55 protein-coding genes (2 of these 55 only partly in view) are annotated in these 55,535 nt (G+C 62.3%); 17 read left to right on the top strand and 38 right to left on the bottom strand.

Going from position 1 to position 55,535, the window contains the following annotated elements; genetic code table 11:
- Positions 1 to 754: the 5' portion of a helix-turn-helix transcriptional regulator gene (locus tag QWJ46_RS03065; RefSeq protein WP_302748946.1), read on the bottom strand. The gene continues 101 nt to the left of window position 1, outside the view; the window shows 754 of its 855 coding nt (coding positions 1-754); the start codon lies at positions 752 to 754; its stop codon lies off the left edge, out of view.
- A 193-nt stretch (positions 755 to 947) separates the two neighbouring features.
- On the opposite strand from QWJ46_RS03065, the gene QWJ46_RS03070 reads away from it, so the two are divergent.
- The 5 genes from QWJ46_RS03070 to QWJ46_RS03090 all read left to right on the top strand — a co-directional run bounded on the left by QWJ46_RS03070 (position 948) and on the right by QWJ46_RS03090 (position 5,974).
- Positions 948 to 2,072, top strand: coding sequence for an ABC transporter ATP-binding protein (locus QWJ46_RS03070; RefSeq protein WP_302748947.1), 1,125 nt, complete (start codon positions 948 to 950; stop codon positions 2,070 to 2,072).
- Positions 2,073 to 2,094: 22 nt separating this feature from the next.
- Positions 2,095 to 3,255, top strand: a complete 1,161-nt coding sequence (locus tag QWJ46_RS03075; RefSeq protein WP_302748948.1) for a PotD/PotF family extracellular solute-binding protein — start codon at positions 2,095 to 2,097, stop codon at positions 3,253 to 3,255.
- 268 nt (positions 3,256 to 3,523) lie between these two features.
- A complete protein-coding gene (locus tag QWJ46_RS03080) occupies positions 3,524 to 4,390 on the top strand; it encodes an ABC transporter permease (protein ID WP_302748949.1) in 867 nt (288 codons plus the stop codon).
- Positions 4,390 to 5,199, top strand: a complete 810-nt coding sequence (locus QWJ46_RS03085; protein ID WP_184458576.1) for an ABC transporter permease — start codon at positions 4,390 to 4,392, stop codon at positions 5,197 to 5,199. Before QWJ46_RS03080 ends, QWJ46_RS03085 begins: the two co-directional genes overlap by 1 nt.
- Before the next feature lie 13 nt (positions 5,200 to 5,212).
- Complete coding sequence (locus QWJ46_RS03090) at positions 5,213 to 5,974, top strand: SDR family NAD(P)-dependent oxidoreductase (RefSeq protein ID WP_302748950.1); 762 nt, start codon at positions 5,213 to 5,215, stop codon at positions 5,972 to 5,974.
- A 131-nt stretch (positions 5,975 to 6,105) separates the two neighbouring features.
- Here QWJ46_RS03090 and QWJ46_RS03095 read toward each other — a convergent pair whose 3' ends face one another.
- On the bottom strand, positions 6,106 to 7,890 hold the full coding sequence (locus tag QWJ46_RS03095; protein WP_302748951.1) for an APC family permease: 1,785 nt from the start codon (positions 7,888 to 7,890) through the stop codon (positions 6,106 to 6,108).
- Between the two features lie 249 nt (positions 7,891 to 8,139).
- Here QWJ46_RS03095 and QWJ46_RS03100 point away from each other — a divergent pair, with 249 nt between their 5' ends.
- A complete protein-coding gene (locus tag QWJ46_RS03100) occupies positions 8,140 to 10,509 on the top strand; it encodes a DUF1989 domain-containing protein (protein ID WP_302748952.1) in 2,370 nt (789 codons plus the stop codon).
- 58 nt (positions 10,510 to 10,567) lie between these two features.
- Here QWJ46_RS03100 and minE read toward each other — a convergent pair whose 3' ends face one another.
- From minE to QWJ46_RS03185, 17 genes are all read right to left on the bottom strand, one after another.
- Positions 10,568 to 10,828 (bottom strand): cell division topological specificity factor MinE, encoded by a 261-nt coding sequence (gene minE / locus QWJ46_RS03105; RefSeq protein ID WP_011428260.1) that lies wholly within the window; start codon positions 10,826 to 10,828, stop codon positions 10,568 to 10,570.
- On the bottom strand, positions 10,825 to 11,640 hold the full coding sequence (gene minD / locus QWJ46_RS03110; RefSeq protein ID WP_064684611.1) for a septum site-determining protein MinD: 816 nt from the start codon (positions 11,638 to 11,640) through the stop codon (positions 10,825 to 10,827). Before minD ends, minE begins: the two co-directional genes overlap by 4 nt.
- 31 nt (positions 11,641 to 11,671) lie before the next feature.
- Positions 11,672 to 12,397, bottom strand: coding sequence for a septum site-determining protein MinC (gene minC, locus QWJ46_RS03115; RefSeq protein ID WP_302748953.1), 726 nt, complete (start codon positions 12,395 to 12,397; stop codon positions 11,672 to 11,674).
- Between the two features lie 210 nt (positions 12,398 to 12,607).
- A complete protein-coding gene (locus QWJ46_RS03120) occupies positions 12,608 to 13,210 on the bottom strand; it encodes a PAS domain-containing protein (protein WP_302748954.1) in 603 nt (200 codons plus the stop codon).
- Between the two features lie 178 nt (positions 13,211 to 13,388).
- Positions 13,389 to 14,726, bottom strand: coding sequence for an NAD(P)-binding domain-containing protein (locus QWJ46_RS03125; RefSeq protein ID WP_302748955.1), 1,338 nt, complete (start codon positions 14,724 to 14,726; stop codon positions 13,389 to 13,391).
- Between the two features lie 108 nt (positions 14,727 to 14,834).
- Entirely contained in the window at positions 14,835 to 15,875 is a 1,041-nt protein-coding gene (locus tag QWJ46_RS03130; RefSeq protein ID WP_302748956.1) for a DUF3445 domain-containing protein, read from the bottom strand.
- Positions 15,876 to 15,900: 25 nt separating this feature from the next.
- A complete protein-coding gene (locus QWJ46_RS03135; RefSeq protein ID WP_302748957.1) occupies positions 15,901 to 16,866 on the bottom strand; it encodes a PDR/VanB family oxidoreductase in 966 nt (321 codons plus the stop codon).
- Positions 16,863 to 17,468, bottom strand: coding sequence for a dimethylamine monooxygenase subunit DmmA family protein (locus QWJ46_RS03140; protein WP_302748958.1), 606 nt, complete (start codon positions 17,466 to 17,468; stop codon positions 16,863 to 16,865). Before QWJ46_RS03140 ends, QWJ46_RS03135 begins: the two co-directional genes overlap by 4 nt.
- Positions 17,469 to 17,479: 11 nt before the next feature.
- A complete protein-coding gene (locus tag QWJ46_RS03145; protein WP_302748959.1) occupies positions 17,480 to 18,613 on the bottom strand; it encodes an aminomethyltransferase family protein in 1,134 nt (377 codons plus the stop codon).
- 91 nt (positions 18,614 to 18,704) lie between these two features.
- A complete protein-coding gene (gene folD / locus QWJ46_RS03150) occupies positions 18,705 to 19,604 on the bottom strand; it encodes a bifunctional methylenetetrahydrofolate dehydrogenase/methenyltetrahydrofolate cyclohydrolase FolD (RefSeq protein ID WP_302748960.1) in 900 nt (299 codons plus the stop codon).
- A 3-nt stretch (positions 19,605 to 19,607) separates the two neighbouring features.
- Positions 19,608 to 20,492 (bottom strand): formyltetrahydrofolate deformylase, encoded by an 885-nt coding sequence (purU, locus tag QWJ46_RS03155; RefSeq protein ID WP_302748961.1) that lies wholly within the window; start codon positions 20,490 to 20,492, stop codon positions 19,608 to 19,610.
- Positions 20,493 to 20,593: 101 nt separating this feature from the next.
- A complete protein-coding gene (glnT, locus tag QWJ46_RS03160) occupies positions 20,594 to 21,901 on the bottom strand; it encodes a type III glutamate--ammonia ligase (RefSeq protein ID WP_302748962.1) in 1,308 nt (435 codons plus the stop codon).
- A gap of 80 nt (positions 21,902 to 21,981) precedes the next feature.
- Entirely contained in the window at positions 21,982 to 23,310 is a 1,329-nt protein-coding gene (locus tag QWJ46_RS03165) for an FMN-binding glutamate synthase family protein (RefSeq protein WP_302748963.1), read from the bottom strand.
- Positions 23,311 to 23,324: 14 nt separating this feature from the next.
- Positions 23,325 to 24,011 (bottom strand): GXGXG domain-containing protein, encoded by a 687-nt coding sequence (locus QWJ46_RS03170; RefSeq protein WP_302748964.1) that lies wholly within the window; start codon positions 24,009 to 24,011, stop codon positions 23,325 to 23,327.
- 57 nt (positions 24,012 to 24,068) lie between these two features.
- The gene (locus QWJ46_RS03175) at positions 24,069 to 24,974 is read right to left on the bottom strand and encodes a glutamine amidotransferase family protein (protein ID WP_302748965.1); all 906 of its coding nucleotides are present in this window, start codon (positions 24,972 to 24,974) and stop codon (positions 24,069 to 24,071) included.
- A gap of 89 nt (positions 24,975 to 25,063) precedes the next feature.
- Positions 25,064 to 25,747: a helix-turn-helix domain-containing protein gene (locus tag QWJ46_RS03180; protein WP_302748966.1), complete on the bottom strand. Its 684-nt coding sequence runs from the start codon at positions 25,745 to 25,747 to the stop codon at positions 25,064 to 25,066.
- A gap of 79 nt (positions 25,748 to 25,826) precedes the next feature.
- Complete coding sequence (locus QWJ46_RS03185; RefSeq protein ID WP_302748967.1) at positions 25,827 to 26,798, bottom strand: GlxA family transcriptional regulator; 972 nt, start codon at positions 26,796 to 26,798, stop codon at positions 25,827 to 25,829.
- Positions 26,799 to 26,885: 87 nt separating this feature from the next.
- On the opposite strand from QWJ46_RS03185, the gene QWJ46_RS03190 reads away from it, so the two are divergent.
- The 4 genes from QWJ46_RS03190 to QWJ46_RS03205 are packed head-to-tail and all read left to right on the top strand — an operon-like array spanning position 26,886 to position 31,917.
- Positions 26,886 to 28,136 (top strand): sarcosine oxidase subunit beta family protein, encoded by a 1,251-nt coding sequence (locus QWJ46_RS03190; RefSeq protein ID WP_302748968.1) that lies wholly within the window; start codon positions 26,886 to 26,888, stop codon positions 28,134 to 28,136.
- A gap of 13 nt (positions 28,137 to 28,149) precedes the next feature.
- On the top strand, positions 28,150 to 28,431 hold the full coding sequence (locus tag QWJ46_RS03195) for a sarcosine oxidase subunit delta (RefSeq protein WP_302748969.1): 282 nt from the start codon (positions 28,150 to 28,152) through the stop codon (positions 28,429 to 28,431).
- A complete protein-coding gene (locus tag QWJ46_RS03200) occupies positions 28,428 to 31,379 on the top strand; it encodes a sarcosine oxidase subunit alpha family protein (protein ID WP_302748970.1) in 2,952 nt (983 codons plus the stop codon). The genes QWJ46_RS03195 and QWJ46_RS03200 overlap by 4 nt, the downstream gene beginning before the upstream one ends.
- Positions 31,372 to 31,917 (top strand): sarcosine oxidase subunit gamma, encoded by a 546-nt coding sequence (locus QWJ46_RS03205; RefSeq protein WP_302748972.1) that lies wholly within the window; start codon positions 31,372 to 31,374, stop codon positions 31,915 to 31,917. Before QWJ46_RS03200 ends, QWJ46_RS03205 begins: the two co-directional genes overlap by 8 nt.
- A 156-nt stretch (positions 31,918 to 32,073) precedes the next feature.
- Here QWJ46_RS03205 and QWJ46_RS03210 read toward each other — a convergent pair whose 3' ends face one another.
- Positions 32,074 to 32,937, bottom strand: coding sequence for a class I SAM-dependent methyltransferase (locus tag QWJ46_RS03210; protein WP_184458554.1), 864 nt, complete (start codon positions 32,935 to 32,937; stop codon positions 32,074 to 32,076).
- 36 nt (positions 32,938 to 32,973) lie between these two features.
- Positions 32,974 to 33,621, bottom strand: a complete 648-nt coding sequence (locus QWJ46_RS03215; protein WP_184458553.1) for a TetR/AcrR family transcriptional regulator — start codon at positions 33,619 to 33,621, stop codon at positions 32,974 to 32,976.
- A 121-nt stretch (positions 33,622 to 33,742) separates the two neighbouring features.
- Between QWJ46_RS03215 and QWJ46_RS03220 the strand changes: the two genes are divergently transcribed.
- Positions 33,743 to 34,636, top strand: coding sequence for an NAD(P)/FAD-dependent oxidoreductase (locus QWJ46_RS03220; RefSeq protein WP_302748973.1), 894 nt, complete (start codon positions 33,743 to 33,745; stop codon positions 34,634 to 34,636).
- Positions 34,637 to 34,696: 60 nt separating this feature from the next.
- Here the strand turns inward: QWJ46_RS03220 and QWJ46_RS03225 are convergent, their stop codons facing one another.
- Together QWJ46_RS03225 and QWJ46_RS03230 are read right to left on the bottom strand one after the other, a co-directional pair.
- On the bottom strand, positions 34,697 to 35,974 hold the full coding sequence (locus QWJ46_RS03225; RefSeq protein ID WP_302748974.1) for an L-fuconate dehydratase: 1,278 nt from the start codon (positions 35,972 to 35,974) through the stop codon (positions 34,697 to 34,699).
- A 78-nt stretch (positions 35,975 to 36,052) separates the two neighbouring features.
- A complete protein-coding gene (locus QWJ46_RS03230; RefSeq protein ID WP_184458550.1) occupies positions 36,053 to 36,787 on the bottom strand; it encodes an SDR family oxidoreductase in 735 nt (244 codons plus the stop codon).
- 300 nt (positions 36,788 to 37,087) lie between these two features.
- Between QWJ46_RS03230 and QWJ46_RS03235 the strand changes: the two genes are divergently transcribed.
- From QWJ46_RS03235 to QWJ46_RS03245, 3 genes are all read left to right on the top strand, one after another.
- The gene (locus tag QWJ46_RS03235) at positions 37,088 to 37,873 is read left to right on the top strand and encodes an IclR family transcriptional regulator (protein WP_302748975.1); all 786 of its coding nucleotides are present in this window, start codon (positions 37,088 to 37,090) and stop codon (positions 37,871 to 37,873) included.
- A gap of 87 nt (positions 37,874 to 37,960) precedes the next feature.
- Positions 37,961 to 38,797, top strand: coding sequence for an amidohydrolase (locus tag QWJ46_RS03240; RefSeq protein ID WP_302748976.1), 837 nt, complete (start codon positions 37,961 to 37,963; stop codon positions 38,795 to 38,797).
- A gap of 262 nt (positions 38,798 to 39,059) precedes the next feature.
- Positions 39,060 to 39,464: a helix-turn-helix domain-containing protein gene (locus QWJ46_RS03245; RefSeq protein WP_184458547.1), complete on the top strand. Its 405-nt coding sequence runs from the start codon at positions 39,060 to 39,062 to the stop codon at positions 39,462 to 39,464.
- A gap of 41 nt (positions 39,465 to 39,505) precedes the next feature.
- Here QWJ46_RS03245 and QWJ46_RS03250 read toward each other — a convergent pair whose 3' ends face one another.
- From QWJ46_RS03250 to QWJ46_RS03270, 5 genes are all read right to left on the bottom strand, one after another.
- The gene (locus tag QWJ46_RS03250) at positions 39,506 to 39,772 is read right to left on the bottom strand and encodes a hypothetical protein (RefSeq protein WP_004668299.1); all 267 of its coding nucleotides are present in this window, start codon (positions 39,770 to 39,772) and stop codon (positions 39,506 to 39,508) included.
- A 65-nt stretch (positions 39,773 to 39,837) separates the two neighbouring features.
- Entirely contained in the window at positions 39,838 to 40,581 is a 744-nt protein-coding gene (locus QWJ46_RS03255; protein WP_302748985.1) for a TfuA-like protein, read from the bottom strand.
- Positions 40,578 to 41,840 (bottom strand): YcaO-like family protein, encoded by a 1,263-nt coding sequence (locus QWJ46_RS03260; RefSeq protein ID WP_302748986.1) that lies wholly within the window; start codon positions 41,838 to 41,840, stop codon positions 40,578 to 40,580. Before QWJ46_RS03260 ends, QWJ46_RS03255 begins: the two co-directional genes overlap by 4 nt.
- A 14-nt stretch (positions 41,841 to 41,854) precedes the next feature.
- On the bottom strand, positions 41,855 to 41,998 hold the full coding sequence (locus QWJ46_RS03265; RefSeq protein WP_176536271.1) for a hypothetical protein: 144 nt from the start codon (positions 41,996 to 41,998) through the stop codon (positions 41,855 to 41,857).
- A 103-nt stretch (positions 41,999 to 42,101) separates the two neighbouring features.
- Positions 42,102 to 44,057, bottom strand: a complete 1,956-nt coding sequence (locus QWJ46_RS03270; RefSeq protein ID WP_302748989.1) for a BTAD domain-containing putative transcriptional regulator — start codon at positions 44,055 to 44,057, stop codon at positions 42,102 to 42,104.
- Between the two features lie 140 nt (positions 44,058 to 44,197).
- On the opposite strand from QWJ46_RS03270, the gene QWJ46_RS03275 reads away from it, so the two are divergent.
- Entirely contained in the window at positions 44,198 to 44,332 is a 135-nt protein-coding gene (locus QWJ46_RS03275) for a hypothetical protein (protein WP_302748990.1), read from the top strand.
- On the opposite strand, the gene nadC is transcribed toward QWJ46_RS03275, so the two are convergent.
- The 8 genes from nadC to QWJ46_RS03315 all read right to left on the bottom strand — a co-directional run bounded on the left by nadC (position 44,329) and on the right by QWJ46_RS03315 (position 52,301).
- Positions 44,329 to 45,195 carry a carboxylating nicotinate-nucleotide diphosphorylase gene (nadC, locus tag QWJ46_RS03280; protein ID WP_302748991.1) on the bottom strand — a complete coding sequence of 289 codons (867 nt, stop codon included), beginning with the start codon at positions 45,193 to 45,195 and terminating at the stop codon, positions 44,329 to 44,331. The genes QWJ46_RS03275 and nadC overlap by 4 nt on opposite strands.
- Position 45,196: 1 nt before the next feature.
- The gene (locus tag QWJ46_RS03285; protein ID WP_302748992.1) at positions 45,197 to 46,741 is read right to left on the bottom strand and encodes an L-aspartate oxidase; all 1,545 of its coding nucleotides are present in this window, start codon (positions 46,739 to 46,741) and stop codon (positions 45,197 to 45,199) included.
- Positions 46,738 to 47,709 (bottom strand): quinolinate synthase NadA, encoded by a 972-nt coding sequence (gene nadA, locus QWJ46_RS03290; protein WP_302748993.1) that lies wholly within the window; start codon positions 47,707 to 47,709, stop codon positions 46,738 to 46,740. The genes QWJ46_RS03285 and nadA overlap by 4 nt, the downstream gene beginning before the upstream one ends.
- A gap of 69 nt (positions 47,710 to 47,778) precedes the next feature.
- Positions 47,779 to 48,717 (bottom strand): hypothetical protein, encoded by a 939-nt coding sequence (locus tag QWJ46_RS03295; protein ID WP_302748995.1) that lies wholly within the window; start codon positions 48,715 to 48,717, stop codon positions 47,779 to 47,781.
- A gap of 78 nt (positions 48,718 to 48,795) precedes the next feature.
- Complete coding sequence (locus QWJ46_RS03300) at positions 48,796 to 49,611, bottom strand: 3-methyl-2-oxobutanoate hydroxymethyltransferase (protein ID WP_302748996.1); 816 nt, start codon at positions 49,609 to 49,611, stop codon at positions 48,796 to 48,798.
- A 26-nt stretch (positions 49,612 to 49,637) separates the two neighbouring features.
- On the bottom strand, positions 49,638 to 50,864 hold the full coding sequence (locus tag QWJ46_RS03305; RefSeq protein WP_302748998.1) for an NAD(P)/FAD-dependent oxidoreductase: 1,227 nt from the start codon (positions 50,862 to 50,864) through the stop codon (positions 49,638 to 49,640).
- Positions 50,865 to 50,875: 11 nt separating this feature from the next.
- Positions 50,876 to 51,190, bottom strand: a complete 315-nt coding sequence (locus tag QWJ46_RS03310) for a MocE family 2Fe-2S type ferredoxin (RefSeq protein WP_138396202.1) — start codon at positions 51,188 to 51,190, stop codon at positions 50,876 to 50,878.
- 22 nt (positions 51,191 to 51,212) lie between these two features.
- Positions 51,213 to 52,301, bottom strand: coding sequence for a fatty acid desaturase family protein (locus tag QWJ46_RS03315; protein WP_302749001.1), 1,089 nt, complete (start codon positions 52,299 to 52,301; stop codon positions 51,213 to 51,215).
- 129 nt (positions 52,302 to 52,430) lie between these two features.
- On the opposite strand from QWJ46_RS03315, the gene QWJ46_RS03320 reads away from it, so the two are divergent.
- Both QWJ46_RS03320 and QWJ46_RS03325 read left to right on the top strand, forming a co-directional pair.
- On the top strand, positions 52,431 to 53,459 hold the full coding sequence (locus QWJ46_RS03320) for a LacI family DNA-binding transcriptional regulator (protein WP_302749491.1): 1,029 nt from the start codon (positions 52,431 to 52,433) through the stop codon (positions 53,457 to 53,459).
- A gap of 162 nt (positions 53,460 to 53,621) precedes the next feature.
- Positions 53,622 to 54,434, top strand: a complete 813-nt coding sequence (locus tag QWJ46_RS03325; RefSeq protein WP_302749002.1) for a TIM barrel protein — start codon at positions 53,622 to 53,624, stop codon at positions 54,432 to 54,434.
- Positions 54,435 to 54,491: 57 nt separating this feature from the next.
- On the opposite strand, the gene cobM is transcribed toward QWJ46_RS03325, so the two are convergent.
- Together cobM and cbiE are read right to left on the bottom strand one after the other, a co-directional pair.
- Positions 54,492 to 55,250 carry a precorrin-4 C(11)-methyltransferase gene (cobM, locus tag QWJ46_RS03330; protein ID WP_302749004.1) on the bottom strand — a complete coding sequence of 253 codons (759 nt, stop codon included), beginning with the start codon at positions 55,248 to 55,250 and terminating at the stop codon, positions 54,492 to 54,494.
- Positions 55,251 to 55,254: 4 nt separating this feature from the next.
- Positions 55,255 to 55,535, bottom strand: the end of a protein-coding gene (cbiE, locus tag QWJ46_RS03335) for a precorrin-6y C5,15-methyltransferase (decarboxylating) subunit CbiE (RefSeq protein ID WP_302749006.1). It continues 952 nt past the right edge of the window; only the last 281 of its 1,233 coding nucleotides appear in the window; the start codon falls outside the window, past its right edge; the stop codon is at positions 55,255 to 55,257.

Raw genomic sequence — 55,535 nt, forward strand, 5'->3', positions numbered from 1 at the left:
GGTAGACGTTGCGGCGATGGACCTTCACCGTGCCCGTCGAGATGTTGAGCCTGAGGCCGATCGATTCCGACGAATGTCCCTGCAATACCAGATCGACGATCGCGGTTTCGCGGCTCGTCAACTTGAGGTCGCGCCAGACAGTGTCGGCCGGCTGCAGCGCCTGCGCCGCCGCACCGCTTTTCCTCCCCTTTCGCAAGCCGACATCGCGTTGCGCGTCGAAGCGGGCGCCGAGCCCCGGCCAGAAATGCCGGACAAGGCTCGCCACCAAAGGTTCGGCCTTTTTCAGAAGCGCGAATTCAGCCGGCGGAAACGGGCCGGTCTTTTCCCGGCGCATCAGCGACAGCACGACGGTGATGTCGTCGTCGATTGTCACGAAGAAGCCGATCTCTTCGGCAAGTCCCGTCTGGACATAGTAGCTCCGGTAATATTCGCTGGAGAAGAAGCGGTCGGGAGCCAGCTCGCGCATGCGGAAGACGCCCGGGCGGCGCGCGCGGGCGGTATGGTAAAACGGATCGAGTAGGTAGGGACCGACCTGATAGAGGATGACGAAAACGACATTTTCGTCAGGATCGAAGGTGCTGTAGAGATCGATCGGCCGCTCCTTGCCGCGATAGGCAAAAACCACGACATAATCGAAGCGCACCAGCGCCGCCATCATCCGGCGGAACGTCTCTCCAAACTCCGCATCCGCCATGGCGGGCTTTCCGACGGTGACGTCGAAAGCCTGAAACAGCGCCTCGAGATCAATGCTCATCAATAGCCTCCCCAAACAGTCTCAGCCGGAATACGCTAAGTTTCATATACACCTTCCACGAAGAGATGTGAGGCAGAATACCTCTTTCGGGGTATATACCGCGCCGAGGGCCCCGGCTTACTCTTTCCCCAACGACGGTGGCAAAAAGGCAGCGCTAGACTGCCCTTACCAACCAACCGCAGGGAACAGACGCGTGGCATCCGCTTCGACGAACGATATCGAATTCCGTTCGGTCACCAAGAATTATGGCGCGGTGACCGCCGTGACCGACATAAATCTGAATGTACCGAAGGGCGCTTTCCTCGCTCTGCTCGGCCCCTCCGGCTGCGGCAAGACAACGTGTCTGCGCATGATCGGCGGCTTCGAGCAGCCGAGCGAGGGCGCCGTGCTGATCGACGGGCGGGAGATGAACGGCGTTCCGGCCTATCGCCGCCCCGTCAACATGGTCTTCCAGCATTACGCTCTGTTTCCGCATTTCAACGTCGAACAGAACGTCGCCTATGGCTTGCGGCAGATGCGGCCAAGGATTGCGGCGGCGGAGATCAATCGCCGCGCGGCAGAGGCGCTCGAGATGGTGCGGCTCGGCGGTTTCGCCAAGCGGCGCATCCACGAGATGTCCGGCGGCCAGCAGCAGCGAGTGGCCTTGGCGCGGGCGATCGTCAACCGGCCTTCGGTGCTGCTGCTTGACGAGCCGCTGGCCGCGCTCGACAAGAAGCTGCGCTCGGCCATGCAGATCGAATTGCAGACGCTGCAGCGCGAGCTCGGCATCACCTTCGTGCTCGTCACCCACGATCAGGAAGAAGCGCTGTCGATGGCGGACGTCGTCTGCGTCATGAGCGCCGGGCGCATTCGTCAGCTCGGCACGCCGCAGGAGGTCTACGACCGCCCGGCCGATCTTTTCGTCGCCGATTTCGTCGGCAAGACCAACCGGATCGGTGCGACAATGGAAACCGGCGGCACGACGCTGCGCCTTGGCGACGGTTCGGCGCTTGCATCCAGTGCCCGGCCTGGCCTTGCGACGGGCGACGTGATCGTTGCGATCCGTCCCGAGGCGATCCGGCTGACGCGGGCTGCGGTCGGCGGCACGTCCTTTGCCGGCACGGTCACGCACCGCATCTTCCTCGGCTCTTCGGCCGAATATGCCGTCACTGTTCCGGGTCTCGGCGATTTCCTCGTCACCGCTGACCGGCGCGGCATGAATGAGAGCGATCTGGTCGAGCCGGGTGAAGCGGTCTTCCTCGGCTTCGATCCCGATACGGCCCACGTTTTTCCAGGCGAGATTTCTTCACCCCAGGTTTCTTCAGCATCGAATGCATAAACCAGAACAAGGGAACAGCATCATGAGCAAGGACTACAAGGATCATCTGCCTATTACCCCTGAAGGCTTCATGGACGAGTTCATGCGCCTCAAGCGCGGCTCCGTCAGCCGCCGTCACTTCCTCGGCGTCACCGGCCTCGGGCTGGCGACCGCCGTGCTGTCGCGTTTCCCCGGTGCCCTGTCGACGCCCGCCTACGCCGAGGACCTCGGTACCCAGATGTCGATCGCCACCTGGCCGAATTACCACGACCCTGCGACCTTCGAGAATTTCAAGGCGGCGACCGGCGTTGCCGTCGAGGTCAACGTCTTCGGCTCCAACGAGGAAATGCTGGCCAAGCTTCAGGCGGGCGCCTCCGGCTGGTCGCTCTTCGTGCCGACCAATTACACGATCTCCACCCACCACAAGCTCGACCTGATCGACGAACTCGATCTCTCCAAGATCCCGAATTTCAGCCAGGCGACGGAAAATCCGCGCTTCACCAAGGAAGGCATGATCGACGGCAAGACCTATGCGGTGCCGAAGAACTGGGGCACGACCGGCTTCTCGGTCAATACATCGAAGATCAAGACCAAGCTGTCGAGCTGGAAGGATTTCTTCGAGGTCGCCCAGACGGAGGCCGATGGCCGTGCCATGGTGCACGATTACCAGCTGACGACGATCGGCAGCGCGCTGGTCTCGCTCGGCTATGGCTTCAACTCGATCAAGGCGGACGAACTCGCCAAGGCCGAGGAACTGCTGATCAAAGTCAAACCGCACCTTTTCGCCATCAACAGCGACTACCAACCGGCCATGCGCGCCACCGACGCCTGGCTCACCATGTGCTGGACCAACGACGGGGCGCAGCTCAACCGTGACGTCCCCGAGATCGCCTATGTGCTTGGCACCGACGGCGGCGAGATCTGGACCGACTATTACGCGATCCCGAAGGACGCGCCGAACAAGGCGGCGGGTTACGCGCTGCTCAACTACCTCATGGATCCGGCCAATGCCGTCAAGGAGCACGTCGCCAACGGCGCACCGACGACTGACAGCCGGGTCATCGCACTGCTTCCGAAGGAGATCACGGCGAACAAGATCGTCTATCCGGACGAGGCGTCATTGACGGCGCTGGAATTCGGCGCGGCGGTGACGTTGACTGATCCCGGCCGGGCGGAGCTGATGGCGCGTTTCAAGTCGGCTTGATTTGTTCGCCGCCGCTTCCCTTTGGGAGTGATCCGCGCCTCTCGCCTCTTCTCCCCAGCGGGGAGAAGTGCCGGAGCGTAAGCGAGGCGATGAGGGGGCGCGAAGAGCCCTAGCGAAGCGCAGCCTGAGCAGAGGCGAAGGCTGGTTGGCGTTCTGCCGTGTCGCCCCCTCATCCGACCCTGCGGGCCACCTTCTCCCCGCTGGGGAGAAGAGGGAGCGGGAGGAAATGTATAGGCCATTCAACGAACATTGAGACAATCGAACTGAAATGCCCCTTGCACCGAACACGAAAAAACACCTCGTCACCACAGCGCTCGTTGCGCCGGCCAGCATCTGGCTGTTCGTGTTCCTGGTGCTGCCCTTCATCGCCATCATCGTCTTTGCCTTCGGCGAGCGGGCGCCCGAAGGTGGGTATCAGGCGGCTTTTACCTTTGCGCAGTTTGCCAATCTCGGTTCGCGCGCCGCAGCCTTCAAGAACACGCTCATCCTTGCGCCGATCGGCGCCTTAGCCTGCCTGCTCGTCGCCTATCCGGTTGCCTATTACCTGGCCGTCAAGGCGAGCGCCAAATACCGGCTGCTGCTGGTCTCCCTCGTAGTCGTGCCCTTCTGGACGAGCCTTCTCGTGCGCACCTACGCCTGGATGTACATCTTAGGCGCGCGCGGCATTCCGCATCTCTTGGAGGTGGTCGGAATCGAAAATGTCAGGCTGCTGAACACACCGGGCGCCGTGCTGCTCGGCATCGTCTACGGCTACCTGCCGCTGATGATCATGCCGATCTATGTCAGCCTCGAAAAGCTCGACCGCCGTCTTCTGGAGGCCTCCGCCGATCTCGGCGCGCGGCCGCTTTCAACCTTTTTCGGCATCACGCTGCCTCTGTCGCTTCCAGGCGTGATGACCGGCGTCGCCCTCGTTACCATTCTGCTGCTCGGCGAATATTTGATCCCGCAGTTGCTTGGCGGCGGCAAAGTCTTCTTCATCGGCAATGCGTTGGTCGACCTATTCCTGCAGTCGCGCAACTGGCCGTTCGGCTCTGCAATCGCCGTCACCCTCGTCGTTGTCGTCGTCATCGTGCTGTTGATCGCCATGCGCATCGCCTGGCGTGTTGCCGGTACCCGCCAGGTGGATCTCGTCTGATGCGCGCGCTGGTCACCGCAGTCTACCTGTTCCTCTACACGCCGATCGTGCTTGTCGTGCTGTTCTCCTTTAATGCCGGCCGCAATGCCAGCGAGTTCACCGGCTTCTCGACGCAATGGTATGGTAAGGCGCTCGCCAACACCTTCCTGATGGAAGCGCTGCAGAACAGCCTGGCCATCGCCTTTACCAGTGCCGGGCTGGCCGCCATTTTCGGCACGATGGCGGCGATCGGCATGGAGCGGCTCGGCGCCCGGGCGCGAGCGGTCTTCGACGGGCTGTTCGCTGCGGCGATCGTCGTTCCCGGCGTCGTCATCGGCATTGCGACGCTGGTGGCTCTGGTCGAGGTCTTCGGCTTCGTCAATCCACTGATCGCCGCCGTCTGGCCAGGCGACCAAGCGCCAAAGCTTTCGCTCGGCTACGGCTCGATCATCGCCGCCCACGGCCTCTTCACCATGGCGCTGGTCACAATGATCGTCAAAGCACGCATCGCCGGCCTGGGCCGTGACATCGTCGAAGCGTCGAGCGATCTTTACGCCACGCCTTTCACCACTTTTCGCCAGATTGTGCTGCCGCAGATACTGCCGTCAATCCTGGCCGGTTTCCTGCTCGCCTTCACCTTCTCCTTCGACGATTTCATCATCGCCTTTTTCGTCGCAGGTTCGAACACAACACTGCCGATTTATGTCTTCGCCTCGATCCGTCGTGGCGTGACGCCGGAGATCAACGCCATTGCCACGATGGTGCTTGTCGCATCGCTGGGACTGATCCTCATCGCGCGCTTTCTGATGCGCGAGAAAACAACAAACTGAACGGGAAACACCAATGATTCTTGAAAATCGCGTCGCGATCGTCACCGGAGCGGGCTCGGGCATTGGCCAGGCCGGCGCGCTGATCATGGCAGGAGAAGGTGCTCTCGTCGTCGTGGCCGACCTGAATGCCGCCAGTGCCGCCGAAACCGTCGGCCGGATTGAGGCCGCCGGCGGCAGGGCTGAGTGCCTTGTTCTCGACGTCACCGACGACACGGCACTCGAAGCCGGCATCGCTGCGGTCGCCAAACGTCACGGCCGGATAGACATCCTCCACAATCATGCCGGCGCACAGGTGGCGGGCGATCTGGAGCAGGTGGCTGTCGAGGGTTTCGACAGGTCCTGGAGCCTGAATGTCCGAGCGCATTTCATGGCGGCTCGCTTCGTCATGCCGCTGATGAAGAAGGCGGGCCGTGGCGTCATCCTCAACACCTCTTCCTCGTCGGGCGTACTCTACGATCGCGAGATGATCGCCTATACGACGACGAAACATGCGGTCATCGCAATGACCCGGCAGATGGCCGGCGACTACGCCAGGTTCGGCATCCGCGTCAACGCGCTCTGCCCGGGCTGGGTGGATACGCCGTTCAACGAACCCTTCATCGCCCAGATGGGCGGGCGTGGCGCGATCGAGGCCTATGTCGCCGAGAAGGTGCCGCTCGGACGCTGGGCTGATGTCTCCGAAATCGCCGAGCCCATTCTCTTCCTGGTCTCGGACCGCTCGTCCTACATGACCGGGCAGATTCTCGTCGTCGACGGCGGCGAGACCATTGTCTGACGGTGGTGGAATGGGTTTGCCCCTACGTCGGATCGGCTGACCCTCATCCGGATCAAATCAAGGAATCAGGGCATGAAAAAGCCGCCATGTTTCCATGGCGGCTTGGCGGCTTTTCTGCTTGGGAGGCGATTTTAAGCCGGAAGCTGAAAGAACCAATTAGCGAAAAGGACGATCGCCAGGCCCCCGGCGAGTGCGAGATAGGGCAGCATGCCAGCTTTCTTGACGCCGAGATCCTGCCCGATGAGGCCGAGATCCTCCATCGCGCCTGCCGGGAACTTGCCGCCGTCACGCACATAGTGGCGATAGGCGAAGACCGGCAGGATAAGGGCGGCGAAGATGAACCCGACCCAGAGGGCATTGGAGTAACCCCAGACCTTGGCGCCGGCGCCGAGAAAGAGCGCGTTGACGAAAGCAAGCACCGTGTTGAGGCCGATCAGCCAGCTCGGCGCCTTCCAGGGACGTTCGATGTGGCCGGAATCTATCCGGTGGATCCAGCCGGAATTCAAGTTCAGGAAGTTGAAGATGATGTAGCCGACATTCGAGACGGCAAGCACGAAGAAATAGCCGCCGGTATCCGAAGCGATCGCCAGGAGGAAGAGGTTAAAGGCGAAGTCGGTCCACATGGCCCGCGTCGGGGCTCCGTGCTCGTTGGCATGGTCGAGATATTTCGGCAGCCAGCCGTCCTTCGAGCCCTGGTAGAGCGTGCGCGAGGAACCGGCCATCGCCGTCATGATGGCGAGGAAGAGCGCCAAGATCATGAGGACGACGAGCAATTGGGTGATGACCCGGCCCGCGCCGATCAGGCCGCCGAGCGCTTCGGCAACACCTGTGCCGTCGACGATGCCGGGAGCCAGCATACCGGCGTGGCCGAGAACGCCCTGGAAGGCGAAGGGTACCAGGAAGAAGAACAGGCAGCAGGCAAGGCCGGAATAGAAGATCGCCTTGAATGTGTCGGTCTTCGGGTTCTTCAGTTCCCGGGTGTAGCAGACGGCCGTCTCGAAGCCGTAGGTCGACCACGCGGCGATATAGAGACCGCCGAGGAAGAGCGTCCAACCGCCGTTGCTCCAGGTGCCGTCGGAGGCAGTATAGGCGGCCGTCGGCGGCACGAGGCCGGTGACGTTGGCGGCGACGACCTGGCCGCTGATGATCGGGTAGAGGCCGATGATCAGCAGCGGCACCAGCACGATGATCGCCAGCCATTTCTGCACGCTTGCGGTCTCCGAGATGCCGCGATGCTGGATGGCGAAGATGATCAGCATCAGGATGCCGCCGATGAAGAAGGTGGCGTTGATGTTGGCGGTGGCGAGGAAGGGAATGTTGAAGCTGACGAGCGACCAATTGCGGATCGCCGGCGTAAGCGCCGCGACACCGTCGGCGCCGAGCAACGCCTTGATGGCGTCTTCAGGCGTGGTGCCGGCATGGGCTGCAATATATTCGGCGACGCGGGGGCTGTCGGCCGTAACGGACGCGGCATGCGCCGAGATCCAGTCGAGGACCATCTGCGAATCCGCCGCCGGAATTGGATAGAATGCATTGAGGATGTAGCCGGCGGCGATGGCGCAGCCGAGTGAAAGCACCGGCGACCATGCAAACCAGTTGCACCAGACCGACAGCGGCGCGACGAATTTCGAATAGCGCAGCCAGGCGGTGGCGCCGTAGACGGAGGCCCCGCCCGATTTATTCCCGAACATGCCGGCGATCTCGGCATAGGTGAAGGATTGCAGGAAACCCATCACCATCGAGATGATCCAGACGACGAAGGCGAGCTTGCCCGTCGTGCCTGCAATGCCGCCGATGGAGAAGAGAACGAGCGGCGGCACGCCCGCGGCCACCCAGAATGCGCCCTTCCAGTCGAGTGCGCGTATAAGCTTACCTTCGGTGCCGGATGCAATTCCGGCCTCCACAATATCTGTCATCGGCGAAATTCCCCATTCGATTGTTCCGGACGTATCTCTGTACGTCTCCCTGAACGTGTCTCCCTGACAGTCTCAAGCCCGCTCGGATGATTTTTGCGATCCGCACTCCCGACGGATTCTCCGAGTCTGAACTCTTGATGCATAGTGAAGATATTTTCTTTTTAGTCAACATGACTTTACTTTCCACAGGCATTTTGTAACCTGTATGGGCGCATGCCGAAGGGCATGCCGATCCCCCAAGAGGGCAGAATGCGAGAACTTCATCCTGTCATGCCAGGCCCCCGAACGATCGTTCCGAGCCTCGTCCATTATCCCGGTAATCCAGCCCTGCCGGAGGGCACTGAACGCTACCGTGCAAAGGGTGGCGGATCGGTCGTCGTGCGCGTGGAGGCGGGCGACCGCGTGAGCGTCATCGATAGCGAAGGCGGGCAGATTTGTGAGCTCTCCTTCCTTGACGAAAAAGGCTACTTCCAGGCAGCCGGTCTCGGAATGGCATTCAGCAATGCAGCCGAGGGTTTGAAGGCCATTCTTCAGGCGGAGGATGAGAGTGCTGCCCGCACGCGCGCGGCACTTCAGCGGCGCGGCGCGGATCTCGCAGCCGCCGCAGCGCTCCGCGTCTTCGGCGCAGGATCGACGCCGGGCAGCCGGGCGGAGTTCACCATTGCCATGAAGGGTCTGCTGATCGTCGCGGCACCCGCTGGCGCCATGTCGCCGGAGGGGCAGGACACGGCGACCCCGATCGAGATCCGGATCAAGCGCAGCCTGCTGATCCGCGACTATGCCTCCGCCCTGCCGGAACCGGCGGCCGATCCGATCGAGGATATCCGCATCCGGGCGGCGAGCGCCGCCGCCTATTTCGTGCGCGCCGGCGAATTCATCCAGATCATCGATGTCTATGGGCGTCAGTGCACCGATTTCCAGGCCTTTGCCGCCCGCAAGGTCGACAAGGGCCTCGATCTTGCGCTCGATTCGACCGTCACCCGCACGCTGCTCGGCCGCAGCTATCCCACGCCCGGCCTGCCGTCCAAGGCCTTCGACCGCGACTTCGAGCCGCTGGTCGAGATCGTCCAGGATACCGTCGGCCGCCACGACGCCTTCGCGACGGCCTGCAATTCGCGCTATTACGACGATATGGGTTATCCCGGCCACGTCAACTGCACGGACAACTTCAACGCGGCGCTGGCGCCTTACGGCATTGCCGGGCGCAAGGGCTGGGAAGCGCTGAACTATTTCTACAACACCAATATCGATCACAACAACCAGCTCTATCTCGACGAGCCCTGGTCGCGTCCCGGCGATTACGTGCTGATGCGGGCGCTGACCGATCTCATTTGCGTCTCGTCGTCCTGTCCGGACGATATCGATGCGGCGAACGGCTGGGATCCGACGGATATCCACGTCCGCACTTTTTCCGGAAAAGAGAAATTCTCACGAGCGGTAGCCTATCGCATGACCCCAGATGCCGAAGCCGAACTGACGCGCGAAACCGCCTTCCATCCCCGCCTTTCGGCGTTGACGCGAGATTATACGGAATATCGCGGCTACTGGCTGCCGAACCGCTTCTCGTCCGAAGGACCGGTCGAGGAATACTGGGCCTGCCGCGAGCGCGCCGCCGTCATCGATCTCTCGCCCTTACGGAAGTTCGAAGTGACAGGTCCGGACGCCGAGGAACTGCTGCAATACTGCCTGACGCGCGACGTGCGAAAACTCTCGACCGGCCAGGTCGTCTATTCCGCCATGTGCTACGAAAATGGCGGCATGATCGACGACGGCACGCTCTTCAGGCTCGGCGAGAAGAACTTCCGCTGGATCGGCGGCGATGATTTCAGCGGCATATGGCTGCGTCAGCAAGCCGAGAAGAAGGGCTTCAACGCCTGGGTCCGCTCATCGACCGATCAATTGCACAATATTGCGCTGCAAGGCCCCAGGAGCCGCGATATCCTGAAGGAGATCATCTGGACGGCGCCGCGCCAGCCCGCGATCGGCGAACTCGAATGGTTCCGCTTCACAGTCGGTCGCATCGGCGGATTCGAGGGCGCCCCGGTGGTAATCTCGCGCACGGGCTATACCGGCGAACTCGGCTACGAGATCTTTTGTCATCCGAAGGATGCGGTCACGGTGTTCGATGCCGTTTGGGAGGCAGGCCAGCCGCACGGGCTGAAGCCAATGGGGCTGGGGGCACTCGACGTGGTCCGCATCGAGGCGGGCCTGATCTTCGCCCATCACGAATTCACCGACCAGACGGATCCGTTCGAGGCCGGCATCGGCTTCACAGTGCCGCTGAAATCCAAGCAGGACGATTTCATTGGCCGCGAGGCGCTGATCCGGCGCAAGGAACATCCGCGCCATCTGCTCGTCGGCCTTGATATCCAGGCGAACGAGGCGGTCGGTCATGGTGACTGCATCCACATCGGCCGTGCCCAGATCGGCGTCGTCACCAGCGCCACGCGCTCGCCTGTTCTCGGCAAGACGATCGCGCTCGCCCGCATCGACGTGATGCATGCAAGCCCCGGCACCGAGGTCGAGATCGGCAAGCTCGACGGCCACCAGAAGCGCCTGCCGGCGACAATCGTGCCGCTTTCGCATTACGATCCGCAGAAGACGCGCCCCCGATCGTAACCCACTTCGCGTTCAGGAGACGACGATCGGTTCCGTCCGTCGCCTCCCGGATAATGCCTCAAGCGGCCTGTACGGCCGCGTTCAGCGGGATTTCGACGTCGATCTCAAGAGTGGAGACAAACTCGTTGCGGTCGATCGTCACCTGCACCTTGTCGTGGTCGAGCTCGACATGCTTTGCGATTACCGCAAGGATTTCCTCGCGCAGCAGCGAAACAAGGTCCGATCCTGCCGATGAGCGTTCGTGTGCAAGGAGCACCTGCAAGCGTTCGCGGGCGGCGGGTGCCGTTCTCTGCTTGTTGAAAAGACGGAAGATATTCATGCTGCCCTCCGTCCGAAGATCTTGCCGAAAAGATTGCGCTTTTCCTCGGGGATCGTGATCGGCAAGGTTTCGCCGGCGAGCCGGCGCGCGGCATCGAAATAAGCCATCGCAGCCGCGCTGCGGCTTTCCGCCAGCGTGACCGGCGCACCGATGTTGGACGCACGCAGGACGTCCATGCTCTCCGGCACGATGCCGAGGAGCGGGATGGAGAGGATCTCCAGGACGTCGTCGACCTTCAGCATGTCTCCGCGTTCGGCGCGGTTGGCGTCGTACCGGGTGAGCAGCAGGTGCTTTTCCATCCGCTCGCCGCGTTCGGCCTTGGCGGTCTTGGCATCGAGCAGGCCGATGATGCGGTCGGAGTCGCGCACCGACGAGACTTCCGGGTTGGTGACGACCACGGCAACGTCGGCATGGCGCATGGCAAGCGTTGCGCCGCGCTCGATCCCGGCGGGGCTGTCGCAGATGATCCAGTCGAAGTAGCGCTTCAGATCGTTGATGACGCGCTCGACGCCCTCGGCCGTCAGATTGTCCTTGTCGCGGGTTTGAGAGGCCGGCAGCAGGAACAGCGTCTCCAGCCGCTTGTCGCGGATCAACGCCTGGGTGAGCTTGGCGTCCCCCTGGATGACGTTGATCAGGTCGTAGACGACCCTGCGCTCTGCGCCCATCACGAGGTCGAGATTGCGTAAGCCGACGTCGAAATCAACGACGACGACCTTTTCATTGCGTTGCGCCAGCGCCGCTCCCAAAGCGGCGGTCGAGGTCGTCTTTCCGACCCCGCCCTTGCCTGACGTGACGACGATCACTTTCCCCATTTCTCTCTCCTTTGCCGTGGCCGCAGCCGGGTCAGATCAGTTTTTCCGCCATGATCGCGTCCTCTTCGAGCCAGAGCTGAACAGCCTGTCCGCGAAGATTGGGGGCCATGTCTTCCGCCATTTTGTAGATGCCGTCGATCGCCACCAGTTCGGCTTCGAGCTTGCGGCAAAAGATCCGCGCCGACGCGTTGCCGATGGAGCCTGCCATGGCCCGGCCGCGCAACGCGCCGTAGATATGGACGGAGCCGCCGGCGATGACCTCGGCGCCCGAGGCAACAGATCCTATGACGGTGACGTCGCCTTCCGGGAAAATCACCGACTGCCCCGAGCGCACCGGTTCCCTGATGACGATGGATTGCGTCGTCGTTGCCGGGCGGGTCTCGGTCGCTGTCGGCTTGGCCACCGGATCGGCAGGCTCATTCGCCTGAACCTCGATGTCGGAAGCGGAGCGGCCGCCTTTCAGCGCCGGAGGCATGCCCGCGCCGAGGATCGACGGGCGGGCGCCCTCGATCCCCATGATGCTGACATTGCGCTTGGCAAGTTCGGCGATGAGGTCTTTCAACTGCGGCCGGTCGATTTGCAGATCCGTCAAATCGAGCACGACAGGCCGTCCGAGGAAGAAGCCGGCCGAACGGGCAGCCAGATCGTCCAGTCTGGTCAGCCAATCATCGATCGGCAGGTCCGGGGACAGCATGACCGCCAGGAAAGAGCGGCCCTTGATGCGGATAGAGCGAGCGTCTGTTAGCACTTTGGTCATCTATGTGAAGAAATCGTTGACCATGTCTACCGCCGGTATGGTTAACAAAGGGTTAACGCGGCCTTAACATTCCCTGCAACGGTAGGAGGTTTTTCGCGGGCGGCACTGTACCAAGTAATTGAAATTGCACCGCGATCGGAAGGTGCTCGGCATAGTTAACCGGACGCCTTTCATCGTGAGCCGCAAATTCAATCGCTGCTTGGGTAACGCTCAGCCTTGCGCCTTGCGTTGGGCGTCGGAAATGGCGCGTGCGGCCTCTTCCGAGGAGTTGGCAAGCGTGCGCATCTCGGCGGCAAGCACGGCAAAGCCTGACCCGGCGGTGCCGGCACGGGCCGCCTCGATGCCGGCATTGACGGCAAGCAGCTTCAGGTAACGCAGCGATTGCAGGATCTCGTTGGTCTTCGAGGCGGTGACACGCATGTCGGCGGTCTGTTCGTCGATTCGCTGATAGAGCGATTCGATATTGACGATGCTGCCTTCGAGATAGAGAAGTTCACCCTTCTCGTCCCAGATGCCGCCACCGGTCTCGGTCACCCAGATGAGATGGCCCCTGGCGTGGCGGATGCGGTATTCCATCGTCCAGTCCGTCCGCTGCTCGAGCGCTCGCCCGACCACCTCGTCCATCAAAGGCACGTCTTCCTCGTACATGATCGAGGTGAAAGTCCGTGTCCTGTTGCCGATGATTTCGTCGGCGGGGTAACCGAAAATGCGCTCGATGCCGTTGGTCATCTCAAGCATCGTGTAGTTTTCATCGGCGCGGCAGCGGTAAAGAAAACCGCTCATGCGCCCGAGAATGCTTGTTTGAAAATCCATGAGGGCCTCGCTCGACAGGAGGAGTTGCGAATTGGATTACTCACTTCACTTTAAAAGTTGGAAGGAGCCGCAACGAACGGCTCTCTTCCTGCCATGCGGGGCCGTAGCACTTTGAATCTGCCGCATGATTTTATCCGGAAATCGATTCGGATCTAATAAATTATGCGGCATGCCGTCTTCAGTTGCGCAGATATTCCTCCATGGAATCGTCCAGCGCCTCGACCCAGGGCGTGTGGTGCGTCGGCGACATGTTGCCGGTCATCAGCGATCGATAGGCATGATCGCGGAAGCCCATGATGTTGTGGGCCTTGTGATGTTCCCACTCCATGAAGGTCTTGTTGGTGCCTTCGATGTCGAAGGAGGGATAATCGGTCTCGGCGAGCAGTTCCTTCACGTAGTCGCCCTGATACCAGATCATCTGCTCGGCATCTTCGAGCGTCTCCTCGCGGGCGCGCCACATGTCGAAATTCGCCTTCAGTTCCTCTTCCGGCGGCAGGGTGATGCGGCCCATCATCACGTCGCGCGCCCACCAAGCCTGAACGTCGAACATGTTGAAAGTATAGAACTGGTCCTGCATGCCGATATAGAAGAGCTGCGGGTTCTTGTCGAAGATCACGCCCTTGTAGAGGCTGTCGGCCCACAGGCGGTTGGCCGTCTTCAGGCGGAGATCGTCGGGCAGGAAGGGGAAATGGTGCTGGTATCCGGTGCACAGGATCAGGGCGTCGACTTCCTTGCTCGACCCGTCGAGGAAATGCGCCGTGCGGTTTTCGAGCCTGGTCAGCAGCGGCCGTTCTTCGAAATTCTCCGGCCATTTGAAGCCCATCGGCTTTGAACGGTAGCTCGTCGTCACCGATTTCGCGCCGTATTTCCAGCATTGCGAACCGATGTCTTCGGCCGAATAGCTGCGGCCGACGATCAGGATGTCCTTGCCCTTGAACTCGAGCGCGTCGCGGAAATCGTGGGCGTGCAGGACGCGGCCGTTGAACGTCTTCACGCCCTCGAAATAGGGCACGTTCGGTGTCGAGAAGTGACCGCTCGCAACGACGACATAGTCGAATTCCTCGTCATACATCCGGTCCTCGATGCGGTTATGCGCCGTCACCGTGAATTTCTTCGTGGCCTCATCGAAGCGGACCATGCGCACCGGCGTGCTGAAGCGCACCCAATGGCGGACATTCGCCTTCTCGACGCGGCCCTTGATATAGTCCCAGAGCACGGCGCGCGGCGGATAGGAGGCGATCGGTTTGCCGAAATGCTCCTCGAAGGAATAATCGGCGAATTCGAGACATTCCTTCGGGCCGTTCGACCAGAGGTAGCGATACATGCTGCCATGGACCGGTTCGCCATATTCGTCGAGGCCGGTGCGCCAGGTATAGTTCCAGAGCCCGCCCCAGTCCGACTGCTTTTCGAAGCAAACGATCTCCGGGATTTCGGCACCCTTCTGGGCAGCCGATTGAAAGGCGCGCAGCTGCGCCAGCCCGGACGGACCGGCACCGATGACGGCTACTCTTGTCATGAAGCATTCCCCTCTTGATTATATGGCATCATCTCCTGGATAACTCCTCGAACTGAAATCGAAGGAGGATGTAATTATCCAGAAATTCAGGATGTTAAGGCATTTCTCTCAATCCGGATAAATACCGGGGCTGGTCGGAGCCCCGTCGTCATATTTGGAAAGCCAGTCGATCGTGGTCTCGCGATAGCGGGTGAGGCCCTTATAGCCGATGAGTTCCGGCGGCAGCGTCTTCAGCACCCGCGGGAAGCGCCGCGCCCATTTCGGCACGGTGACGAGTTCTTCCATGTTCATCAGATAGCAGCGGATGACAAAAAGGATGGCGTTGGAGCGCGGCAGGCGCCAGAGGCTCTGCAATTCGACGCGCAGATGCACCTTCTCGCCGACATTCTCAGGCGTCACCGTCGTGCGGTCAGGACCCCATTTAGGATAATTCTCCGGGCTGGTGTCGAGCCGCGGATTGATCGTCATCGTCCAGTTGAAGCGCCGCGTCGGCTTGCCCTGCTGCAGGTTCAGGAGGAATTTCAGCGCCCGGTCGAAGACGCCGATCTGATGGGCGAGCGGCACCGGCCCGTGCCATTCCATGAAGTTCATGCCGATGTCGAAATCGAGCGACCAATCGGCCTGCGTCGTCACCATGCCGGCATCCATCCACAAATTGCCGTCGCGCTGGTCGACGATGCAGAAATCGCCCTGGGCCTGGCGGGTGATATATTCGAAGGGCTCACAGGGCAGCGTCGAAGCATCGCCGAAGGTGAAGCTGTCGTCGATACCGAGCGGACGGTTGATCCAGCGCCACTGGTCGCCGTTGCGGATCAGCGTGAAATGGTCGGGGTAACCCGCCGCCTGCTCTTCCATCAAAAGTTCGAGCGTGTCCCATTGCGCGCTCATCATGTGCGGCAGGGCCTGGTAGCGCAGCGGATCTTCCTTCAGCACCAGCGCCCGGTCGTGCATCTCGGCGACGTAATGCTCGTCGACATCGATCAGGTTTTCGTAGACGGTTCCCGCCCGGCCGCGCACATGTGGCTCCATGTTGACCGAATACATGTATTCGTCGCGGTCGAAGGGGAACGGAAAACGACGGATGTTCCCCGGACTGTTCCGGTAACTGAAATCGTTCCGGAATGTTTCTTGCTTGAAGGCGATAGCCATGTCCGGTCTCCTTTTTCCGATGCCGTCAGAGATCAAGATGCAGCGTGTTTCCCTCGAAGCGGGAAACACAGATCATCACCTTGCTGCCGGATGCCTTTTCTTCGCTCGTCAGATAGACGTCGTTGTGCAGCAGTTTGCCCTCGCAGACGGCGACCGCCGTTTCGCATTGACCGCAGGCGCCGCCGCGACAGAGGAAGGGGGCGTCGACGCCGGCCGCCTCGATCGCCTCCAGCATGCTTTCGTGATGGCCGACCTTCACGGTCTTGCCGGAGCGTAGAAGCTCGATCGTGAAGGGCTTACCGGGCAAGGATGAGAGGAACCGTTCCGAATGCAGGTTCTGCTCCGGCCAGCCGGCATCGAGCCCCGCTTTCATCACACCGTCGATCATGCCGGAGGGGCCGCAGACATAAAGATGCGTGCCGAGCGGCTGGCAGTCGAGCAGACGCGTCAGCGGGATGGCACTGCCTTCGGCGTCACAATGAATCTTGACGCGATGCGGACCATAGCGCTCCAGGAGTTCGCGCCAGTAGGCGCCGCGGTCGCGCGTTCGGATGGCGTAATGCAGCTCGAAGGCGGCGCCTTCGCGGGAAAACTGCTCCATCATCGCAATGAAAGGCGTAATGCCGATGCCGCCGGCGATCAGAAGATGCTTGCGCCCGCGCCAGTCGGGCTGGAAGAGGTTGACGGGATAGCTGACCTTCAGCTCGTCACCTTCGGTGACCTTCTCATGCATGAAGGTGGAGCCGCCGCGTGAATCCTCGACATGCAGCACGCTGATTTCGTAGGCCGCGCAGTCGTGCGGGGGAGACATCAGCGAATAGGCATTGCGGCGCATATGGCCGCCATCGTTCATCGACACGATGATATGGGCGCCGCCGGAAAAATAGGGCATCGGCTTGCCATCGAGGCGCTCGAAGCGGAAACGCTTGACGCGCTCGGCGATCGGAGTGATTCGCGCTACGCGCACGGGAATTTCAGTGCCGCCGCTCAAAGGAACAACTCCTCTGGCTGAGGCGCGCTGCCGGGCTCTTCCGCGTCGATGTTGACGCCCTGGAAGGCGGCGAGCCGCCGCGAATAGTGATCGCGGACAAGAAGCGTCAGCCCGCAATGGCTGCAGGCGAAGGGACTTGTGGTGACGTCGTCGGTGATGCCCTTGCAATGGACGCATTGCACCCGCCTGGCCAGCGAGCCGCGATGCTCGGTGATGATGGAGGCGTGGTCCATACCGTAATCAAGCGCCACGAGCATCGCCTGGCCGATGAAGCCCTCCGTGCCGGAGATATAAAGCCGAGTGCCCATATGGGCCGTCCCGAGCGATCCCTTCAACCGGAAGAGCAGCGTTGCGATCGTCGGCGCGGTGAAGAACATGTCGGCGCCGAGGCCGCGCAGCGTCTCGTCCAGACCGGACCCTTGAGAGCCGCGGGCGACATAGAGGATTTCGCTGCGGGAAAGCGCCGTTTCGTCAAGCGCCGGCTGCTGGTCGAGGAGAGCCTTGGCGCCCTCCCCTTCGAGTGCGAAAATGTGCCGCCGGGCGCGCGGCTGGATGGTCAGGCCCTTATAGACTGGTCGGCTCTTGATGCCTGCAACGAGCATGCGCGTGCTCCTTAACCCACGGCAGTCCTCTTCTTCTTGTCCGGATCGTCGAAGGGAAGCGTGTGGGCGGTGGCGCTTGCCTTCACGGTCTTGCCGCGGACTTCGAGTTTCGTCCCATGCACCGCCTTGTTAACGTCGAGACGGGCGATCGCCATGGATTGTTTCGTCAGCGACGAATAGCTCGGGCAGGTGATGACGCCGACCTTCTTGCCGTCGGCAAAGACCTCGTCGCCGAGGTCGGCCGGTCCGTCGGCATCGATCAGCATGCCGAAGATTTTGAAGCGCTCCTTGCCCTTGAGGCGGGCATGTTCCTCGGCGCCGCGGAAGCCCGTCTTGCCGGGGCTGACGGTGAAGTCGAGGCCGAGTTCCCAGAGACTGTCGCCTGGCGGCTGGTCGGCGAAGGGATACATCTGCGAATTGTCGTAGGGGTAGAACAGCAGATAGCTTTCGACACGCAGCATGTCGAGCACCGAGAAGCAGCAGGGGATGATGCCCATCTCCTTGCCTTCCTCGATGATCCGGTCCCAGACCATGACGGCGTCCTGGCCGCGCACGAAGATCTCGTAGCCGCGCTCGCCGGTATAGCCGGTGCGCGAAATCATCACGGGTGCGCCGAACAGCGTCGTCTGCATGTGGTGGAAATATTTGAGGTCGCGGATGCCGGGCACATATTTGGCGAGGTAGTCGACCGCAAGCGGACCCTGCAGCGACAGGTCATGCAGGTCGTCGTCGAAGAGCACCGCGCAATTGCGGCCCGCCGCCTGCTTGACGACTTCCTCGTGACCGGAGCCAGAGCCATGCACCAGCATCCAGGAATTCGGGCCGGTGCGATAGACGATGCAATCGTCGGTGAAGTGGCCGCGGTCGTTCAGCATGGTCGCGTAGACCGAGCGGCCGGGATAGATCTTCGTCAGGTCGCGGGTGGTGATGTAGTCGAGGACGGCGATGGCGTGCGGGCCGACCAGATGCACCTTCTTCAGCCCCGAGACATCCATGATGCCGGCCTTGGTGCGAACGGCGACATGTTCTTCCGACATGTCCTTCTCGTAGGTCCAGGCGGTTCCCATGCCGCTCCAGTCCTCGAGCTTCGATCCCAGAGCGCGATGCCGATCCGCCAACACGGAGAAACGCCATGATAAAGCCATTTCCGTTCCCTCTTATTTCCTCTACGGAATATTTATTTCCTGACTATATAAATCTTTCGCGCCATGGCAAGCCCGTCAGACAGCATTCCACTCAAAACTTCGGCGGCACCTGCCGAGCAGTGCGATGGGCGGAGATGACGGTATTGGCCATCAGCATGGCGATGGTCATTGGGCCGACGCCGCCCGGAACCGGCGTGATGGTGCTGGCGATTTCGGAGACTTCCCGGAAGGCGACGTCACCGACGAGCCGGGTCTTGCCCTCGCCCTTCTCAGGAGCCGGCACGCGATTGATGCCGATGTCGATCACGGTCGCGCCCGGCTTGACCCACTCGGCCTTGACCATCTCCGGCCGGCCGACGGCCGCAACCAGGATATCGGCATTGCGGCAGGCCTCTGCCAGATTCTTGGTCCTGGAGTGAGCGATCGTCACCGTCGCATTGGCGTTGAGCAGCAGTTGCGCCATCGGCTTGCCGAACAGGTTGGAACGGCCGATGACGACGGCATTGAGGCCGGAGAGATCCTCGCCATGGGTGCGGCGGACGAAGACCATGGCGCCCGCCGGCGTGCAGGACACCAGACCGGTCTTCAGGTCGCCGGTGGCGAGCTTGCCGGCATTGACGACGCTGAGGCCGTCGACATCTTTTTCCGGCAGGATCGACTGGATGATCGGTTCACTGTCGAGCGGTTTCGGCAAGGGCAATTGAACCAGGATGCCGTGGATCGACGGATCGGCGTTAAGCGTGGCGACAAGTGCTGCGAGCTCTTCCTGCTTCGTGTCCGCCGGCAGCGTGTGCTGGACGGACTTGAAACCACATTCCTTGGCCATGCGGCTCTTGGAGCCGACATAGGCGTGGCTTGCCGGATCGTCGCCGACGATGATGACCGCAAGGCCTGTCGTGACGCCGCTCATCTTTTCCAGCGCTGCCGTCGCACTCTTGACCGTCTCGATTACGGATGCAGCAACAAGCTTGCCGTCGATGACCTCGACCATCTCTCAGCCCATGCGTTCGGAGGCGTAGCTTCCGGGGCTTGCCGGGAAGACGACGGTGCGGTTGCCGTTGATGAAGGTGCGGTGATGGATATGGGCGTGGATGGCGCGCGCCAGCACCTGGCTTTCGACGTCGCGGCCGATCGAGACATAGTCGTCGGGCGACTGCGCATGGGTGATGCGGGCGGTGTCCTGCTCGATGATCGGGCCTTCGTCGAGATCGGCGGTGACGTAATGGGCGGTCGCGCCGATCAGCTTGACGCCGCGCTGATAGGCCTGCTTGTAAGGGTTGGCGCCCTTGAAGCTCGGCAGGAAGGAGTGGTGGATGTTGATGATCTTGCCCGACATCTGCTTGCAGAGCTGATCGGAGAGGACCTGCATGTAGCGGGCGAGCACGATCAGCTCGGTGCCGGTCTGATCGACGAGATCGACGAGCTGGGCTTCGGCCTGCGGCTTGTTCTCCTTCGTCACCTTGATGTGGTGGAAGGGGATGTCGTGATTGACCACGACCTTCTGGTAGTCGAAATGGTTGGAGACGACGCCGACGATGTCGATCGGTAGCGCCCCGATCTTCCAGCGGTAGAGCAGGTCGTTGAGACAATGGCCGAAGCGCGACACCATCAGCAGCACCTTCATGCGGCTCTCGCTGTCGTGGAATTCGTACTCCATCGCGAAGGGCGCGGCGACGGCGGCAAAATCGGCGCTGATCGCGGAACCGGCAAGTCCTTCCTCGGAAATGAAGCTGACGCGCATGAAGAACCTGCCGGTATCGAGGTCGTCGAACTGGCTGGAGTCGATGATGTTGCAGCCCTTGCCGGCCAGATAGCCCGAAATCGCTGCAACGATGCCGCGCGTCGATTTGCAGGATACCGTGAGTACGAAGTTTTTCATGTCGGCTCTTCCTTCGCCGTTTCAAGCGCAGAGGGGCCTGGTCACGCCGGGGTCTTGTCGGCTCGGCATGCCAGCAGTCGTCGAAGACGTCGTCCAGCCGCTCAGATGTCGAGCGTGCTGTCGCGTTCCCACTGGGTGAAATGCGAGCAATAGGCATTCCATTCCCGATGCTTGAGCTTGAGATAAGCGGCCGAAAATTCGGCGCCGATCGCTTGCTTCAGGCCTTCGTCGGCATCATAGGCGCGCAACGCATCGAGCAGATTGAGCGGCAGGCGCGGCGCGTCCTTCACCAAATGCCCCTCGGCATACATGTCGATATCGTAGTGCGGGCCGGGGTCTGCCTGGCTGCGGATGCCGTCGAGACCGGCGGCGATGATGATCGCCTGCAGCAGGTAGGGGTTGACCGCCCCGTCCGGCAAACGCAGTTCGAAACGTCCCGGTCCCGGCACGCGCACCATGTGGGTGCGGTTGTTGCCCGTCCAGGTCACGGTGTTGGGTGACCAGGTGGCGCCCGATGTCGTGCGCGGCGCGTTGATGCGCTTGTAGGAATTGACCGTCGGATTGGTGATCGCCGCCAGCGCCGAGGCATGTTTCATGATGCCGCCCAGGAAGGTCTTGCCCTGGGCGGAGAGCCCGAAGGCCATTTCCTTGTCCGCGAAGGCGTTGACCCTGCCGTCGACGTCCCAGACCGAGATATGGGCATGGCAGCCGTTCCCGGTCAGGCCCATGAAGGGCTTCGGCATGAAGGTGGCGCGAAGCCCGTGTTTTTCGGCGACCGACTTGACCATGAACTTGAAAAAGGAGTGCTTGTCCGCCGTCTTCAGAACATCGTCATATTCCCAGTTCATCTCGAACTGGCCGTTCGCATCCTCGTGGTCGTTCTGATAGGGCTTCCAGCCGAGTTCGAGCATGTAATCGCAAATCTCGGCGATGACGTCGTAGCGGCGCATCACCGCCTGCTGATCGTAGCAAGGCTTTTCGGCGGTATCGAATTGATCTGAAATCACCGAGCCGTCGGCGGAGATCAGGAAGAACTCCGGCTCCACGCCGGTTTTCACCCTGAGCCCTTCTTTCGCAGCCTCGGCGACCAGTCTTTTCAGCAGCACGCGCGGCGCCTGTTCGACAGGCCGATCGTCCATGACGCAGTCGGCTGCAACCCATGCGACGTCCTTCTTCCATGGGAGCTGGATGACGGAGGAAGCATCGGGAACCGCAAACAGGTCGGGATGGGCAGGCGTCAGATCGAGCCAGGTGGCGAAGCCCGCGAAACCGGCGCCATCTCTCTGCATATCGGCGATCGCTTCCGCCGGAACCAGCTTGGCGCGTTGGCCGCCGAACAGGTCGGTGTAGCTGATCATGAAATATTTGATGCCTTTGTCTCTGGCAAAAGCAGCAAGGTCCAGTGTCATTCTCGTTCCCCTTTGGATTTCTTGGAGACACTTTGGTTATGGATATGACACGGCCGGGACGTTTGCCCGGCCGGTAGAAATCAGAAGCCTCCCTTGCCGGGAATCCAGTTGGTGCCGGCGAGCGGCACCTGCGCCATGGCCGATGCCTCGATCGTCAGTGCGACCAGGTCTTCCGGCTCGAGATTGTGCAGGTGGTTCTTGCCACAGGCACGCGCGATCGTCTGGGCCTCCAGCGTCATCACCTTCAGGTAGTTGGCGAGGCGGCGGCCGGCCGCGACCGGGTCGAGGCGTTTTGCGAGCTCCGGATCCTGGGTGGTGATGCCGGCCGGATCCTTGCCTTCGTGCCAGTCGTCATAAGCGCCGGCCGTGGTGCCGAGCTTCTGATATTCCTCTTCCCAGCGCGGATCGTTGTCGCCGATCGCCACAAGCGCTGCCGTGCCGATCGCCACGGCGTCGGCGCCGAGCGCCAGCGCCTTGGCAACGTCGGCGCCGGAGCGGATGCCGCCGGAAACGATGAGCTGCACCTTCCGGTGCATACCGAGATCCTGCAGCGCCTGAACAGCCGGACGAATGCAGGCAAGCGTCGGCATGCCGACATTCTCGATGAAGACGTCCTGCGTCGCCGCGGTCCCGCCCTGCATGCCGTCGAGCACGACGACGTCGGCACCCGCCTTCACGGCAAGAGCGGTATCGTAATACGGGCGCGCGCCGCCGACCTTGACGTAGATCGGCTTTTCCCAATCGGTGATTTCGCGCAGTTCCATGATCTTGATTTCCAGATCGTCGGGGCCGGTCCAATCCGGATGGCGGCAGGCCGAGCGCTGGTCGATGCCCTTCGGCAGATTGCGCATATTGGCGACGCGGTCGGAGATCTTCTGGCCGAGCAGCATGCCGCCGCCGCCGGGCTTGGCGCCCTGGCCGACCACGACTTCGATTGCATCGGCGCGGCGCAAATCCTTCGGGTTCATGCCGTAGCGCGACGGCAGATATTGGTAGACCAGCGTCTGCGAATGACCGCGTTCCTCATCCGTCATGCCGCCGTCGCCTGTGGTGGTCGAGGTGCCCGCTATCGTCGCACCGCGGCCGAGCGCTTCCTTCGCATTGCCGGAAAGCGCGCCGAAGCTCATGCCGGCAATGGTGATCGGTGTCTTGAGCATGATCGGCTTCTTGGCGAAACGTGAGCCGAGCACCACTGTCGTGTCGCACTTCTCGCGGTAGCCTTCGAGCGGATAACGCGAGATGGAGGCGCCGAGAAATAAGAGATCGTCGAAATGCGGAACCTTGCGCTTGGTGCCGGCGCCACGGATGTCATAGATGCCGGTGGCCGCCGCACGGCGGATTTCGGCCAGCGTATAATCGTCGAACGTCGCGGACTTGCGGGGCGGGGTATAGGGGTTGTGATAGCTCATGGATGTCCCTCGCCTCAATACGCGTCGGCGTTGTCGATGTTGAAATTGTAGAGCTTGCGAGCCGAGCCGTAGCGTTTGAACTCTTCGGGTCTGACGTCCGTCACGCCTGCCTTGCCGAGCAGTTCGGCAAGCTTCTCCAGATGCTCCGGCCGCATCTCTTTCTCGATACAGTCGGAGCCGAGGCTTTTGACCTCGCCGCGGACGAACAGCTTCGCTTCGTAGAGCGAATCCCCGAGCGCATCGCCTGCGTCGCCAAGGACGACGAGATGGCCGGACTGGCCCATGAAGGCCGACATGTGGCCGATGCTGCCGTGTACAACGATGTCGATGCCCTTCATCGAAATGCCGCAGCGCGAAGCGGCATTGCCCTTGATGACGAGCAGGCCACCGCGGCCGGTCGCCCCGGCATATTGGCTGGCGTCGCCCTCGATGACGACGGTGCCGGACATCATGTTTTCGGCAACACCCGGTCCAGCCGAGCCATGAACCGTAATCTTGCCGCCGTCATTCATGCCGGCGCAGTAATAGCCGACAGATCCCCTGACAGCGACCGTCACCGGGCTGTCGATCCCGACGGCGACGGCATGGCTGCCGCGAGGGTTGACGACCTCGAATTCAGTGTCGTTGGCGCCTTTGGAGAGAGCGTGTAGCGCGCTGTTCAGTTCGCGAAGAGGCGTGTTGGAAAGATCGAAGGTCGGCATTGAATCCTCATTGGTCCGGGAGACGGTCTGCGCCGCCTCTTGGCTTTCAGGCGCGCCTCAGGCGGCCTTGTCGTGATCCCAGAAGTAGACAGTTGCCGGCTCCGGCTCCCAGACGCGGGCATTCTCGATGCCGGGAAGATTGACCAGCGCGCGGTATTCCGAACCGAAGGCGACATATTGCTCCGTCTCGGCCATGACGGCGGGCTTGCAGGCGATCGGGTCGCGCACGACGCCGAAGCCGGATTTGGTGCCGACGACAAAGGTGAAGAAGCCGTCGAGGTCGTCGAGCGCGCCCGTCAGAGCCTGGCCGAGATCTTTGCCCTTGGCCATTTCGGCTGTCAGATAGGCGGCGGCGACTTCGGAATCGTTCTGCGTCTCGAAGGTCATGCCTTCGCGAACCAGTTCGCGGCGCAGGTTGTTGTGGTTGGACAGCGAGCCATTGTGCACGAGGCACTGGTCGGCGCCGGTCGAGAATGGATGGGCGCCGAGGGTGGTGACGGCGGATTCCGTCGCCATGCGGGTATGGCCGATGCCGTGGGTTCCGCTCATCGCGCGGACGCCGAACCGCGCCACGACGTCTTTTGGGAGACCGATTTCCTTGTAGATTTCGACGCTTTCACCCGAGCCCATAAGGCGGACTGCCGGGCGAATGCGTTCGAGCGCCTCGCGCACTGCTCCAAGCTTGGAGGCATCAAGCTCAATGACCGCGTGCGTGCTCTTGATCCACACATGGGCTTTGATGCCGGCTTCCTCGAGGTCAGCGGCCAGGCCTTCGAAGTCAACGCCTGGGTTGGCAGACTGGATGGTGATTTTCGCTTTGCCCTCTGCGGAGCCGCCATAGATCGCGATACCGGCCGAGTCCGGCCCGCGATCCGTCATGGTGATCAGCATATCCGAAAGCAGGTTTCCGAGCTGAGGCTCAAGGCTCTTGTCCTTGAGGAACAATCCAACAATGCCGCACATCGCCTGTGCCTCCTTTCATGTTGAGAAAGGACTAGCAGGTCTATGGATGGACTTCAACTGGCAGGAATAAACTTTTCTTCTAAGGCAAATCAGCTTCGCGAGTTCTGCTGGGGATAGCTGATAATCGAGAGGTACCTGCTCGGCAGTTTTACCAGTTGCTCCGGCCCATGCGGCGCATCGGCGTCGAAGAACAGGCTGTCTCCCGGCTGCATCTGGAAAAGCTGGTCTCCGTGGCGGTAGATGACCTCGCCTTCGAGCATGTAGAGAAACTCCATGCCCTCATGCTGGAAGGTCGGGAAAACATCGGAATCGGCCGTCAGCGTGATGAGATAAGGCTCGACGATGACGCCGCTGGTGTTGTTGTCGATATGGCCGAGCAGATTATATTGATGGCCGGCGCGGGTGCCGCGCCGTTCCAGCTCGACGCCCTGCCCCGCCTTGACGAAGACGGCGTTGCGCGGCTCCTCGTAGCGGCGAAAAAAGGCCGTCAGCGGCACGCCGAGCGCCCTCGACAATGACTGCAGCGTCGTCAGCGACGGCGAGATGTTGCCGTTCTCGATCTTCGACAGCATTCCGAGTGAAATGCCGGTCGCAGCCGCGAGATCGGTGACGGTGATGCCGAGTTTCTTGCGGTAGGCCCGCACCTCATGGCCGATCGCCATTTCGAGGTTGTTTTCCTTCGGTTCTCGAACGGCATGCGGGTCCTGGGAAAAGGGGGTGCGTCCGCCCTGCGCCGGTTCCGGTTGCTTTTCCGCTTCATGTTTGGATTTCATGGATTTTTCCGCTGCCGCCTTCTTTTGTCTGAAGGCAACCCTATCGTGGTAGTGAAATTTCCTCAACCTTGAAGAAAACTCAATCGCGCCGCGCCTCACTCGGAGCCGTACCGTAGACGGATCGAAACATGCGGGAAAAATGGCTCGAACTGGAAAAACCGGTGGCGACCGCGATTTCAGAGATGGAAAGCGGGCTCTGCTTCAGCAGGCGTTGGGCATGCTGAAGCCTAATCCTGTGATACTGATCGAGAAAGGTCGTGCCGAGATGGGTTGAAAAGAGCCGGTCGAGGTGACGGGGAGTGACACCGGCGATGAGCGCCATGGCTGCGCGGTCGAGCGGCATCTCGATCGTCTCTTCCATCCGCTCGAGAACATTGAGCAGGCCGGGGTGGTGGACGCCGTAGCGCTCGGCGAGTGAGGCGCGCTGGGGAGCGGCGGGTTCGTTGACCTCCGTGTGAAGATACCAGTCGCTGACCCGGCGGGCGAAATCTGGCCCCATCCGCTCGGCGATCAGCACATGCATCATATCGAGCGGCGCAATGCCGCCGCCGCAAGTGATGCGGTTGCCGTCGATCACGAACCGCGCCTGGCGCGGCGTGAGATCCGGAAAGGCTTCGAGAAGGGCTGCCGCATGCTCCCAATGGACGGTGAAGTCGCGGCCGGCAAGCAGACCGGCGGCGGCCATCAGATAGGGACCGCCCGAGATGCCGCCGATCCTCACACCTTCGCGCGACAGCTGCCGCAAACAGGCAAACACGCCCGGATACCGCCAGTCGCGCGGCGAACCGCCGGCGCAGACGAAAGCCGTTCCAAGCCCCGAGCCTCTGACGGGCAGAGGTTCGGCGGGTACGCTTACGCCGGAGGAGGAGAGCGCCGATGCGCCATCCGGCGAGAATATCCGTAGCCGATAGATCTCGCGCCCCGCCAGAAGGTTTGCCGCCCTGAGCGGCTCGGTCGCCGAAGCGTAAGACATCAGCGCGAATCCCGGAATCAGGATGAAGCCGATCTCCTGGACACTTCTGCTATCGGGCCTAGTTTCCACTAAGGGCATGTCTCTTTTCTAATCATTGAAGTCCCAATTGCGCAAGTCAATCACATCCCTTCTGTCATCATGCAGTCGTTCTTTTCGGGTTGACCCATGCGCTATTCCGCTCTTTCGATTTTCCTCAACGGCCTTCGCGGCAACAAGGGCTGGGCGCCCGCTTGGCGCGACCCCGCGCCGAAGCCGCATTACGACGTCGTCATCGTCGGCGGCGGCGGTCACGGTCTTGCCACCGCCTATTATCTTGCCAAGGAATTCGGCGTCACCAATGTCGCCGTGCTCGAAAAGGGCTATCTCGGCTCCGGCAATATCGGCAGGAACACGACGATCATAAGGTCCAACTACCTGCTGCCGGGCAACAATCCCTTCTACGAACTGTCGATGAAGCTCTGGGAAGGCTTGGAGCAGGACTTCAACTTCAACGCCATGGTCTCGCAGCGCGGCGTGCTCAACCTTTTTCATTCCGACGCGCAGCGTGACGCCTATACGCGCCGCGGCAACGCCATGCGGCTGCACGGCGTCGATGCCGAGCTGCTCGACCGGCAGGCGGTGCGCAAGAAGCTGCCCTTCCTCGATTTCGACAATGCCCGTTTCCCGGTCATGGGTGGTTTATACCAGCCGCGTGGCGGCACGGTGCGTCACGACGCGGTCGCCTGGGGCTATGCCCGCGGCACAGACGGCCGCGGCGTCGACATCATCACCCAGTGCGAAGTCACGGGCATCCGCACCGAAAACGGGAAGGTGACCGGTGTCGAGACCAGCAGGGGCTTCATCGGCTGCGGCAAGCTGGCGCTGGCGGCGGCCGGCAATTCCACCGTCGTCGCCGATATGGCCGGCCTTCGCCTGCCGATCGAAAGCCATGTGCTGCAGGCCTTCGTTTCCGAAGGGCTGAAGCCTTTCATCGACAATGTCGTCACCTTCGGCGCCGGGCATTTCTACGTCTCCCAGTCCGACAAGGGCGGCCTCGTCTTCGGCGGCGATATCGACGGCTATAATTCCTATGCGCAGCGCGGCAATTTGGCATCGGTCGAACATGTCGCCGAGGCCGGAGTTGCGATGATCCCCTCCCTGTCCCGCGTGCGCTACCTGCGCTCCTGGGGCGGGGTGATGGATATGAGCATGGACGGCTCGCCGATCATCGACCGCACCCATATCGACAATCTCTATCTCAACGCCGGCTGGTGTTACGGCGGCTTCAAGGCCACGCCCGCCTCCGGCTTCTGTTACGCCCATCTGATCGCCCGCAACACGCCGCACCAGACGGCACGTGCCTTCCGGCTCGACCGTTTCGCGCGCGGCTATCAGATCGACGAAAAGGGCGTCGGCGCCCAGCCCAACCTGCACTGAGGACATTTAGACAATGGCAAGCCTGATTTCATGTCCCCATTGCGGCGTCCGCCCCAAGGAGGAATTCTCGATCCGCGGCGATGCGAAGCTTGTCCGGCCGGCGCCGGATGCCGGCGCGGATGCCTGGTACGACTATGTCTATCTGCGCGACAATCCGAAGGGCCGCCACAGCGAATATTGGCACCATTCCTCCGGATGCCGCCGCTGGCTGATCGTCGAGCGTGACACCGTCACCCATGCGGTCCACGGCGTCAGGGATGCCGCCCTTGCCAAGCTCGGCGGAGAACCGGCATGACGAGCTTCCGTCTTTCCTCCGGCGGTCGCATCGACCGCGACAAGACACTCGGCTTCACCTTTGACGGCAAGGCGCTGCAAGGCCATCCGGGCGACACGCTCGCCTCGGCGCTGCTTGCCAACGGTATCCAGCTCGTCGGACGCAGCTTCAAATATCACCGCCCGCGCGGCATTCTGACGGCGGGGGCCGCCGAACCGAACGCGCTGGTGACGACAGGCAGCGGCGGGCGCACCGAACCGAACACGCGCGCGACAATGATCGAGCTTTACCAGGGGCTGACGGCCAAGAGCCAGAACCGCTGGCCGTCGCTCGGTTTCGATGTCGGTGCGGTCAACGGCCTGCTCTCGCCTTTCCTCAGCGCCGGCTTTTACTACAAGACCTTCATGTGGCCGGCGGCCCTCTGGGAAAAGCTCTACGAGCCGGTGATCCGCAAGGCGGCGGGCCTTGGCCGCGCCTCCTACGAAGCCGATCCCGATGCCTATGAGAAATGCTGGGCGCATTGCGATCTGCTAGTGATCGGTGCCGGCCCTGCCGGTCTTGCCGCGGCGCTGACGGCGGGGCGCGCCGGCGCGCGCGTCATCCTCACCGACGAAGGCCCGGAATTCGGCGGCAGTCTGCTTTCCCGCGGCGCTGTCGACGGCAAGCCGGCGGACGCTGTTCTCGGCGAGCTGCTGGCCGAACTCGAAGGGCTGGCGAATGTGCGCCGCCTGCCGCGCATGACCGTGTTCGGCTGGTACGACGACAATGTTTTCGGCGCCGTCGAACGCGTGCAGAAGCATGTGGCGCTGCCCGATCCGGAGCGCCCGATCGAACGATTGTGGCGTATCGTCGCCCGCCAGGCGATCCTGGCGACAGGGGCCGAGGAGCGGCCGCTCGTTTTCGGCGGCAACGATATTCCCGGCGTGATGATGGCAGGCGCCATGCGCAGCTATCTCAATCGGCAGGCGGTCGCGCCAGGCCAAGGCACGGTGATCTTCACCACCAACGATACCGGATATGACACCGCTGCCGACCTCGAAGCCGCCGGCCTTCGAGTTGCGGCGATCGTCGACAGCCGCGCCGATGGCGGCAAGAGCTGGCGGGGCCGTGCCGAGGTGCTGAAGGGCGCCCGGGTGGTCGACGCGTTCGGCGGCAAGCGCCTGCGCGGCGTCAAGGTCGAGACCGAAGACGGTTTTCGCCGGATCGAGGCGGATGCGCTTGCCATGTCGGGGGGCTGGAGCCCAATCATCCATCTTGCCTGCCATCGCGGCGGCAAACCGCAATGGTCGAACGAGGCTGCGGCGTTTCTGGCGCCGGCTGCGCAGGATGGTCTTGCCGTTGCCGGCGCGGCTGCCGGCCTTGCGCAGACTGCAGCCTGCCTCGGCGATGGCGCGGCAAAGGCTGCCGCCGCATTGAAGGCAATCGGCATCGCCGCGGAACCGGCCTTTGCCTCCGCCACCGAGACGGCTCAACGCACGAAGCCGCTCTGGTCGGTCAAAGGCTCGAAGGGCAAGGCTTTCGTCGATTACCAGAACGACGTGCATCTCAAAGATCTGGGTCTTGCCGTTCGCGAAGGTTACGGCCATGTCGAGCTTGCCAAGCGTTACACCACAAGCGGCATGGCGACCGACCAGGGCAAGCTTTCCAACATCAACGCCATCGGCATCCTTGCCGAGGCGCGCGGCGTGTCGCCCGCCGAAGTGGGAACGACGACCTTCCGGCCCTTCTATACGCCGGTTTCCTTCGGCGCTTTGACCGGGGCATCGCGCAGCAAGGATTTCCAGCCGGCGCGCAAATCGCCGCTGCACGGCTGGGCGAAGAAGAACGGCGCCGTCTTCGTCGAAACCGGCCTCTGGTATCGCTCCGCCTGGTTCCCGCGCGCCGACGAAATGACGTGGCGCGAAAGCGTCGACCGCGAAGTGCTGAACATCCGGAAAAATGCCGGTCTCTGCGACGTCTCGACGCTCGGCAAGATCGAAATCTTCGGCCGCGACGCCGCGGCCTTCCTCGACCGGGTCTATTGCAACGGCTTTGCCAAGCTTGCCGTCGGCAAGGCGCGCTACGGCATCATGCTGCGCGAGGACGGTTTCATCTATGACGACGGCACCACCAGCCGCTTCAGCGAAGACCATTTCTTCATGACGACGACGACGGCGCTTGCCGCCGGCGTGCTCACCCATCTCGAATTCTGCGCCCAGACGCTCTGGCCGGAGCTCGACGTCTGCTTCGCCTCGTCGACCGATCAATGGGCGCAGATGGCCGTTGCCGGGCCGAAGTCGCGCGCCATCCTCTCGGAAATCGTCGATGAGGATCTTTCCGATGCCGCCTTCCCCTTCATGAGCGCCCGCAAGGTGTCGCTATTCGCAGGCCGCCTCGAAGGCCGGCTCTTCCGGATCTCCTTCTCGGGCGAACTCGCCTACGAACTGGCGGTGCCGGCGGGCTACGGCGAAAGCGTTGCCGATGCCATCATGACGGCAGGTGAGAAGCACGGCATCTCAGCCTATGGTGTCGAAGCGCTCGGCGTCATGCGCATCGAAAAGGGCCATGTCACCCATGCCGAGATCAACGGCACGGTTACCCCAAGCGATCTCGGCTTCGGCCGCATGGTTTCATCAACCAAGCCGGATTTCATCGGCAAGGCGATGCTCACCCGCGAAGGCCTGCAGGATCCCGAGCGTCCGCGCCTCGTCGGCGTCAAGCCACTCAATCCGGCAAGCGCCTTCCGCACCGGCTCGCATATCCTTGCCGAAGGCGCTGCGGCGACGTTGGAAAACGACCAGGGCTACGTCACCTCGAGCGCCTTCTCGCCGAGCCTCGGCCATACGATCGGCCTGGCGCTAGTCCGGCGCGGACCGGAGCGCATCGGCGAAAAGGTGACGGTCTGGAACGGCCTGCGCAATGAATTCACCGATGCGGTGCTCTGCCATCCCGTCTTCATCGATCCCGAAAACGAGAAGCTCCATGCCTGATCTTCCCCAGCACAAACCGGTTCTTGCCGGGACGGCATATAGTGGCATTTCTGGAGCAGGCATCCGGCTGGAGGCCCTGCCGGAAGGCCATCTCCTGCACGTGCTCGGCAAAATGGAGCCGGCGGAACTTGCCGCGGAATTGGCCAAAGCCGGCTTTACCAACAGTTCGATCCGCAAGGCCGGCTTCCGCCAATGGTTCGTCGCCGGAAACGAGCCGCTTTCCCCCGCCAGCCTCGCCGCCCTTGCGGCAGCACTCGCGGGAAAAGCCTTCGTCATGGACCAGAGCCACGGGCGCGTGCGCATCGGCATCTCAGGCCGCTCCTCTCGGCTCCTGCTCTCAAAAGGCACCGCCATCGATCTCGATCCCGCCGTCTTCCCGGAAGGCAGTTCGGCGATGACGATGGTCGGCCATATCTCCGTGCAGATCGCCCGCACCGGCGACCACAGCTTCGAACTCACGGTCCTGCGCAGTTTTGCCGAAAGTCTGTGGGACGAGCTTAAGCACATGGCGACAAGCGCCGAAAAGGATAGCGCATAAAGGCTATCGTTGTCGTCAACCGCTAATGTTTGTCCATGGATTGAAAGAGTTGATCGGCTGTTGCTGCTCTTTTTCTCCAGTCGCGACATCGCAAACAGGGCTCTGCCCGCAACACTTGCCGTGGAATGTGAGGGCCATAACGCCGGTCAATCCCTGTCAGCTTGCCGGATTGCGCGCCGTGACGATCCATGTCGCGCCGTTGATCATCACCGACCGCTCACCGGGGCAGCCCGCGAAGGCGGCACGAACCGCGACCGAGGCGCGGTCGCGTATGTCGTCGGGCTGATCAGCGAGCACGCGCGACAGCGGGCCGACCTCGAGCGTCATCTCCACCGCGTCGTCGATCGCCGCGTCCCGCGTCGGACCCTTGCCAAACACAACGGACGCATCGAAGGGCGCGATAGCGGTATCGGTGAAGCCGGCCGCCGTCAGGATGCGCGCCACCCGTTCCGGGTCGCCGAAGGAGAACGGGCCGGGCGCTTCGGGACCGGGCGGCGCGGCCTGTGGGACGATGCCCTTGATTGCGCTCATCGGCAGGCGCATCCAATCGTTCTCGGCCACGCCGCGCCAGCAGACGAAAGCGACTCGTCCGCCCGGCCGGAGCGCGCGGCGCATGTGCGCGAACGCTCCTGTCGGATCATCGAAGAACATCACCCCGAAACGCGAGAACAGGATGTCGAACGCGCCCTCGGGCAGTTCGGCCCTGCTGGCGTCGGCTACTCGGAACACGACCGACATATCCTGTGGCGCAAGGGCGCGCGCTCTGCCAATCATCGGCTCGGATATGTCCACGCCTACCACTTGGCCCTGCCTGCCGACGAGGGTGGCCAGTGCCAGACTCGACTCGCCTGCGCCGCAGCCGACGTCCAGCACGCGCTCGCCCGTCGCGGGCGCGGCGGCTTTGATCGCGGCCTGGCCGAACACCGCCAGCATGGCGCCGAGTCGAGCCTGGTGGGCGACCCAGCGCTCCCCGCTTTGGCCATTCCAGTCGGCTTCCTGATAAACATCTTTCTCTGTCATGCCATGATCCTTGTTGTGATCCGTTCTTTAACCTGACTATCCCCCCGCTTGGTCGTTGCGACCATGCGCGGCGATGAACATGGCGACAGCTGACCGGCAATAGGCTTCAATTTCGTTGTCGTCCTCTGCTCTCGCCTCATCGAAGCGTGCGATAATCAGGAGATCGGACCCTTTGAAAAGCGCGGCAAACAAGCGGGCGGATAGGAGAGGATCGGGCACGTTCAGAACCGCCTTCGCGTGCAACCGATACAACAGGGCCTCGATTTGGGCGATGACATGGGCGGGGCCGGCGTCGTAATGGAGCTTGCTTAACGACTTTTGATTCGTCTTGTCGGCCATGACCATGGCTTCGACACTGCGGACGTCCGGGCTCAACAGCGTGCGAAGGAGGGATGATCCCACCGCCATGAGTTGATCTTCGGCCGAACCGTCGACACCTTCAAAAAGGGCTTGTGGTGCAAACTGATGGCAGCGGGCGGCGACGGCCGCGCTGAACAGCGCCTCCTTGTTCTCGAAGTGCCGATAGATGCTGAGCTTGGAAATCTTCGCTCGCTGGGTGACCTTGTCCAATGTCGTCGCTTGAAAACCCAATTCCACAAAGAGTTCGTATGCTGCGTCGACTATCGTTTGGCCTAGCGCCTCGTTGGCTGGCCGGCCGCGCCGGCCTCGACTATTTTCGGTCACGGCAATTATGATCCTTGACAGTATCTTTATTAAAGCATTACGATACCATGCAGTATCAAAAATATGCAAGTCAAGAGTGGATTTTATCCTGTCCTCCATCCGCAACACGGAGCCCATTACCATGGATGACGTCATCATCATCGGCGGCAGCTTTGCCGGTCTCGCCGCCGCTTTGCAGCTCGGCCGTGCCCGCCGCAAGGTCTCCGTTCTCGATACCGGCCTGCCGCGCAATCGCTTCGCCGGCCACTCGCATGGTCTGCTCGGCCACGATCACAAGCCGCCGCTGGACATCCTGGCCGAGGCGCGGCAGCAGCTGGCGCGTTATCCCACGATCAAGCTGGTCAGTGGCCGGGCCGAAAGTGTCTCCGGCGCAATCGACAACTTCTCAGTCCTCACTAGCGATGGCGAAGGCCTCAAGGCGCGCCGCGTGATCCTGAGCTATGGCATCGCGGACCAGATGCCTGATGTTCCGGGCTTTGCCGAAAGCTGGGGCACCTCCATCGTGCCCTGCCCCTATTGCGACGGCTTTGAAGTCGCCGGCCAGCATTGGGGCCTCGTCTGGTCCGGCCGGCAGTCGCACAACCAGGCCAGGCTTTTCCACGATTGGACCGACAGGTTGACGCTGTTCGCCGATGGTCACGACATTCCGCCCGATATCCGGGCCGATCTGGCAAGTCGCAACATACCTGTTGTCGAGGGCCGGGTCACCGGGATCGCCCATCACGGTGGCCATGGCGCCACCGTCAAACTCGATACCGGCCCCGATGTTGCGGTCGACATCCTGTTCGCCCATCCGCGCAACAAGCCGTCCGCCAGCCTGCATGAATCACTGGGGCTCGCCACAGTCGATACGCCCAGCGGCATCGCCCTCAAGGTCGATGAGCGCCGCGAGACCAGCATGCCCGGCATCTACGCCGCCGGCGACCTCGCCAATCCCGGAATGCCCTCGGTCACCACGGCATCATGGCAAGGCGCGATGGCGGGTATCTTCGCCCAGCAGTCGATGCTGGTTTGAGAGCCGCGAATTCCTTCTCCGGGTTCTGGCGGGGACGAGCGCGCCGCTGGCACTGGTTCCTCAGCCCCGGAACGTATAGTTGCTGATCGAAGCCGGCTTCATCTCGATGGAAAATCCCGGCAGCGTCGGCGGCATATAGGCGGCGTTCTCGATCCGGCAGGGATCGAGGAAATGTTCGTGCAGGTGATCGACATATTCGATGACGCGGCCTTCCTTGGTGCCCGACACCGCTACATAATCGATCATCGACAGATGCTGCACATATTCGCAGAGGCCGACGCCGCCGGCATGCGGCCAGACCGGCAGGCCGAACTTGGCGGCGATCAGCAGGACAGAGAGGACCTCGTTCAGCCCTCCCATACGGCAGGAATCAATCTGGACGATGTCGATCGCGCCTTCGGCGATGAATTGCTTGAACATAATGCGGTTCTGGCACATCTCGCCGGTCGCGACCTTCACCGGCCCGATTGCCTGGCGGATCTTGCGGTGGCCGGCGACATCGTCGGGGCTTGTGGGTTCTTCGATGAAGAAGGGCTTGGCGAAAGCAAGCGCCTTGACCCAGTCGATCGCCTGACCCACGTCCCAGACCTGGTTGGCGTCGATCATCAGGTAACGATCGGGACCGATCACTTCGCGGGCTATCCTCAGACGGCGGATATCGTCGTCGAGATCGCGGCCGACCTTCATCTTGATATGGTTGAAGCCGGCATCGATCGCTTCCTGGCAGAGCCGGCGCAATTTCTCGTCCTCATAACCCAGCCAGCCGGCCGAAGTCGTATAGCAGGCGTAGCCCTCCTTTTCGAGAATGGCGATCCGTTCCGCCTTGCCGGCTTCCGCCTTCTTGAGGACAGCGACCGCTTCATCGCGCGTCAGCACGTCGGTGAGGTAGCGGTAGTCGACGATATCGGCGATCTCTTCCGGCGACATGTCGGCGACGAGCCGCCAGACCGGCTTGCCGGCCTGTTTGGCGAGCAGATCCCAGACGGCGTTGACGACCGCGCCGGTCGCCAGGTGAATGGCGCCCTTTTCCGGGCCGATCCAGCGTAACTGGCTGTCGCTGGTCAGATGCCGCCAGAATTTGCCGGAATGGGCAAGAACCTCGCCGAGATCGGCCCCGACGACGAGGTGGCGCATCGCTTCGATCGCCATGCAGCAGATGTCGTTGCCGCGGCCAATGGTGAAGGTCAGGCCATGGCCGGCAAGGCCCGGGACATCCGTATCGAGAACGACATAAGCGGCCGAATAGTCGGGATCGGGATTCATCGCGTCGGATCCGTCCAGGCTTTGCGAGGTGGGAAAGCGGAGATCGAAGACGCGAAGGTCGGTGATGCGGGTCATGTTGTTCCTCCCGATTTATAGGGCCAATTGCGATAGCCGGTTCGGCCGGCGGTCTGCCGGCGGCGTCACGAGCCGACGTCAGATCGTCCAGCCGCCGTCGATGGCGATCGCCTGGCCCGAAGTGTAGGTAGCGCCGGCGAGATAGACGGCGAGATCGGCGATCTCTTCCGGCGTGCCGAGCCGGCCCATTGGCTGGCGGGCGATGAAGGCGGAGCGTGCCGCATCGTAATCGCCTTGGGCGCGCATGCGGTCCTGCAAGGATGGACTTTCCACTGTGCCGGGGCAGATGGCATTGCAGCGGATGCCTTGAGCAACATAATCGGCGGCGACCGATTTGGTAAGACCGATGACCGCCGCCTTGGTGACGCCATAGGCGAAGCGATTCGGCACGCCCTTGATGCTGGAGGCGACCGAGGCCATGTTGATGATCGACCCGTCCTTGCGTTCGAGCATGCCGGGCAGCACCGCCCGGATGGTGCGGATCATCGCTTTGACGTTGAGGTCGAAAGCGAATTCGAGGTCGGAATCCGGCATTTCCAGGATTGAGCCAGCATGGACGAAGCCGGCGCAGTTGAACAGAACGTCTACAGTGCCAATTTCGGCGACGAGCGCCGTGACTGCATCCCCATCGAGCACGTTGAGCTTATGGGTGGAGACGCCGGTTTCCGCGGCAAGGGTCGCCAGCGCATCGGTGTTGATGTCGGTGGCATGGACCTTGGCGCCGGCCGCTGCAAAGGCTGCCGCCGTCGCCCGGCCAATGCCCTGGCCGGCCGCGGTGATGAGAACGGTCTTGCCGGAAAGTCTGTTTGTCATGTCACGGGCCTCTTCTGGATTGTCTACATGAGACGATGCATGCGGTTATCTTGCCGAAGGCCGAGCGGTGATGGAATAGGGCGTCCATCAGAGCCTGCCATTTTCTCTCGTTGCGCGTTTCGTCCGGTCTGGAGCAAGGCACGAAGCCTCGCCTCTCGTCGTTTCTGCTGATCGGCTGTCTTCAATTATGATTTGTCTGTTTATAGACAAACAGACGATTGGCCAAGGGTCAAGCGTGAAGTTTTCCTTTGCCGGCGGTGGTTCTGCGTATATGCAGAATAATATTCACAGGAGGAAGGAATGGAGACCGACGAGTCAGACCGCTATCGCGCTCCTGCGCTCGACAAGGGCCTCGATATCCTGGAGCTGCTCGCCGGCGTCGACAGCGGCCTTACCCAGGCTGAGATCGCCAAGCGGCTGGACCGCAGTCCCAATGAATTCTATCGCATGCTCGACCGGCTGGTGCGTCGCGGTTACGTCACCCGGCTGGATGGCGATCGCTATTCGCTGACGCTGAAGCTCTTCGGCCTTGCGCAATTGCATGCGCCTGTGCGCCGGCTTGCCTCCTACGCCACGCCGCTGATGCGCGATCTCGCCCAGCGCACCCGCCAGGCCAATCATCTCGCCGTCTTCGACCGCGGCGCCGCCGTTGTCATCGCCCAGCAGGAGGCGCCGGACTATTGGGGCTTCTCGATCCGCATCGGCGCCCATATCAGCCTGTTTGACACCGGCTCGGGGCATGTGCTGCTCGCCTTCCGCAGCGACGAGGAGCGGGAGATGATGATATCGGAACATGCTCGCAACCGCGCCGATATCGACCTCGGCGCTGAATTCTACGATCGTCTCGACCAGATCCACGAGCGCGGCTACGAGATGATGGCGAGCGCCCAGACATCGGGCGTGTACAATCTGTCGGCGCCGGTTCTCGGGCCGGATCGGCGTTGCATCGCCGCCCTCACCTGCCCCTTCATCGCCCTTGTCAACGCGCCGTCCGCCCCCGACATCACCCAAACGATCACGCTGGTGCAGAAGACCGCCGCTCAGCTTTCGCTGCTGGCCGGAGCGGATGTCGTCAATTCCGGCTGAACAGGTGGGAGGAGCTTGGGAATTTCTATTTGAATAATCCATTCATGAGAAATAGGGTGCGGCAAAGCCATCCTGGAGGAGGAAAACGTGCTCATCGACACCCACCTGCACATCATCGACCGGTCGGCGCTTTCTTATCCCTGGCTCTCTGGCGTGCCGGCTCTCGATCGTGACTTTCTCTATGAGACCTATGCGGCCGAGGCGCGGCGCTGCGGCATTACGACGGCGCTGCATATGGAGGTGGATGTCGATCCGGCCGTCATGCAGGCCGAGACCGATCACATTGCCTCTCTCGCCAAAAGGCAAGGCAACCTGATTGCCGGGGCGATTGTCTCCTGCCGTCCCGAGGAGGAAGGCTTTGCCGCCTATCTCGAGCGGCAGAAGGCCGATCCCTTCGTCAAGGGATTCCGCCGCGTGCTGCATGTCGTGCCCGACACCGTCTCGGAAGGCGTCCTGTTTCGAGACAACATCCGGCGCATCGGTGGCAGCGGCCTGACCTTCGACCTCTGCACATTGCCGCATCAGGCCGGTCGCGTCACCGCTCTCGTCGATCTCGCGCCCGACGTTCAGTTCGTCCTCGATCATTGCGGCGTGCCCGATATCGGCTCCGATGCCTTCGAGCCATGGAAGGCCGGCATTTCGGAGATCGCCCGCCGGCCGAACGTGATCTGCAAGATATCAGGCGTCGTCGCCTATGCGGATGCGCAGACATGGACAGCACAGACGCTGACGCCCTATATCGAACATGTCATCGCAAGTTTCGGCTGGGATCGTGTCGTCTGGGGCAGCGACTGGCCGGTCTGCACGCTCGGCGGCGGCCTTTCCACCTGGGTTGCAGCGACCCACGCCGTCATCTCCGGCAGCAGCGAGGCGGAGCGGTCCAAGCTGCTCTTCGCCAATGCCCAGCGCCTCTGGTCCTTGTAACTTTTTGTTTACGCCGTCCCGATCCTTTGGCTGAAAGGTCCGCAGCAAACTACCGTGCCCGCACCCTGAAATCGGATGATGTACCCCCCAAAAGTGCTACTTTGGCATGTTTTTTGCTGCTGCTAATATGAAGCGATGCAATGTTTCGGTTTGGGACGACTTATAGCCAAACAATTGCTAGCTTTGTGTGTCTCAGTTACAAGTTGTCAGACACGGATATGGCGAATAACCTCATGTCCGTGTCCTCAGGAGGGAAAAACAAATGAAAGAAGAACCGCACGCAGTGGACGTTCATGTCGGAAAGACGATCCGCATACAGCGTCTGCTGCGCAAAGTTTCGCAGACGGAATTGGGCGATCGTGTCGGCGTAACGTTTCAGCAGATCCAGAAATACGAAAAAGGCTCCAACCGCGTTTCCGCCAGCATGCTGGTTGAAATCGCCGGCGCGCTGAATGTCGACGTTAGGACGTTCTTTGACGACCTGTCCACGCCTGAGACGGCTAACGACAACCCCGCTCCCAGCGAGGAATTTGTCATCTCGCGCGAGGGTGTCCTTTTGAATGCAGCGTTCTTCTCGATCAAAAACGAAGCTCTTCGCAAGAAGATCCTGAAGCTTGTTCAGGCAATCGCTCACACCGAACAGGCCGACGGTGAAGCGGCCGAATAGGCCGGATCTCCTTCACGTTGTCCTAACGGACGGCATGAAGGTCAATGGCGATCGATCAGGATCAGATTCTCGCTAGCGTCCTTCATTGCGATCTTGGCCTTGCTGCCGAGCAGTTTCTCGAGGTTGACGTCAAGCTCCCTGTCCGGATCTATGCCGTCCCAATCGATTACGACCTGCAGCAGTGCCATGTTCGTCAGGTGCATCAGGTTACGCAGCTGAAGCTTTTCAGCCTCCTCCTTGGCTGCCGACAGCAGCCGGAAGATCCTTGCGTATTCACTGCCTGTACCTTCGTTATGTTGTTCAAACATTGTTCCCGCCCCTTTGGCCGTGAAGCCTCAGATTCCATCAGTACTGCATCATTTCGCCGAGACCGTTATTCTAACGTTACAGCAGTCACATTGCGTGTGACTTCGGCGTGCAAAAGCTCCCAATGCGAGGTTGCGGCAAAGCGCCAGTCACGGTTGACGGGCGCGAATTCGTCGCGGTGCAGCCACTCCAGCACCAGCCGCGCATCGTCGCGCTTGCGCTCAACCCGTTTCTTGCGGAGAGCGGCGAGGAGGTGGTCGCGGCGCGGCTTGCGGAAATGGCACTCGTCGATCACGCGCGCATAGGTACGCTCGGAGAAATGCAGGAAGCGGCCGGAGAGCAGCAGTTTCTTGCGCTCACCCGTCGAAATCTCGCCGCAGGCATAAAGCGCATCGATCGTCGGCTCGAAATCGACCCAGGGGACGGAAAGCGGCAGCCAGCCAAGCGCCTGCGGCGCATGTACCAGCGCAACGGCCTCGTCATCGAGCAGCCGTCCGGACTGGTAATCTTCGAAGATCGAGCCGAGGCCGACCATGCCGAACGGAGCGCATTCCGCAGCTCGCAATGCGCCCATGCTGGCGCCGCCGGCTACGGCGACATCATGTTCGAGCGCGTAGAGAATTTCCTTGTGCCAGACCGAAGGCAGCTCGCCGAAATAGCCGTCGACGAGGCCGATCGCGGTGGCGCCATCCTCGACCGCCTTCAGGATGTCGCCGCGGGCGGCGGGCGGGCGGAAATCGATGCAGGGAGACATGTTTCTCGCTGCGGCAAGACCGCCACCAAGGCTCGGACCGACGAACAGAACCTTCATGATTGGGCTCCTCTCATGGTGTTGACGGCGCGCAGGCCGAGCTGGACGTACTGACCTGATATATCGACCTCCAGGCCCGGCACGATCACCCTGACGACCGAGACCGGCAAAGCCGGATGGGCAAAGGGCACGGCGACGATCTGCTCGATCCCGCTCGCCACCAGCCGGTCGGCTATGTGGCGGATGGTCTCCTGGATCGTCGCGGCACGGCGATGGCGGCTCTGAAAGGCGCGCATCCGGCCGTCGCTCTCGCAGAGTTCGACCAGCTGCTGCATCGCCGCACTCCGGTCGAGCCGCTGATAGATGCGCGGTGAGAAATCGTCGCGGCTGCCGGCGATCGCGGTCAACCGGCTCTGGGCCGCTTCGGTGATGGCGCGCAGCGCGGCGCGCACGGGATCTGGATGGCAGCCGCAGCCGCCGCAGACATGCGACCAGCGCGCGTCGACGCGGTCGGAAAGATTGCCCGGCATGATGACGGCCAGAAAAGCCGGAACGCCGATATCCGTGGTCATGTCGAGCAGCAGCAGCCGCATGCCGGCGCGCGTGATCCGGTCGGTCATGACGTCGATGACCGGATCGCCGAAGGAGGCGGGGTCGATGCGGCTCTCCTTGAGGCGCTGCGGCGATTTCAGCTGGGTCAGAGCCCAGGCGTCGCGCTCCACCAGCTCGCAAAGTCCGTGCAGGACCGCTTCGGCCGGCGTATTGCCGGAGGCAAGCCCATCGCTCGACTGCTCAAAGCCCGGCGGCCGCTCGCCGCGATGGTCGAGGCCGACAAGCCACCACGGGACGAAGACGCTGCTGCCGGACAGGATGTCGAGTCCGGAGCACCAGGGGATGGGGTCACCGCCGATTTCATCGGGCGCACAGCGTGCTACATTATCGAGATCGATCATAGCGGCGCGTTCCGCCCGCATGCTCTCCACCGTCGCCTGCGTCAGGTCGGCAGGCGCATTTTCCGCGATCCGCGTCTCGATCGCCTCCATGGCGGCCGAGGCCATGGCGGCGTCATTGTCGATGCCTTTGCCCTGGAAAACCGAAAGCGTGTGGCTGTTCGGCCTCGTCGCGAAGGCGACGGGGATGTTCAGCACGTCGAGAGCGGTCAGCAGGCCGACGCGCGTGATGCCGAATTCGCGCAGATGCGGCCTGATGGCCGCAAGTGTCTGCGCCGGCGTGATTGCACGGTCGTGATAGTCGCTGACGCCTGCCGATGATCGTTTGAGATCATCGGCTAGTGTTTCAAGATCGGCGAAGGCGGACATACCGATCTCGCCCCTTAGCGGAACTTCAGCGCATGGGTCAGGTTTTCGAGAGCATTTGCCGTGACGTTGAGTTCGTCCTGCTTCATCGCAGCCTTGGCTGCGGCTGAGAAGCGTGGCTGGGAGGGCATTGCTGCATGGGTTTCAACAGTGGTTTTCATTGTCCATCTCCAATGGGATAGGCAGCCGGCTGCCGTTAACCATTGCAGAGGAACATTGTCTGCGTCATTTAACCGTTACAGGCTTCGTTAAAAGGCCATGCAATCAGGGAAGTCCGGCCAGTTGGAGGCCATGAATCAGCGTTTCCGTATAGCGGGGATCGCGGTCGGGAACGAAATGGCGGATGTCTTCGCTGCGGAAATCGGGGAAATTTTCTAGAACGACGTTAGCGTATTTGCCGGCCTTTTTCATATCGCCCGCCATGGCGTGGGCGGCTGCCAGCAGTCGAGCGGTCGCCTGTTTCGACTGCACCGGCTCAAGCGCCTCGATCGCCTGGTTGTATTCGCCGCGATCGAAGTGGATGCCGCCACGATTCCAGTAGTAATAATCCGGCGGCAGCGGATTGAGTTTGAAAGCCGCATTGTTCAGATCCAGCGCCTTGTCGAAATCGCCGTAGTGGCAGAGCGCGTCGGCGTAATCGGCGAGGATGTCGGCGTCGTTGGGATTGAGATCCTGGGCCTGCTGGAAATAGTCCAGGCTTTCGTCGAAACGGCGGCGGTACAGCGCCACGAAGCCGAGCTCGCGGTAGGCCCGGCCGCTGTTCGGGTCGGACTGCTGTGCCAGCCGGGCGGCGCCATTCGCCTCGTCGAGCAGGTCAGTGTCCTGCATGCCGCGGATCAGCCATTCCATGCCGAGCGCACGCGACACGCCGGCATGGGCGGCCGAGAAATTCTCGTAGCGATTGAGCGAGGATCTGAACCACTTGCGCGCCTGGCGCAGATGCTGGAGGTCTGTCTGGGCGATCAGCCGCTTGCCTTCAAGATAGAGACGGTAAGCGGATGGCGGCGCCTCGCCGATCGGCATCGCCAGCTCGTGGCGTTCGACCGTGTCGGCGAGCGAGGAGACGATGCGCCGTGTCAGATGCGCGAAGGATTCGCTGATCTTCTGCATGACCAGCGGCAGTTCCAGAGCCCAGATCACCTCCGACGTCGTCGTCCTCGTCAGACGGCAGGTTGCATAGACATCCTCGTCGCGGCCCTGGATGGTGACGTAGACCGCATAGTCGAAGCTGAGGTCGAGCGCACGGGGCACCGCGCGGGCCGGATCTACCGAACGGCTGAGAATTTCGAGGCTCGTATGGGCTGCGATCACCTTGAAGCCGCGCTGCTGACTGAGGCCGATGGTGACGTCTTCAAGAAGGGCCCTGCCGACGCGCTCCATTAGCGGGTCGGTGAAAATGCTTTCCGGCGGCAGGATGATAATCCGCGGCTGGCCGAGCAGATCGGCGAAGCCGCCGGGCGCTGCCGACGGACGCTCGGTCGCTGCGGCCTGAGCTGCTGGGATCAGGCCGAGTTCGCGGGCGAGCGCGGTGGTGCTTTCCTCCGGCTCGGTGTCGAACTCTTCCTTCAACTGGCTCTTGCACTTCAAATAGGACTGGCGGGCCGCGGCCGGATCGTTCATCCTGACATAAGTGCGCATCAGGGCCCGATAGGCCGTCTCGCTGGCGGGGTCGAGCTCCAGCAGGCGACGGGCAAAGACCACCTGCTCTTCATCCGATCTGTCTTCAGCGGTTTCCACCAGCCGCGTCAGATGGGCGGCGCGCAATTCATCGATGCGCTGGCGCTCGAAAGTCAGCCAGTCTTCGGCGCCCTGCGTAGGCGACTTGGCGCCTTCAAGCAATTCGCCATTCAGAATGTCGCCGTCTTCGGCCGCGAGCGGCCCCTTCTGCTTCAGTATATGGACGTCAACTTCCCAGCCGTCGGCAAGGCCGATATGGGTTCGGGTCGCTTTCAGCAGCGGCGGAAGGTCGGCGGGAATGCTTTGCTCGATGCGCGCCAGCAGCTGGCGCAGACTGCCTGCGCGTTTTTCCGGGGCTTCCGATTGCCAGAGCTGCCGCCTGACGGTTTCCCGGTCGAGTTCGAGATTGGCTTCGGCGGCGAGCATGGCGAAGAGAAAATAAGACTTCTCCGGCAAGGGGAGTTCCCTCCCCGCTGCCAGCAGTCGCGGTCTTCCGAGCAGGCAAAGCCTGTTCGTCGACATCTGTCCGGATGTCCGTTGCATCCCGCTTCTCACCCCTGAAGACCAGACGCGCATGTGCACCGGTCGCTCAGGAACATGTTAGAGCGATAATAGGCCCGCGCATAGCGCAAAAAGAAGTTTTTACACCGAATATTTGCATTTTCTCACATAAGCGGCCGGAAATGCTTGCCAACACTTTGCCCCCCGACGTGATTTGGATCCGTTATTCCAGCCGTTGCGGCCTCTACAGCCGCAACCAACAGCAAGCGATCCTGATCGATCACAGCATCGGCGTGATCGATTTGGCGCTGGTTTAAGCCGCGCCGGCGGGCTCGACGAAATCGAGGCCGATATCCAGCACTGGTGCGCTGTGCGTCAGCCAACCGACCGAAATAAGGTCGACGCCGGAAGCGGCGATTGCAGCGGCCGTTGCCGGCGTCACCCGGCCGGATGCCTCGGTGATTGCCCGCCCGGCAACGATGGCGACGGCCTCGCGCAGCTGGTCCGGCGTCATATTGTCGAGCAGAACGGCATCGACGCCGACCGCCATCGCTTCCTGCAGCTGATCGAGCCTGTCCACTTCGACCTCGATCTTCACCAGATGGCCGACCCCGGCCCGCGCCCGCCGGATCGCCTCGGCAACGCCGCCTGATATGGCCACGTGGTTGTCCTTGATCAGCACCGCGTCATAAAGCGCGAAACGGTGGTTCATGCCGCCGCCGGCCCGCACTGCATATTTTTCCAGCGCCCGCAGCCCTGGCGTCGTCTTGCGCGTGCAGGCGACCGAGGCCTTGGTGCCGCTGATGGCGGCGGCAATCCCGGCCGTGACGGTGGCGATGCCGGAGAGATGGCCGAGGAAATTCAGCGCGGTGCGCTCACCGGTCAAAAGTCCGCGCGAAGGACCCTCGATGGTAGCGATGACGTCACCTGATTTGACCGCATCGCCGTCCGCAATGTGGCGGCGCATGATGATTTCGGGGTCGACGAGCGTGAAGGCGAGGTCGGCCGTATCGAGGCCAGCGATCACGCCGGGCTGGCGGGCGGCCATCACCACCGTGGAGCGGTGATCTGAGGGAATGACCGATGCCGAGGTGATGTCGCCGGCATGGCCGAGATCTTCGAGCAGGGCTGCCCGCACCGGGGGTTCGATAATCAGCCGCGGAAGGGGGGCGAGGCTCATGTCAGGCGCTCCTGGCCAGCGAATAGGGTGGTGTGGCGCGGGCAATCTCCAGCGCTTGGGAATGCCGCATCCGGCGGCGCTGCGTATCGGCGAGCTTCAGGGGAAAATCGGTGCGGGCGTGGGCGCCGCGCGATTCCATCCGCAGGCTGGCAAAGACGGCGATCAGCAATGCGACAATGGCCGGATCGGCGGCAGGACCGTCGCCCTCGGCAAGTGGCAGCAATGCGGCGATTGTTCCGTGAAGGGCATCTGCATTGCGCAATACGCCGAGATGGCGCGAGACGATCGTGCGAATGGAGGATGCGTCGGTGGGCGCCGGCAGCTGTTCTGCGAAGATGGCGCCGGTGCCGCCCGCCGGCATAGCCGATATGTCGCGCGCCGCCCGCATGCCCATGACCGCCGCCTCGAGCAGCGAATTGCTGGCAAGCCGGTTGGCGCCGTGCAGACCGGTCGACGCGGCCTCGCCGGCGACCCAGAGGCCGGGAACCGAGCTGCGGCCATTGTCATCCGTCGCGACGCCGCCCATGTGGTAGTGAACGGCTGGGCGCACTGGCACAAGGTCTTTGGCCGGATCGATGCCGGCCTCGCCACAAAGGGCCGATATGACGGGGAAGCGTGCGGCAAAGCGGCTGCCGAGCGCCTTGCGGGCATCGAGGAAGACGCGGCCGCCGCGGGCGATCTCGGCACTGATGGCGCGCGCCACCACGTCGCGCGGCGCAAGTTCGGCGCCGGATATGCGGGCCATGAATCGTTCGCCGCGTTCGTTGACGAGCAAGGCCCCCTCGCCGCGCACCGCCTCGCTGACAAGCGCCAGGGGCCTGCGGCGTGAATCGAGCGCCGTCGGATGAAACTGCACGAATTCCATATCGGCAAGCTCGGCACCCGCCCTTGCCGCGAGCGCAATTCCTTGACCGAAATTGCCCATCGGATTGGTGGTCGCATCATAAAGCCCGCCGATCCCGCCGGTGGCGAGCACCAGCCTTGTCGTCGGAAGAACCGCGGCCCCGCCGCTTGCGGTCGCGCAGAGCAGCCCGGCGACGCGCTCGCCGTCCATCAAAATCCGTCGCGCCTCGAAGCCTTCGAGCACGGTAATGGCAGGTGTGCGCGCCACGGCACGCACCAGCGCTGCGATGATCGCCGCACCCGAGCCGTCGCCTTCGGCATGGACGATACGGCGGCGATTATGGGCGGCCTCCAATCCGAGCGAGAGTTTTCCGGCTTCATTACGGTCGAAGCGGACTCCGGCTTGTTCCAGTACTGCAATGGCCGTCGGCGCCTCCGCAATGATGCCGGCGGCGACGCTCCGGTCGCAGAGCCCGTCGCCGGCTGCAAGCGTATCGGCAAGATGCAGTGCAGCGCTGTCGTCGGCGCCGATGCTGGCGGCAATGCCGCCCTGCGCCCAGGCGCTCGATGTCTCGGCGCCGAGGGCGCCGCGGGTGACGACGATGGAGCGTTCCGGCGCCAGTGTCAGCGCCGTCATCAGCCCGGCGAGGCCGCTGCCGACGATGACGGTGCGGCCGGCCAACTGCTTGAGGATCTCGGTCATATCGTCAGCATCCTCTCGACGGCACGGCGGGCGGCGAAAGCGATGGCCGGATCGACCCTCACTTCATGGCGATTTTCCTCAAGTGCGGTGCGGATATTGGCAAGCGTGATCCGCTTCATATGCGGGCAGAGATTGCAGGGGCGGATGAACTCGACGTCGGGATGGTGGACTGCGACGTTGTCGCTCATCGAGCATTCGGTCAGCAGCACGACGCGCGCCGGCTTCTGTCTGCCGACATAATCCGACATCACAGCGGTGGAGCCGGCGAAATCGGCCTGCGCCACCACCTCCGGCGGACATTCCGGATGGGCGAGCACCGTCACGCCGGGATGGTTTTCACGCAGCTGGCGGACATCGTCAGCGGTGAAGAGTTCATGCACTTCGCAATGCCCATGCCAGGCGATGATTTCGACGTCGGTCTCACGGGCGACGTTGCGTGCGAGATATTCGTCGGGGACCATCAGAACCTTCGGCACGCCGAGCGACTCCACCACTTGTTTGGCATTGCCCGAAGTGCAGCAGATGTCGGAGGCGGCCTTCACCGCGGCCGAGGTATTGACGTAGGTGATGACGGGCACGCCGGGATGAGCCTGGCGCAGCAGCGCAATATCCTCCGGGGTGATCGAATCCGCCAGCGAGCAGCCGGCGCCGAGATCGGGGATCAGTACGGTTTTCCCAGGGTTCAGAAGCTTGGCGGTCTCGGCCATGAAATGCACGCCGGCCAGCACAATGACATCGGCATCGACCTCGACAGCCTTGCGGGCGAGCGCCAGGCTGTCGCCGACGATATCGGCCACACCGTGAAAAATCTCAGGCGTCTGATAGTTGTGAGCGAGAATGACGGCATTGCGGCGGCGCTTGAGCTCGAGAATGGCGTCCACGTCGTCCGCGAAAGACATCCATTCGGCTTTGGGGATGACGCGGCTGACGCGGTTGTAGAGCGAGGATGCGGAAACTGCGTGATTCATGACCGGCTCCTAATTATACTCGATTTGAGCATATCATAGGCAAAGACATATTCTCGCTATGAGCATATGTCAATTGCGGGAGAGCGGTAATTTCGTTCCTGCGAGCGCCCGTTCTTCGAGCACGGTGTGGCGGAAGCGGAAGAGCTTGGCCGGCCGGCCGCCGGTTTCGCTTTCGGTTCCGCCGGTTTCCTCGACCAGTTCCTGCTGTTCGATCAGGCGGCGGAAATTCTGCTTGTGCAGCGTCAGCCCCGCCAGAGCCTCGATCGTGCGCTGCAGCCGCAAAAGCGTAAAACTCTCCGGCATCAGTTCAAAGACGACCGGGCGGTATTTAATCTTGGCGCGCAGCCTGGCGATCCCGGTCGCCAGAATGCGGCGGTGATCGGCAAACATCGCCCGGCCGAGATTGGCCTCGACCCCGCAACCGGCTTCGGCCACGAGGCCGGCTTCATAAAGCAGTTCATAGCGTTGCAGGGCCAGATCCTCATTCCAGCCGCCGCCGTCGAGGCCGAAGGTGAAATCGGCGCGGCGATGGCGATGGTCGCGCCGGGCCGGATCGGCATCCGCCCAGCTTCTGAGGCGTGCCTCGATCTCGTCCAGCACGGCCGGCCTGCCCTGCCGATGGTCTTCCCAGGGAAAATAGTCGTACCAGCCGTGCCATCCCGGCCGGCCGGCGCCGGCCTGCTCGTTGACGAGGCCGAGATAGCTGATCGAGATCGTCCGCCCGCCAAGAATCTCGTTGTTCCGGTCTCGATCGGCGAAGGTATAGAGTTGTTCGAGATAGCCGACCGGGTGTTCCGTCTGCTCCTGCACCCACTCGCGCAAGCCCGATTGCAGGGTACGATGGCCCATTTCGAATGGGCCCGACGGTAGCGCGTTGCCGGAGCGGATGGTCATGACGCGCGGCTCATCCCCCGTCACCGCGACGAGCACTGCAATCAGTTCCGCATGCGCAAAGCCGATCGTCACAGGGGGGCGAATACTCCGTTCCGAATGAATCGAATGGATCATTCCTGCCACAGCCGGCGACGGAAGCCAATGCAACTTTCCCCTTCTCCCGCTGGGAAGAAGGGAGTCGCCGGGCAGGCGTCAGCGCTTGTCCGTCTCGTTAGTCAGCCGGTCGAGGAAAATCTTCAGTTCGGCCTCGTCGATACCGACGCAGTGACGCTTTTCCGGATAGGCGCCGGTCCTGACGTCCTCGGCGAATTCGGTGAAGGCGGCGATGCGCTCGCGCTGCAGCCGGTCATGTTCGGCGGCGAAGTTGCGATAGACCTTGGCATGGCGGGGATAATGATCGCGATTGGCGCCGAGCACGTCGTCGGCGAAGAGATATTGAGCGTCGCAGCCGCTGCCCGCGCCCATCGAGATCATCAGCATCGAGGTGTTGCTGCTGATGGCGGCGGCGACATCTCCCGGCACGACTTCGATTTCGGCGGCGAAGGCGCCGGCCTCCTCGAGCGCTTTGGTCTGCCGCCAGATCTCGGCCGCACTTGCTGCCGTCTTGCCGACGGCGCGGAAGCCTCCGGTCCAGGTGGCTTTCGAGGGAATCAGCCCGAGATGGCCGCAGACGGGGATGCCCTCGTCTCGCAGGCGCCGGATCGTCTGCAGGCTCGCGGCGCAATAGACGGCATCGCCGCCGGTCTTCAGCGCCGCGAAGGCGGCGCGCAGATAATCTTCCGCCGAGACATGGTCGCCATATTCGAGACCCGGAATGGCGAAGGGCGTGGGGGCGATCTCCCGGAAGACCGGGCCGAGCAGCGACGGTGGTACCGAGACGATGTCGATCCCGGCCTTTTCGGCGGCTTCGGCCTCCTCGAGCGAAGTGACCCGCAGCATGGTCAGCTGGCGCCTACCCTTTTCCGCAAGCAGATCGGCAACGGTTGCACGCTTATGTTTTTTCATCATCAATTCCTTTGAAAATATTGGACGGCTCAGGCGGCCAGAAGGGATTTCAGCTTGACGTTGCTTGCCGTCAGCGCAGCAGGGTCTGGACGGGCGCCGGCCGCGATCAACATTTCCGCAAGTCTGATGTCGCGCGCCACGGCATTGCCCGGTCCGATGCCGCTTGTGGCGATCAACCGGCCATCGGCGTCGAGGTGGAAGAGAATGAAGGCGTCTGGGCCGAGGTCGCGGCGCAGATGAAGGGCCGCCCCTTCGGCGAGGCCTGACATCTGCAGCGTCATGTCGTATTGATCCGACCAGAACCACGGCACGGATGAGACGGCTTCGTCGAGGCCGAGCATGTTGGCTGCGGCCAACGTGCCCTGCTCCTGAGCATTGCGCCAGGATTCGAGCCTCACCCGCCGGCCGCCATAGATCGGCAGCGGAAAGGAGCAGCAGTCGCCGGCGGCAAAGATATCAGGCGCCGAGGTCCGGAGATAGGTATCGACGGCAATGCCGTTTTCGATTGTAAGCCCCGCCCTTTCGGCGATGTCGACATTCGGCCGCGCGCCGATGCCGACCAAGGCGAGATCGGCCTCTACCGCCTCGCCTGTCGACAGTTTGACGACGGCCTTCCCGTCTTCCTCGGTCAACACCTCGATCGAGACGCCGCAGCGGATATCGACGCCTTCGGCGCGGTGGCGTTCGGTGAGCAGATGGGCGATCTCCTCCGGCACGCCGCGTTTCAGCACGCGCTCCAGCCCCTCGATAACGGTGACGTCGGCGCCAAGCAGGCGCGCCGTCGCGGCAAGTTCCAGCCCGATGAAGCCGCCGCCGATAATGGCGATATGCCGCCCCGGCTTCATCGCCTCTCGCAGAGCGGCCGCATCGTGATGCGTCCTCAGCGAACGGATATGCGGATTGCCTTCCGGAGCGCCGGGGAACGATCTCGCGGTCGCGCCCGTCGCCAGCAGAAGCTTGTCGTAGGAGAGTGCGGTGCCATCCGAAAGCAGGACGGTCCGGGAGGCAGGATCGAAATCCCTGGCTTCAACACCGGTCAGCAGCCGGATGCCGCTCTCGGTGTATTTTTCCGCAGTGGCGATGAATTTCGGATTGCCGGCATCGGCTGCAGCGGCCTTGGAAAGCGGCGGCCGTTCATAAGGATGAAGGGGTTCGGCGCCGACAAGCGTTATCTCGCCGGCAAAACCTTTTTCCCGCAGAGCGAAAGCGGCGCGGGCACCGCATTCGCCCGCACCGAGGATGACGAAATGAGCCACATCAGCCTCCCTCAGACAGCGATGAAGACGGTGTCGCCTTCGATCTTGACCGGATAGGTCTTGAGATTGACGCAGACCGGCGCACCCTTGGCTTCGCCCGTCTTGTAGTTGAAGCGGCCGTTATGTTTCGGGCATTCGATGATTTCATCCATGACAAGCCCGTCGGCGAGATGGATCTGTTCATGCGTGCAGAGCCCGTCGGTGGCGAAGAATTCGTCGTCGGGGCTGCGGTAGACCGCGAAGGTGCGCCCGCCGTGATCGAAGCGGATGACATCCTCTTCGTCGATCTCGTCCTTGCCGCAGACTTCGATCCAGTTTCCGCTCATCTTTAACCTCCCTCGATTGTGATTATTGCGCCGCCGGGGCGAGTTCGTTGTGGAATTCCTCGCGGTAGGGCCGCGCGGTGGCCGGCAGTTCGCGCTTCAGGAAATAATCCTCGTTGCGCAGCTGGCGCAGGAAAGCCGGGATCATCTCGCGGTAGCCCGACCAGATCGACGGATTCGGCGCCGGCAGATCGTGCTTGATCATTGCGTGCAGCCGGGGCAGCGCGTGATAGGGCACCATCGGGAACATGTGATGTTCGACGTGGTAGTTCATGTTCCAATAGATGAAACGGCTGATGGGGTTCATATAGACCGTGCGGCTGTTCAGCCGGTGATCGATGACGTTGTCGGCAAGGCCGCCATGCTGCAGGAGCCCGGTCAGCACGTGGTGCCAGGCGCCGTAGAGGCGCGGTAGGCCGAACAGCATCAGCGGCAGGATCGAGCCGGTGGCCGCCGCGACGGCGATCGTCGCCAGATAGATCGCCAGCCAGATGCGGGCGACGCGGATCGCCTTCGGCTGCTCCATCTCCGGAATGAAGGTCTTTTCCGCCGCGCTGATGACGCCGAAGGCGTTGCGCAGCATGTCGACCATCGCATGCCAGACATCGAGGATGCCGAAGAAATTGAGGATCAGTCGGAATAGGTCCGGCGGTCGCATGACGGCGATCTCCGGATCGCGGCCGACGATGACCGTATCGGTATGATGGCGCGTATGGCTCCAGCGCCAGGTCACCGGATTGCGCATGATCATGAAGCAGGCGATCTGGTAGACGGCGTCGTTCATCCAGCGCGTCTTGAAGGCGGTGCCGTGACCGCATTCATGCCAGCGGCTGTCGGAGGCCGAGCCGTAGAGCACGCCGTAAGCGAGAAAGAAGGGCAGCGCGATCCAGGAACCCCAGAAATAGATGCCGAGACTGGCAAAGACCAGCATGCTGCCGAGCCAGATGACCGTGTCACGGATGGCCGACGCATCGGAGCGCTGCATCAGCGCCTTCATCTCCTTGCGCGGAATCTCGGTGTGATACCATTCGGCAGCCGCCAGTCCCGTCTCCACCGCGGTGCGGCCGCTTTCACCGAGCAGGTCGTAGTCACGTTTCTTTGTCTGGCTCGCCATTATCCGCCTCCCTATGCCGTTGCCCGGAGAATAGGTTGACTTTGGGCGACGCTCAATGCAGGCTTGATGTAATCTATCAAAAGCCATCATGAATGGCTCGCATCCATGAGCGAATACATCAGGAACACCATGCGCCGTCCCACCATCTCCGATCTTGCCCGCGCCTCCGGCGTCAGCGTCGCCACTGTCGACCGCGTTCTCAACGCTCGTCATCGTGTGCGTGAGGAAACGGCGCGGCGGGTCTATGATGCGGCGCAGGAGATCGGTTATCACGCCGTCGGACTCATCCGGCAGCGCGTCTTCGAAGATCTGCCGCAATACAAGCTCGCCTTCCTGTTGCAGAAGCCGACGCAGGCCTTCTATCAGACCTTCGCCCGCGAAATCGAAACAGCGGCGCGCGCCGTCACCACCGCCCGTCTCCAGGTCCAGATCGAATACCCGTCTGCGACGACCCCTGCCGCCATCAATGAGAAGATCAAATCGCTCGGCGCCCGCAATCAGGCCGTAGCCGTCGTCGGCCCGGACTATCCCGCGGTGACGACCGCGGTGGAGGAATTGAAGGAGCGCGGCATTCCCGTCTTCTCGCTGCTCTCCGATCTCGCCACCGGCGTGCGCGACGCCTATGTCGGCGTCAACAACCGCAAGGTGGGACGCACCGCCGCGTGGATGATTGCGCGCACGGCGCACAGGCCAGGCAAGGTCGCCTGTTTTGTCGGCAGTCACCGCTTCCACGGCCATGAACTGCGGGAGATCGGTTTCCGCTCCTATTTCCGGGAGAATGCGCCTGAATTCGATGTCGTCGAAACATTGATCAACCTGGAGACCGCCGAAATCACCCATGAGGCAACGCTGACGCTGCTGCAGAAGCATCCCGACCTCGTCGGGCTTTATGTCTGCGGCGGCGGCATGGAGGGGGCGATTTCGGCGTTCCGTGAAGAGGATGTCGGCGGCCGGATCGTGCTTGTCGTCAATGAGTTGACGCCGGAGAGCAAGGCTGGTCTCGCCGATGACATCGTCACCATGGTGGTCGCCACTCCCCTGCCCGCTCTCTGCAAGGAGCTCTTATCGCTGATGCTCGGCGCGATAGAACATGGTGAGGCTGCCGTTCCCGGCCAATCCTTCCTGCCTTTCGATATCTATATTTCCGAGAATATCTGAGGAGTGATGGAATTCTATCATTCCGCCTGAAATTCTTTCAGCAATGAGGGCGGGCGCCGGCAATGACGGATGGATTGCCCGGCAAATTCGGATAGAGATTCGCTCGCCCATTCACGAGTACTGCTCCGCTTCTGTCGCGGAGACGAGGAGGATATACCCGTCATGACTTCGATCCGCTTTGCCCTCAACCACATGGCCGCGCCGTCGCTTGCTGTCGACGATTTCTTCGCGCTGGCAAAGTCGCTCGGCATTGATTCCGTTGAGATCCGCAACGACCTTTCCGGCAATGCCATTCTCGACGGCACCAAACCCGAAGCGATCAGAGAAGCCGCCGCCCGCCACGGGCTGACGATCATTTCGATCAACGCCCTGCAGCGCTTCAACGAATGGAACGAAACCCGCGCCAGGGAAGCGCAGGAACTGATCGACTATGCCGCCGCCTGTGGCGCCAAGGCGCTGGTCCTCGTTCCGAAGAACGATGGCACAGGCTGCGCCGACGGCGAACGCCAGGCCAATCTGCGCCAGTCCCTGGCAGCACTGAAGCCGATGGTCGACAAAGCCGGCATCATCGGCCTCGTCGAGCCGCTCGGTTTCGAGATCTGCTCGCTGCGTTCGAAGACCGAGGCGGCCGAGGCGATCAGGGAACTCGGCGTGCAGTCGACCTTCAAGCTCGTCCACGACACGTTCCACCATCACCTTGCCGGCGAAGCAGCAACCTTCCCCGAGCTCGCCGGCCTCGTGCACATTTCCGGCGTCAGCGATCCCTCGGTTTCCGTTGCCGATATGCGTGACTCCCATCGCGTGCTCGTGGACGGCGACGACCGGCTCGACAATGCCGGGCAGATCAAGGCGTTGCTGCAGGCGGGCTATAAGGGCCCGTTCTCCTTCGAACCTTTTGCTGCGGAAGTTCATGCGCTCAAGGATCCGGCCGCTGCGCTGCGCGCCAGCATAGATTATCTGACCGCGCGGGTCTGAGGCCCGACGCACGTTCTCTTCACGATCGGTCGCTGGCGAGCGGCCGATCGTGAGACGTTATTCCCGGCCCCTGAACCGACGCTGATAGGCCGGATCATAGAGCGAGCTCTCGCGAAAATCTTCCGCCGCGAGCGACGGTCCGACGAAGATGATCGCCGTGCGTTCGATCGGTTCAGCCGCAACCTTTGCCTCGATATCAGAGAGCGTGCCGGAAAGGATGCGCTCGTCCGCCCAGGAGGCCTTGACGACGATGACGACCGGGCAGTCTGCGCCGTAGAGCGGCGTCAACTCGTCGACCACTTGTTTCAGCGCATGGATCGCCAGATGGATCGCCAGTGTAGCGCCCGTCGCGCCGAATTTCGCCAGCGTCTCTTCATTCGGCATCGGCGAAGCGCGGCCGGACACGCGGGTCAGCACCAGGCTTTGGGCGACGGCCGGGATCGTCAGTTCGCGCCCGAGTGCTGCGGCCGCAGCGGCAAAGGCCGGAACACCCGGGGTCATCGTATAGGCGATGCCGTGCTTCTGCAGCCGGCGCACCTGCTCGGCCACCGCGCTCCAGACGGAGAGGTCGCCGGAGTGGAGCCGGGCGACGTCTTGGCCGGCGGCAGCGGCGCGGAGATATTCCGCCTCGATCTCATCGAGCGACATCGGGGCAGTATCGACGATGCGCGCGCCAGACGGGCAATATTGCAGCAGTTCCGGCGAGACGATCGAGCCGGCATAAAGGCAGACCAGGCAGCGGGCGATGAGATCGCGGCCACGCACCGTGATCAGATCCGCAGCGCCCGGTCCCGCGCCAATGAAATGCACCGTCATCCCGTTATCCTTTCGTCCAGCGCCATTGCGTTACCGGCATCGCCGGCCGCCAGCCGCTCATGCTGCCGAGCGGCGCAGCGCGCGATATTTCGATCCGTGTGAGGGAGCCGCCGCGTTTTGCATGCTCGGCGATCAATACCGCTTCCATGTCAAGCGTCACGGCATTGGCGACGAGCCGCCCTCCCCGCTTCAGCGCGGCGATGGCAATGTCGATGACATCAGCTTCGCTGCCGCCACCGCCGAGGAAGATCACATCCGGTTCCGGCAGGCCTCGCAGCGCATCGG

The sequence above is a fragment of the Rhizobium sp. CBN3 genome, assembly GCF_030518245.1.
Lineage (GTDB): Bacteria > Pseudomonadota > Alphaproteobacteria > Rhizobiales > Rhizobiaceae > Rhizobium > Rhizobium aethiopicum_A.

What these genes read in the sequence shown, in the direction of transcription:
- QWJ46_RS03180 (WP_302748966.1), bottom strand. Translation starts at nt 25,747, where the DNA reads ATGAAATCCAAACATGAAGCGGAAAAGCAACCGGAACCGGCGCAGGGC.
- QWJ46_RS03170 (WP_302748964.1), bottom strand. Translation starts at nt 24,011, where the DNA reads ATGCCGACCTTCGATCTTTCCAACACGCCTCTTCGCGAACTGAACAGC.
- folD (WP_302748960.1), bottom strand. Translation starts at nt 19,604, where the DNA reads ATGGTCGAGGTCATCGACGGCAAGCTTGTTGCTGCATCCGTAATCGAG.
- QWJ46_RS03315 (WP_302749001.1), bottom strand. Translation starts at nt 52,301, where the DNA reads ATGGCGAGCCAGACAAAGAAACGTGACTACGACCTGCTCGGTGAAAGC.
- QWJ46_RS03265 (WP_176536271.1), bottom strand. Translation starts at nt 41,998, where the DNA reads ATGAAAACCACTGTTGAAACCCATGCAGCAATGCCCTCCCAGCCACGC.
- QWJ46_RS03190 (WP_302748968.1), top strand. Translation starts at nt 26,886, where the DNA reads ATGCGCTATTCCGCTCTTTCGATTTTCCTCAACGGCCTTCGCGGCAAC.
- QWJ46_RS03120 (WP_302748954.1), bottom strand. Translation starts at nt 13,210, where the DNA reads ATGGATTTTCAAACAAGCATTCTCGGGCGCATGAGCGGTTTTCTTTAC.
- QWJ46_RS03275 (WP_302748990.1), top strand. Translation starts at nt 44,198, where the DNA reads ATGCTTGCCAACACTTTGCCCCCCGACGTGATTTGGATCCGTTATTCC.
- QWJ46_RS03125 (WP_302748955.1), bottom strand. Translation starts at nt 14,726, where the DNA reads ATGACAAGAGTAGCCGTCATCGGTGCCGGTCCGTCCGGGCTGGCGCAG.
- QWJ46_RS03225 (WP_302748974.1), bottom strand. Translation starts at nt 35,974, where the DNA reads ATGACCCGCATCACCGACCTTCGCGTCTTCGATCTCCGCTTTCCCACC.
- QWJ46_RS03245 (WP_184458547.1), top strand. Translation starts at nt 39,060, where the DNA reads ATGAAAGAAGAACCGCACGCAGTGGACGTTCATGTCGGAAAGACGATC.
- QWJ46_RS03185 (WP_302748967.1), bottom strand. Translation starts at nt 26,798, where the DNA reads ATGCCCTTAGTGGAAACTAGGCCCGATAGCAGAAGTGTCCAGGAGATC.
- QWJ46_RS03220 (WP_302748973.1), top strand. Translation starts at nt 33,743, where the DNA reads ATGGATGACGTCATCATCATCGGCGGCAGCTTTGCCGGTCTCGCCGCC.
- minC (WP_302748953.1), bottom strand. Translation starts at nt 12,397, where the DNA reads ATGACCAAAGTGCTAACAGACGCTCGCTCTATCCGCATCAAGGGCCGC.
- minD (WP_064684611.1), bottom strand. Translation starts at nt 11,640, where the DNA reads ATGGGGAAAGTGATCGTCGTCACGTCAGGCAAGGGCGGGGTCGGAAAG.
- QWJ46_RS03320 (WP_302749491.1), top strand. Translation starts at nt 52,431, where the DNA reads ATGCGCCGTCCCACCATCTCCGATCTTGCCCGCGCCTCCGGCGTCAGC.
- QWJ46_RS03300 (WP_302748996.1), bottom strand. Translation starts at nt 49,611, where the DNA reads ATGATGAAAAAACATAAGCGTGCAACCGTTGCCGATCTGCTTGCGGAA.
- QWJ46_RS03145 (WP_302748959.1), bottom strand. Translation starts at nt 18,613, where the DNA reads ATGGCTTTATCATGGCGTTTCTCCGTGTTGGCGGATCGGCATCGCGCT.
- QWJ46_RS03255 (WP_302748985.1), bottom strand. Translation starts at nt 40,581, where the DNA reads ATGAAGGTTCTGTTCGTCGGTCCGAGCCTTGGTGGCGGTCTTGCCGCA.
- QWJ46_RS03075 (WP_302748948.1), top strand. Translation starts at nt 2,095, where the DNA reads ATGAGCAAGGACTACAAGGATCATCTGCCTATTACCCCTGAAGGCTTC.
- nadA (WP_302748993.1), bottom strand. Translation starts at nt 47,709, where the DNA reads ATGAATCACGCAGTTTCCGCATCCTCGCTCTACAACCGCGTCAGCCGC.
- QWJ46_RS03175 (WP_302748965.1), bottom strand. Translation starts at nt 24,974, where the DNA reads ATGTGCGGCATTGTTGGATTGTTCCTCAAGGACAAGAGCCTTGAGCCT.
- QWJ46_RS03130 (WP_302748956.1), bottom strand. Translation starts at nt 15,875, where the DNA reads ATGGCTATCGCCTTCAAGCAAGAAACATTCCGGAACGATTTCAGTTAC.
- QWJ46_RS03090 (WP_302748950.1), top strand. Translation starts at nt 5,213, where the DNA reads ATGATTCTTGAAAATCGCGTCGCGATCGTCACCGGAGCGGGCTCGGGC.
- glnT (WP_302748962.1), bottom strand. Translation starts at nt 21,901, where the DNA reads ATGACACTGGACCTTGCTGCTTTTGCCAGAGACAAAGGCATCAAATAT.
- QWJ46_RS03230 (WP_184458550.1), bottom strand. Translation starts at nt 36,787, where the DNA reads ATGACAAACAGACTTTCCGGCAAGACCGTTCTCATCACCGCGGCCGGC.
- QWJ46_RS03235 (WP_302748975.1), top strand. Translation starts at nt 37,088, where the DNA reads ATGGAGACCGACGAGTCAGACCGCTATCGCGCTCCTGCGCTCGACAAG.
- QWJ46_RS03100 (WP_302748952.1), top strand. Translation starts at nt 8,140, where the DNA reads ATGCGAGAACTTCATCCTGTCATGCCAGGCCCCCGAACGATCGTTCCG.
- QWJ46_RS03080 (WP_302748949.1), top strand. Translation starts at nt 3,524, where the DNA reads ATGCCCCTTGCACCGAACACGAAAAAACACCTCGTCACCACAGCGCTC.
- QWJ46_RS03285 (WP_302748992.1), bottom strand. Translation starts at nt 46,741, where the DNA reads ATGACCGAGATCCTCAAGCAGTTGGCCGGCCGCACCGTCATCGTCGGC.
- QWJ46_RS03260 (WP_302748986.1), bottom strand. Translation starts at nt 41,840, where the DNA reads ATGTCCGCCTTCGCCGATCTTGAAACACTAGCCGATGATCTCAAACGA.
- QWJ46_RS03270 (WP_302748989.1), bottom strand. Translation starts at nt 44,057, where the DNA reads ATGCAACGGACATCCGGACAGATGTCGACGAACAGGCTTTGCCTGCTC.
- QWJ46_RS03295 (WP_302748995.1), bottom strand. Translation starts at nt 48,717, where the DNA reads ATGATCCATTCGATTCATTCGGAACGGAGTATTCGCCCCCCTGTGACG.
- QWJ46_RS03140 (WP_302748958.1), bottom strand. Translation starts at nt 17,468, where the DNA reads ATGCTCGTTGCAGGCATCAAGAGCCGACCAGTCTATAAGGGCCTGACC.
- QWJ46_RS03165 (WP_302748963.1), bottom strand. Translation starts at nt 23,310, where the DNA reads ATGAGCTATCACAACCCCTATACCCCGCCCCGCAAGTCCGCGACGTTC.
- QWJ46_RS03195 (WP_302748969.1), top strand. Translation starts at nt 28,150, where the DNA reads ATGGCAAGCCTGATTTCATGTCCCCATTGCGGCGTCCGCCCCAAGGAG.
- QWJ46_RS03095 (WP_302748951.1), bottom strand. Translation starts at nt 7,890, where the DNA reads ATGACAGATATTGTGGAGGCCGGAATTGCATCCGGCACCGAAGGTAAG.
- purU (WP_302748961.1), bottom strand. Translation starts at nt 20,492, where the DNA reads ATGAAAAACTTCGTACTCACGGTATCCTGCAAATCGACGCGCGGCATC.
- QWJ46_RS03310 (WP_138396202.1), bottom strand. Translation starts at nt 51,190, where the DNA reads ATGAGCGGAAACTGGATCGAAGTCTGCGGCAAGGACGAGATCGACGAA.
- QWJ46_RS03085 (WP_184458576.1), top strand. Translation starts at nt 4,390, where the DNA reads ATGCGCGCGCTGGTCACCGCAGTCTACCTGTTCCTCTACACGCCGATC.
- minE (WP_011428260.1), bottom strand. Translation starts at nt 10,828, where the DNA reads ATGAATATCTTCCGTCTTTTCAACAAGCAGAGAACGGCACCCGCCGCC.
- cobM (WP_302749004.1), bottom strand. Translation starts at nt 55,250, where the DNA reads ATGACGGTGCATTTCATTGGCGCGGGACCGGGCGCTGCGGATCTGATC.
- QWJ46_RS03250 (WP_004668299.1), bottom strand. Translation starts at nt 39,772, where the DNA reads ATGTTTGAACAACATAACGAAGGTACAGGCAGTGAATACGCAAGGATC.
- nadC (WP_302748991.1), bottom strand. Translation starts at nt 45,195, where the DNA reads ATGAGCCTCGCCCCCCTTCCGCGGCTGATTATCGAACCCCCGGTGCGG.
- QWJ46_RS03205 (WP_302748972.1), top strand. Translation starts at nt 31,372, where the DNA reads ATGCCTGATCTTCCCCAGCACAAACCGGTTCTTGCCGGGACGGCATAT.
- QWJ46_RS03325 (WP_302749002.1), top strand. Translation starts at nt 53,622, where the DNA reads ATGACTTCGATCCGCTTTGCCCTCAACCACATGGCCGCGCCGTCGCTT.
- QWJ46_RS03210 (WP_184458554.1), bottom strand. Translation starts at nt 32,937, where the DNA reads ATGACAGAGAAAGATGTTTATCAGGAAGCCGACTGGAATGGCCAAAGC.
- QWJ46_RS03200 (WP_302748970.1), top strand. Translation starts at nt 28,428, where the DNA reads ATGACGAGCTTCCGTCTTTCCTCCGGCGGTCGCATCGACCGCGACAAG.